Below are 57671 nucleotides of genomic sequence, written 5' to 3'. Positions count from 1 at the left end.
CTGCTGCTCCTCGACTCCGACAGCTACCTCGAGCTCGAGGCCGACTACTCGCCTGAGACCGGCACCGCCCAGTACTCCGTGGTCCGCGTCGACGCGAGCGGCACCACCGAGATCTTCCGCACCTCGCCGACCGGCCGCATCCGCGGCGTCTGCCTCTCGCCCAACGGCCAGTTCGCCGCCGTCGAGGCCGTCTCCGCCGAGGGCGTCCCCGACGACTACCCCGACGTCCCCGGCTTCAGCGCCACCTCGACCGTCCTCGTCGACCTCGGCACCGGCGACACCTCCCGCAGCGTCAACGGCGTCTCCCGCGACTGGTGCGCGTAGCCCCTGCCTGCCGGCCGAGCAGCCCCTCCATGCTGGTCGAGTAGCCCCGAAGGGGCGTATCGAGACCCACCCTCCGGAGGACGCGGCGGCGGACAACATGCTGGTCGAGTAGCCCCGAAGGGGCGTATCGAGACCCATCCTCGTCAGCGGGGTGCTTCTGCAGACCCCTGTTCTGACGCCGGTGGATCTCGATGCACCCGCTCCGCAGCCCGGCACGCCGAATCCGCCCGTACTGACGTGCCGAAGCCGCTTTCACGTGCCGGACTTCGGTGCCGCCGACCTCCGGCTCGCGGATCCACCCCCGGCACGCCGAAATCCGGGATTCTGACGTGCCGAAGCCGCTTTCACGTGCCGGACTTCGGTGCCGCCGACCTCCGGCTCGCGGATCCACCCCCGGCACGTCGGATCCGCCCGTTCCGGCGTGCCGGGGCTGGTCTCACGTGCCGAGCATCGGTGCCGTGGACCTTCGGCTCGCGGATTCGTCCCCGGCTCGCCGCATCCGACGATTCCGGCGTGCCCGAGCCCGTTTCACGTGCCGGACTTCGGTGCCGCCGACCTTCGGCTCGCGGATCCACCTCCGGCACGTCGAATCGGCCCATTCCGGCGTGCCGGAGCCGGGTTCACGTGCCCGACTTCAGGGCCGCCGCGTCGAGCCACGCCGGCAGCCGCGCGTCCTTCCAGCGCAGCGCCGGCCGCTCGACCAGCCACCACGACGCCACCGCGAGCAGGAGCGTCACCGCCACGACGAGCGCCAGGTTCGCCGCCATCGGCAGCCGCCCCAGCACCTCGAGCACGAGCTGCTGCACCGGATAGCTCCACAGGTACAGCCCGTAGGAGAAGTCGCCGAACCGTGCCGCTCGCCGCAGCACCGGCAGCGATCCGGTGCCCGCGACGATCACGAGCACCGGCAGCGCGACCCACAGCGCGACCTGCTGCAGCGGAGTCCCGGCCGCGAGGAGCAGCACCGCGAGCGACACGACGCCGGCCGGCCAGCGCAGCCACACGGCCGGCACCAGCAGCCGCACCGCCGCGGCCGCCGCGAAGAACGCGCACAGCTCCGCGGAGGACCCGAGCGCTCCGCCCAGCCCCGTCACGACCCCGAGCCCCACGAGCGCCACCACCGCGAGCACCCCGCGAGCCCGCCCCCGCCCCGGCACCCACCGCAGCGCCAGCACCCCGAGGTAGCAGCAGAACTCCACCCCCAGCGTCCAGAGCGAGCCGTTCACCGCCGGCCGCGCGTGCACCGCCGAGTCGAAGACGCCCGGCAGCTCGTACTGCGCCAGCAGCGGCACGTTGAGCGCATAGGCCCAGGTCTGCGGCGAGGAGAAGTACTCCCCGACCGGCAGCGACGACACCAGCGGCCCCAGCACGAGCATGCTCACCGCGACCACGACGATCAGCGCCGGGAAGATCCGCAGCACCCGGTGCCAGAGGAACCTCCCCGCGCTCGGCGCCCGCTCCATGCTCCCCGCGATCAGGTACCCGCTGACGCAGAAGAACACCGAGACCCCGAGCGAGTGCACGGGCAGCCCGAGCAGCCGCGGCGCCGGCTCGCCGAGCAGCACGGCGCCGTGCCCGACGACGACCATCAGCGCGGCGACCAGCCGCAGGGCGTCGAAGTCGTTGCCGCGCGCAGTCACGCCCTCACCGTAGAGGGCGCGAGCGACACCGCGAGCATCAGTCGAAGCGCATCCCCTCCGGCCGCGGCGGCAGCACGAACAGGATCAGCAGGAACACCGCGCCCGCGATCGGGATGAACAGCGCGAAGATCCACATCCCGCTGTGGTTCACGTCGTGCAGCCGTCGCCAGATCAGCGCGAGCGAGGGCACCAGCGTGCCGAGCGCGATCGCCCCGGCGAGCACGGCGACCCACGGCGTCGCGAAGTCCAGCTCGCCCGAGCGGAACGGCGTGAACGACAGCTGCAGCCCCGGCTCCGAGCCGTCGAGCAGCTGCAGCGCGAGGTTCAGCAGGGTCCCCGCGAGGATGATCCACCAGTACTCCGCGCGGCTCGCCCTGCCGCGGAAGCGCGCGTACTGCGAGAAGAAGCGCCGGATCGCGGCGAGCGGAGGAGCACCGTAGTACGGCTGGCCGGGGACGGGGATCGTGCTCTGACTCATGCGCTTCACGCTATCCCGCACTCGTCGGGCAGTTCGTCGTCCGCGGGGAGGAGGCGCCTCGCCCTATCGGACAGCCGCGGCCTGCTCGCGCCGCACCGCGCTCGTCGCCCGCGCCTCCACGACCAGGCTCACCACGAGCCCGACCGCGATCATCACGATCGCCACCCACGGCAGCAGATCGAGTCCGCTCAGGTCGATGGTCAGTCCGCCGACGATCGCGCCGCCGCCGATGCCGATGTTGAACGCGGTCGTCTGCAGCGCCGCGGCGAGGCTGCGCAGCTGGAACGAGGAGGTGCGCAGCATCCGCGTCTGCAGCATCGCCGGGATGCCGCCGAACGCGATGTTCCAGACGATCGCCGCGACGACGATCGCGACCGTGGCCTGCGAGCCGGCGGCCAGCCCGAGGGCGACCAGCGCGAGCACCACGGCGATCGCCGCGACCACGAAGCCGGAGCGCGGGAAGCGGTCGGTCGCGAAGCCGGCGAGCACGAGGCCCACCGCGCCCGCGCCGCCGAACGCGAAGAGGAGGAGCGGGACGCTGTCGGAGGAGAACGACGCGTTCTCGAGCCATGGCGTGACGTAGGTCGAGAGGGTGTTCTGGCCGATCAGCACCAGCAGGATGACGACGCAGACGCCGATGATGCGCGGCAGGCTGCGGTCCTTGCGGGCGGGCAGCCGGATCTCGCCGGTGCGCAGCGGGATGCTGTGGTCGACCGCGGGCAGGAACTTCACCACGAGCAGCGCGAGCAGCAGCACGATCGCGCCGAGGATCGCGAACGTCGGACGCCACCCGAACGCGTGGCCGAGCGCGGTGCCCACCGGCACCCCGAGGACGAAGGCCGCCGAGCCGCCGCCGGCCGTGATCGCGGTCGCCCGGCCGAGGTGCTCCGGAGCAACGAGGTGCGCCGAGTAGGCGGCGACGATCGCCCAGAACAGCCCGTGCGCGAGCCCACCGAGGATGCGCGCGCCGACCAGCAGCGCGAAGGTCGGCGCGAGCGCGGCCAGCACGTTCGCGACCGCGATCGTGCACAGCGCGACGAGGAGCAGGCTCTTCCGCGAGAACCGCTGCGTCACGAGCGTCAGCGGGGTCGTCGCGATGACGACGGTCGCCGCGAAGATCGTCACCAGCTGCCCGGTCAGCGGGATGCTCACGCCGAGGTCCCGCGACATGTCCGGGATGAGGCCGGTCGGCAGGAACTCGCTGGTCACCGAGACGAAGACGGCGCCGGCGAGCGTGAGCAGGCCGATCCAGGGGAAGGCGGCGGGGGCGGTCGTGCGGGTGCTGGAGCTGGTGCGCGGAGGGGTGTTCACGGTGTCCTGAGGGAGGTGGGGCGGGCGGCGACCATCAAGCCTCGCACGCCCCGGCCCCCCTCAGGTGTCCGGGGGGTTACTTCACGACGGTGCTGTTCTTCACGGCCCGCTACTTCACGACGGTCTTGGCCGCGCTGGTCTTGCTCAGCGTCGTGTAGCCCGCCTTCGTGCCGGTGACCGTCGCCGTGATCGCCTTGCCCGCGTCCGCCGACACCGTCTTGTAGGTCGCCGACGTCGCGCCCGAGATCGCGCTGCCGGCGCGCTTCCACTGATACGTCAGCGTGACGGGTGCCGGGCTCCAGGTGCCCGGCACCGCGGTGAGGGTCTGGCCGACCTTCGCGGTTCCGGTGATCGTCGGGGTCGCGCCGGTGAGGACGCCGCCGGTGACGAGCGCGGTGGTGGCGCTGGTCTTCGTGGCGGGGGAGTAGCCGGTCTTCGTGGAGGTGACGGAGACGGTGATCGTGGCGCCGGCGTCCGAGGCCTTGAGCACGTACGTCTTCGCGGTGGCCCCGGAGATGTAGACGCCGTTGTTCTTCTTCCACTGGTAGGTCAGCGTCGTGCCGGAGTCCCAGGTGCCGGGGTTGGCGGTGAGGGTCGAGCCGACCTTCGTGGTGCCGGTGATCGTCGGCGTCGGCATGAGCGTCTGCAGCGCCGCCTTCGCGGTGACCGCGGCGCTGGTCTTCGTGACCGCGGTGTAGCCGGACTTCGTGCCGGTGACGGCGACGGTGATCGCCGCTCCGGCGTCGGCCGCGACGAGCGTGTAAGTCGTCGCGGTGGCGCCGCTGATCGCGGTGCCGTTGCGCTGCCACTGGTAGGCGAGCGTGACGGGCGAGGGCGTCCAGGTGCCGGGAACGGCGGTGAGCTTCTGCCCGACGGTCGCGGTGCCGGTGATGGTCGGCGTGGCTCCCGTGATGACCGCGCCGTTGGTGACGGCCGCGGTCGTCGCGCTGGTCTTGGTCGCGGGGGAGTAGCCGGTCTTGGTGCCGGTGACGCTCACGGTCAGCGTCGCGCCGGCATCGGAGGCCTTGAGGACGTAGGTCTTCGCGGTGGCCCCGGAGATGTAGGTGCCGCCGTTCTTCTTCCACTGGTAGCTCAGCGTCACGCCGGAGTCCCAGGTGCCCGGATTCGCGGTGAGCGTCGACCCGACGGTCGTGCTGCCGGTGATCGTCGGCGTCGGCATGAGCGTCTGCAGCGGCAGCCCGACCTGGGTGGCCGAGCTGGTGCGGGTCGCGGTCGTGTACCCGTACTTCGTGCCGGTGACGCTGACGGTGAGCGCGGTCCCGGAGTCGGCGGAGACGACGACGTAGCTGCTCCCCGTGGCGCCGGCGATCGCGGTCCCGTTGCGCTTCCACTGGTACGCGAGGCTCACGGGAGCCGGGCCCCAGTTGCCCGGGTTCGCGGTGAGCGTTCCGCCGACGGTGGCCGACCCGGTGACGACCGGGACGGAGTTGGTGAGCGAGCTGAGAGCGAGCGGAAGGGCGGCGCTGGTGCGCGTCGCCTTCGCGTATCCGGCCTTTGTCCCGGTGACCTCGACGCTGAACGGGCCGCCGTAGTACTGCGAGTCGGTCACGACGTACTGCGAGCCGGTCGCACCGTCGATCGGGGAGCCGTTGCTCAGCCACTGGTAGCTGAGGGTGACAGGCTGCGGACCCCACGTTCCGGGGACGGCGGTCAGAGTGTCTCCGATCGCCCCGGAGCCGCTGATGGTCGGCGTCGGCGCAGTGAGAGTGCCGACGTTAGCGAGCGTCAGAACGAAGTCGCCCTTGCTGAAGTCGAAGTTGGAGACCTGCAGGAAGTAGGTCTTGCCGGCCTGCACAGCGAAGCTGGCATTGGCCCGAGCGAAGGAGTAGTCGTACTCACCCGTGCTGCCCGTATCGGTGAACTGGTAGGGGCAGGCGAGCATCGCTCCCGGAGTGACGCCGTCGGATTCGTAGACCCCGAGATTCACCGGCGAGAAGCTGTCGCCGAGGTCGGCCTCGACGCTTCCGGTCGAAGGTGCGCGGTACTTGTACCAGACCGAGCCCATGAAGGGGTTGTACTCGCACCCCGCGTAGGGCTGGTACCAGTTGTTGTCGATCTTCGCCGTCGACCCCTGGATCGTTGCGGGGACGCTCGAGATCACCGACGCCGACGAGTAGGTGGTGTTCGGGACGGCGGCACTGGCGGAGAGGAAGAACTCGACGTCTTTCGGGCCCTCGGTCTCGGGCGAGTAGTAGGCAAGGCTGACCTGGAAGTAGTAGGTCTTCCCGGCCTCCGCCTGCACGTGGTTGCGTTCGCGGTACCCGGTCTCCGTGCAGCTGATGCGGGTCGCGTCCGTGGTCGGCCCCTCGGCGAAAGCGCTGACGAGCGTCGTCTCCTGGTCCGCGGAACCTCCGAAGGTCAGAGTCTGCTTCTTCGTCGAGACGTACTGGTACCAGATCGAGCCGTATCCGTAGGTGAAGAACTCAGAGAAGTCCGGATCGGTCGTGCGACAGGTGGAGTTCTCCCCGTCGGACAGCGTCGCTCCTGCGTAGGGAGCGACGGTGGAGAACGGCAGGGTCGTCACTGCGGTCGCGTTCTCGCGCAGGTCGTTCGCGGGCGCAGTGGCGGCGACGAGCGCCCGCGGATCAGCAGCCTGCGGAGCGGCCTGGCGAGCAGCTGGCTCATCGGTGTGCCACTGGCCGGAGGTCTCCGAGACCGGCGCGGCCGAGGGCGCGGCTTCCGCCGCCACAGCCGCCGGTGCGACCAGCAGCCCGAAGCCGACCGCGAGGGCGGTGGCGAGGGCGAGGGCCCGCGCGCGGGTGGGACGGTGTTCGGGCATGACGACTCCAGGGCGAGCGGCGAGCGGGTGGCAGTGCGGTGCCTGCGGGACCCGAGCGCGGCAGAACCACGTTCGTCGAGAAGGCTCCTCAGTGTGATGAGATTCACAGGGAGCGGGTACCACCCGTTCGGGGCGGCCTGGAGAGAACTACTCAGCCGGGCGCACGGCGCGGCCGAGAGCCGGCCGCTACTGCAGCGGGTACGCGCGCCCGTTCACCAGCAGGGTGTCGCCGGCGGCGCTGTCCGGCCCGAGGTGGTCCTCGAGCGACGCGGTGGCCGTGTCGGCGGCGGCGCCCTGGGCGGCCACTCCGGTCGAGAGCAACAGGCCGCAGGCCAGCGCGGTGATCACGGTGGTGCGGTTGCTCGGCATGCGGTTCATCGGCGTCGTCCTTGGCGTCGTGGGGGTCGCCGCCCCCGGGGTGTAGGAGCGGTTTCAGAACGCTCCGAGCCTACGGCTCCGACCCGATGCGCCGCCTGGCACCTTTCTGGGGTTCCCCTGTGCGCCTCGGCGGAGGCGCGCCCGATCGCGGTAGGCCTCCTGGAGAGGTTCACCTTGTACACACGGGTGACACCATGCTGATCGAGTAGCCCGCGGAGCGGGCGTATCGAGATCCACCACCGTCAGAACGGGAGTCTGCAGACCCGCCCTGTTGACGGTGGTGGGTCTCGATATGCCCATTCAGGGCTACTCGACCAGCATGCAACCGTCAGAACGGGGGCGGCGGGTCGACGAAGCAGGGTCGCCGAGGTGGGTCCGGCGGCCGCCCCGGCAGCGGGGGCGGCCGGTTGATGACGCGCCTGCCGGTCGGGGTCGTCCAGACGATCGTCCCGTCGTCGTCCTTCGTGTACGTCCATCGGTCGCCGTGCCGGAGGTGATGATGCGCCGTGCACAGCGAGACGAGGTTCTCGAGCGAGGTCTCGCCGCCGTTGCGCCACTCGATCGTGTGGTCGGCTTCGCTGCGGGCGGAGGTGCGCTGGCAGCCTGCGAAGCGGCAGGTCTGGTCCCGCAGCTGCAGATGCAGCCGCATCCGCGACGGCGGGACGCGTTGGGTCCGGCCGACGGAGACGACGGCACCGGTATCCCGTTCAGTGAGCACACGGGTGAACGACGCCGCCGTCCGGATCAGCTCCCGCGCGACGTCGGCAGGGACGGGGCCGTAGCCGTCCAACTCCGCGGGCTCGTCGTCCAGATCCACGGCCGTGGACGCCGCGAGCGTGAGCCGCACCTCCGCCCGGACACCGGGAACGAACGTCGGGTCGGGCCGGTCCTCGGCGTCGGGAGTGGTGCCGAAGATGTCGCCGTCGCAGAGCAGATCCACGGCGACGTCCGCGCGAAGCTGCGAGAGCGTGCGCACATCCCCGGCATCGCGCAGAGAACGGGCCATCCGGTCGGCACGGTCGTAGGCGCCCATCACCGCAGAGGCCGGGCCGTACAGGCAGAGCGTCGCCATCCCGTCCACGTCCGGCGTGACCCACACCGCCCGGTCCGTCCGGGCGCGGGAGTGCCGCGCCGCGAGGGACTCCTGGTGCAGCTCCTCCCGCCAGCGACGCAGAGCTCGGCGCAGCTGCGTCAGCGTCATCGACGGCGCCGCCTCCGCGACGCGCTCATCGAGAGTGGCGCGGGACCCCTCGGGGAGGCTGCTGGCGATCGCGCAGATCGCCTCCCCCTCCTCCCAGTGCAGGCGCGCCTGCGCGAGCAGCTCGCGCGTCAGCGGGAGGTGCTCGAAGAGCAGCTGCGCGTTCTCGAGACGGCGGGCGATCACCTGCTCCGACAGACCCTCCGCGACCGCGAGCTCTGCGCGGATGGAGCGCTCGACGAGATCGCGGGTCTCGCCGGGGGTCGCGCCGCGGGCGAAGGCGTCGGGGTGGGCGAGTGCAGTGCGATGGAAGTCGTAGAGGTACCGGGCCTCGGCGAGACGCGGATGGGCGGCGGCGCGGGCGCTTGCGGCGGCACGGTCGCTGAGCCCCCGCAGGTGCTCGAGCACCTCTTCCGTCGATCCGAACTCCGTCATACATGTATTGAAACAGGGACCACTGACACTCGGGGCGGCTCCAGGGTGCAGCGGGACGATCGGGGGCTGTACCGGGGCTGTGGAGGAGTCACTGCGCTGGAGGGCGGGGTCTCGATACGCCCCTGCGGGGCTACTCGACCAGCATGAACGGGACGCCACCGCGTCCTCCCTCTCTTCCGAGACGCGAAGCGGCGTCTCCGGCAGAGGCGCCCTGCGCGCTGCTCGACCAGCAGGAGAGAGGCGGGTCCTTCCTTCCCTCGTCGCCGGACGGAAAGGCGCCGCGCGCACGCCCGCCGTAGGCTGGCCGGATGACGTCCCGGGTGCGCCTCCTGCTGGCCTCGTCGCATCCCGGGCCGACGGTCACCGTCACCGTGCTGGCGACCGTGCTCGCCGCGGCGTCCGGGCACGCACCGGGGACCGTCGTCCTCGTGGCGCTCGCCGTGCTCGCCGGGCAGCTCTCGATCGGGCTGGCGAACGACTGGATCGACGCCGACCGCGACCGCGCCGTCGGCCGCACCGACAAGCCCGTCGCGCTCGGCCGGATCAGCGTCGGCGAGGTCCGCGCCGCCGCGCTCGGCACCGCCGCGGTCGCCGTCGTGCTCTCGCTCCTGCTCGGGCCGGTCGCCGCCGTCGCGCACCTCGTCCTCGTCGCCGCGGGCTGGGCCTACGACGCCGGGCTCAAGCGCACCGCGTTCTCCGTCGTCCCGTTCCTCGTCGCCTTCGGGCTGCTCCCCGTCGTCTCCGTCGCGGCGGGCGGCGGCCAGCTGCCGGCCTGGTGGGCGGTCGCCACGGGCGCCGTCTTCGGCGTCGCGATCCACTGCACCAACGTGCTCCCCGACCTCGTCGACGACGAGGCGACCGGCGTCCGCGGCTTCCCGCACCGCCTCGGGCTGCGCCTCTCCGGCGTCGTCGCGTTCGGCTCGCTGATGCTCGGCGCGGTGCTCGTGCTGCTCGGCCAGGTCGTCGGCGACGATCCGGTCGGCGGCCCCGGAGTCGTCCTCGCCGTCGTCGCGACCGTCGCGGTCCTCGTCCTCGCGGCCGCCGGCATCCGCCTGGTGCTCACCGGCCCGCCGACCCGCACGCTGTTCCGCCTGGTGATCGCCTCGTCGCTCGTCCTCGTCGTCGAGCTCGGCCTGGCGGGCGCTCGACTGGTCGCCTGAGCCGGCCCCCCACCAGCAGCCCTACGACCACCGCATCGAGTACACCCGCGCGAGCAGGTCCGAGGTCGGCAGCGCCAGCAGCGTCCGTAGCAGTCCCTCGCGCCCGAGCAGCCCCGCGCCGCCGACCGGCCGGCCCGCCGCCATGTTCAGCTCGGCCTGCCGCGCCGCGCGCCGAGCCACTCGCATCCGCCGCCGGGCGAACGCGGGGAACGGCCCGGCCGAGCCGTTGCGCACCGCGTCCGCGAGCAGCGGCGCGAGCTCGGCCGCGTCGAGCCAGCCCAGGTTCATCCCCTGCCCGCCGATCGGACTGATCTCGTGCGCCGCGTCCCCGATCAGCACCACCCGGCCCACGCCGATCCGCTCGGCCGCGCGCCGCCGCACCTGGAAGCCGCTGAGCATCGTGCAGGTCGCCGGGTCCGGCGCGGCGCCGGTCCGCGCCCGCACCACGGTGCTGAGCGCCAGGGCGGAGGCCGGATCGGGTGCCGCGTCCGGCCGCCACGCGGGCGCCACCAGGTCGTCACCCGCGAGCGCCACATAGCGCCGCCGCCCGCCCGGCAGCGGGAACGACTCCACCACGCCGTCCGGCCCGACGTCGACGAGCGCCGACGACGCCCGCGTGGCCGGCTCCGGGTCGGCGAAGTCGCCCATCACGTAGGAGTCGGGGTAGTCGCGGCCCGTGCTGCGGATCCCGAGCAGCTCGCGCACCGCGCTGCGCGCCCCGTCCGCGCCCACCACGAAGGCGGCGCGCACCGTCACCGGAGCGCCGTGCTCGTCCGCCCCGGTCGCGTCCACGTGGTCGCGCCCGCGGTCGAGCCCGGTCAGCGTGACACCCGAGCGCAGCGCACCGGGCGCCGCAGCCTCCAGCCGCTCGCGCAGGATCGACTCGGTGCGGTGCTGATCGAGGGTGACGACGTACGGATGCGTGCGCGAGGCCCGCGCGAACGACAGCGCTCCGAGCACCCGGCGCCGGCTCACCGCGACGCCCTCGGCGACCCGGACGCCCTCGGCGAGGATCCGCTCGGTCGCACCGACCTCGGCCATCGCGTCGAGCGAGGGCGGATGGATGCCGATCGCCCGCGAGCCGGCGGGCACCGCGGTCCGCCGCTCCCAGACCTGCACGTCGACCCCGCGCCGGGCGAGCAGCGCGCCCAGCAGCACGCCGACCGGTCCGCCGCCGACGACCAGCACGTCGGTCCGCTGCAGGCTCATCCCCCCATGCAATCAGACGCGGGAGAGCGACAGGCCGGGGGGAGAACGTCACCGCCCCGAAACAGCCCCGGCATCTGCGCTCCCTAGCCTGGCCACGGTCTCCGCGGTCGGCGCGGAGCACGACGCCGCTGAACGGGGCACACATGAGTGGGAACACGGTCCGCCGCGACGCGATCAAGGACGTCGAAGCCTACGTCCCGCCCGCGGTCGTCTTCGATCAGACCGAGGCTCCGGGCGAGATCTTCGGCTCGAACGTCTTCAGCACGATCGTGATGCGGCAGCGTCTGCCGAAGTCGGTCTTCAAGTCGGTCATGGCGACCATCGAGCACGGCGCCGTGCTCGACCCGCTGGTCGCCGACGCCGTCGCCTCGGCGATGAAGGACTGGGCGCTCGAGAAGGGCGCCACCCACTACGCGCACGTCTTCTACCCGCTCACCGGGCTCACCGCCGAGAAGCACGACAGCTTCTTCGAGCCGGTCGGCGACGGCTCCGCTCTGGCCGAGTTCGCCGGCAAGACCCTGGTCCAGGGCGAGCCCGACGCGTCGAGCTTCCCCAACGGCGGGCTCCGCAACACCTTCGAGGCCCGCGGCTACACCGGCTGGGACGTCACCAGCCCGGCCTATGTGCTCGAGAACCCGAACGGCAACACCCTCTGCATCCCGACCGTCTTCGTCTCGATGACCGGCGAGGCCCTCGACCACAAGACGCCGCTGCTGCGCTCGCAGCAGGCGATGGGCGAGCACGCCGTCCGCATCCTGAAGCTCTTCGGCCACGTCGCGCCCAAGCCCGTCGTCTCGTTCTGCGGACCGGAGCAGGAGTACTTCCTGATCGACCGGCACTTCTTCCTCGCCCGCCCCGACCTGCTGAACGCCGGCCGCACCCTCTTCGGCACCAAGCCGCCCAAGGGCCAGGAGTTCGACGACCACTACTTCGGCGCCATTCCGGAGCGCGTGCTCGGCTTCATGATGGACACCGAGCGCGAGCTGTTCAAGCTCGGCATCCCCGCGAAGACCCGGCACAACGAGGTCGCGCCGGGTCAGTTCGAGATCGCCCCGATGTTCGAGCGCGGCAACATCGCCGCCGACCACCAGCAGCTCCTGATGACCACGTTCAAGTCGGTCGCGAAGAAGCACGGGATGGAGTGCCTCTTCCACGAGAAGCCCTTCCTCGGGGTCAACGGCTCGGGCAAGCACGTCAACTTCTCGCTCGGCAACAGCGAGCTCGGCTCGCTCCTCGTCCCCGGCGACACCCCGCACGAGAACGCCCAGTTCCTGGTCTTCTGCGCCGCGGTCATCCGCGCGGTGCACCGCTACGGCGGGCTGCTGCGCGCCTCCGTCGCCTCCGCCTCGAACGACCACCGCCTCGGCGCCAACGAGGCCCCGCCCGCGATCATCTCGATCTTCCTCGGCGACCAGCTCGCCGACGTCTTCGAGCAGCTCGCCAAGGGCCCGGCGACCTCGTCGAAGGGGCGCGGCGCGATGCAGATCGGCGTCGACACCCTGCCGATCCTCCCGACTGACCCGGGCGACCGGAACCGCACCAGCCCGTTCGCCTTCACCGGCAACCGCTTCGAGTTCCGCGCACCGGGCTCGATGCAGTCGGTCGCCGGCCCGATGGTGACGATCGCCACGATCATGGCGGAGTCGCTCGACTTCGCCGCGACCGAGCTGGAGACCGCGGTCGCCGCCGGCACCGACTTCGACACCGCGGTGCAGGACCTCCTGACCGCGATCATCACCGAGCACGGCGCGGTCGTCTTCAACGGTGACGGCTACGCGGACGCCTGGCCGATCGAGGCCGAGAAGCGCGGCCTCGCCAACCTGCGCACGACGCTCGACGCCCTGCCCGAGCTGATCACCGACTCCGCCCTCGAGCTCTTCGAGAAGTACAAGGTCTTCAACCACCGCGAGATGCACAGCCGCTACGAGATCGGCCTCGAGCAGTACGCACTGTCGGTCGGTGTCGAGGCGCGGCTCACGCTCGAAATGGGCACGACCTCGATCCTGCCGGCCGCCGTGCGGCACCAGACCGAGGTCGCGCTGAACGTCGGCGCGCTCAAGGCCGCCGGAGTCGAGCCGGATCTCGCGCCGCTGCACGAGGTGAGCGCGCCGATCGCCGACCTGCGCACGGCGCTCGCCGCCCTGAAGGACGCGCTCGCCGCGGAGCCGGGCCACACGGCCCTCGCCGAGGCGGAGCACGCCCGCGCCGCGCTGATCCCGGCGATGGCGGCGGTCCGCGAGGCGGCCGACACCATCGAGGGCCTCATCGCCGACGACCTGTGGCCGCTGCCGACCTACCAGGAGATGCTCTTCATCCTGTAGCCGGGCCCGGCCGATCGCCTCGCCCTGCTCGCCGCCTCAGCGCGCGCGGAGCAGGGCGAGGAACTCGTCCGCCATCGCCAGCTGGTCCTGCAGCTTCGCGCGGCGGAGCGACGCCTCCTCCTCGAACGCCGCCAGCTGTGCGCGGATCGCGGCGGTCTCCTCCGGGGTCTGCGCCTGCTCGAGGCTGTCGACGACGCGCAGCAGCTCGGTCATCGCGTCGAGCGTGTAGCCGAGCGGCTTCATCCGGCGGATGAGCAGCAGGCGGTCGAAGTCGCGCTCGGTGTAGAGGCGGAAACCGCCCTCGGTGCGCCCGCTCGGCCGGAGCAACCCGACCTCGTCGTAGTGCCGGATCGTCCGCAGCGACAGCGACGACCGGTCGGCGAGCTCGCCGATGCGCATGGTCGCCTCGACCTCCTCGGCCGTCAGCTCGGTCGTGCGGTCGTCCGCCATCGTCTCTCCGTCCCGGTGAACCCTCACGTTGCGGTAGGTTTGCCGTCGAGGGTCCCGCACCATTCTCCCCGTGCGCGGGCCCGGCTCGCGCGACGCCGCGCTCCTCCCCTTCCGACCGCCGCTCCCGCCGAGCCCGTCCGCCCCTGGAGACCGTCGTGTCCGTCCCCACCAGCCCCACCAGCCTGCCCGGGCCCCGCCCCGCCGCCGCGAACCGCGCGATCACCGTCCTCGACGCCCTCCGCTCGCCGCGCCAGCTCTCCCGCGAGGTGCTCGCCGGCATGGTGACGACGCTCGCGCTGGTGCCCGAGGTCATCTCCTTCTCGGTCGTCGCGGGAGTGGACCCGATGGTCAGCCTCGTCGCCTCGATCGTCCTCGCGCTGACCATGTCGATCCTCGGCGGGCGCCCCGGCGTCATCACCGCGGCCGCCGGCTCCGTCGCGCTGGTCATCGCGCCGCTCGTCTCGGAGCACGGCGTCGAGTACGTGCTGCCGACGGTGATCCTCGCCGCGGTCATCCAGATCGTCTTCGGCTTCGCCGGTCTCGCGCGGCTGATGCGGTTCATCCCGCGCTCGGTGATGATCGGCTTCGTCAACGCGCTCGGGATCCTGATCTTCCTGGCGCAGGTGCCGCACGTGATCGATGTGCCGTGGATCGCCTACGCGCTCTTCGCCGCGACCCTGCTGATCATCTTCGTGCTGCCGCGCTTCACCACCGCGGTGCCGGCCCCGCTCGTCGCGATCGTCGTCGTGACGGCCGTCGTCATCCTGGCGAACCTGGCAGTCCCGGACGTCGCCGACGAGGGACCGCTGACCGGGCAGCTGCCCGGCATCACCCCGTTCCTGGTGCCGCTGGACCTCGCGACCCTTCAGCTGATCCTGCCGACCGCGCTGAGCGTCGCCTTCGTCGGCCTGATGGAGACGCTGCTCACCGCCAAGCTCGTCGACGAGATGACCGGCACCCCCTCGCACAAGGGCCGCGAGTCCTGGGCGCTCGGCGTCTCGAACCTGCTCGCCGGCTTCTACGGCGGCATCGCCGGCTGCGCGATGATCGGCCAGACCGTGCTCAACGTGAAGACCGGCGGCGCGCGCACCCGCATCTCCACGATCGTCGCCGGCGTCTTCCTGCTCGCGCTGGTCACCGGGCTCAGCTCGGTGATGGGCCGCATCCCGATGGTGGCGCTCGCCGCGGTGATGATGATCGTCGCGATCAGCACCGTCGACTGGCACAGCCTCCGCCCCTCGACCCTGCGCCGGATGCCCGTGCCCGAGACGCTCGTGATGGTCGTCACCGTCGTGGTCGTCGTCGCGACCGACAACCTCGCGCTGGGTGTCCTGGTCGGCGTGATCCTGGCGATGATCCTCTTCGCCCGCCGTGTCGCCCACGTCATCGCGGTCGAGCGCGCCCTCGCCGACGACGGCGAGTCGGTCCGCTACACCGTGACCGGCCCGCTCTTCTTCGGCAGCAGCAACGACCTCGTCGACCGCTTCGCCTACTCCGACGACCCGTCCGTCGTCGTCATCGACCTCGGCCGCGCCCAGATCTGGGACGCCTCCACCGTCGCCGCCCTCGACTCCATCGAGACGAAGTACCGCGACCACGGCGCCACCGTCACCATCGAGGGCCTCGACGAGCGCAGCACCGGCTTCCACCGCCGCCTGACGGGCCGCCTCGGCAGCTGACCCGGGAAGGAGGTCGGGCTGAAGGGCCTGTGGCGCACATCGATGCCACTTTGCGCACGATCTGCGAGAGCGAGTCCTAAGCTCCGTCCCCATGACAGGGAAGCCGACGGCGCGCGTCTACGTCGACGGCTTCAACCTGTACCGACGAGCACTGGACGAGAAGCCGCATCTCAAGTGGCTCGATCTGCGGGCGGCGGCGCAGGCGATCATGCCCGACCACGAGGTGACGTTCGTCAGGTACTTCACGGCGAACGTGCGCCCGGGGATGTCGACGGACGTGCGGGCCCCCGTGCGGCAGCAGACCTATCTCCGGGCGCTCGGGACGGACCCGCTGGTGTCGATCCACTATGGGACGTTCCGGAACGACAACCGATGGATGGACGCCGTCCCGCTCGTGATCGATCCGGCGACCGGGCGGTACGTGCAGGTCAAGGTCCGCAAAGCGGAGGAGAAGGGCTCGGACGTTCACCTCGCTGCGCGGATGGTCGCGGACTCCCACCTCTCCCTGGCCGACATCTACGTCCTGCTCTCGAACGACTCCGATCAGGTGCCGCCGCTGCAGATCCTGCGGGAGTCAGGACACGATTTCGGCATCATCTTCCCGATGCCCTCGGCCCGGAGCTCGAAGGAGCTGGTCAAGACCGCCCCGGCCTTCGTCGGTCACGTCACGGACGCGGTGCTGGCGGAGTCGCAGTTCCCGTCGGAGCTCGTCGACAGCAGGGGAAGGGTCTTCCGCCGTCCCATCGCCTGGGCGCAGCGCCCCCTGAGGGGAAATTCCGAAGGCCCCGCCGAAGCGGGGCCTTCTAACCGGTAACCGAGGTATCCGGGGGTGTGCCACCATGCTAGCCCTGGCCGACGCCGGAGCGTCGTGTGCACGCTCGGGTGGCGCATCTTCCACCGTCGCCTGATGAGACGCCTCGGCAGCTGAGCGGGTGCACCCGAGGCCCCACATGCTGGTCGAGTGACCCGCGCAGCGGACCCTGAATGCTGATCGAGTAGCTTGCGCAGCGGGCGTATCGAGATCCACCCGTCTCAGCACGGCAGGTCTCGATACGCCGCTGCGTGCTTACTCCATCAGCACGGTCCGCGTTGCGCGCGGGGGACCGAGTGGAGGAGCCTCGGAGGCCTCCGGAGTACGCTCGCGCGCATCCCTTCCGACGCTCAGCAAGGAGCACGACCATGACCGACGACGCTCAGGGCTTCACCCTCACCCGGCTGTTCGACGCGACGCCCCAGGAGATCTGGAGCGCGTGGACCGACCCCGACGAGATCGCCGAGTGGTGGCACCCGCGCGGGCTGACCACTCCGCGCGAGTCGGTCGAGGTCGACCTGAAGGTCGGCGGCCGCTACGCCTACACGATGGTCTCGACCGCGAGCGAGGAGACCTACCCGACCGGCGGTGTCTACCGCGAGATCACGGCCCCCGAGAAGCTCGTCTTCACCTGGGGCGAGCCCGGCGACGCGGACGCGCCCGTCGTGACCGTGTCGATCCGCTCGGCCGGCGAGCTGACCCGGCTCACCTTCGAGCTGGCCGGCGTCGACGGCGAGCAGGGCGACGACTCGTTCTACGACGGCTGGGACCAGGCGCTCGACGCGTTGGCCGACCACCTCGATCCCGCCGCCTCCGTCGCGGGCTGAGCCTTCTCCCCGGCCCTCGGGGCCGTCAACCCCCTGTGGCCGACGGCGCCGTGCGGGGTTGTCTGGTGGGCCCGGTCTCTCCGAGAGACGGGGAGAGACGGAGGCGCCCTTGAGTGCGCACACCAGCAGGACCACCGGCGACCGCATCGCCGCGATCGAGACCTACGCCGACGACGCCGGCTGGCACAACCGCATCGCGGGCGCCGCCGTCCCGCTCACCCGCCACGACTCCCGCGAGGAGGCGGAGCGCCTCGGCGCCGAGATGGCACGGCAGCGCGGCGGCGGCCACCGGGTCCTCGCCTAGCGTCACTTCCCCGCGCCGGCCGCGCTGCCCAGGGCCTGCCCAGGGCGCGGTGACAGGCTGGCGGGAGCCGATGACGGCGAACCGGACGAGGGAGCAGTACCCGGCAGCACGACAAGACTGACTCGAAGGAGTGAGTCGTCGTGTCCTGGATCGTCCTGATCGTCTCCGGTGTCCTCGAGGCCGTGTGGGCCACCGCCCTCGGCAAGTCGGAGGGGTTCACCCGCCTCTGGCCGTCCGTGATCTTCGGAGTCGGCGTCGTCGCCAGTCTGTCCGGGCTCGCCTACGCGATGCGCGACCTGCCCACCGGCACGGCCTATGCCGTCTGGGTCGGGATCGGCGCCTCGCTGACCGTGCTCTACGGCATGTTCTTCGGCGGCGAGGGCTTCTCGCTCGTCCGCACGCTGCTGGTCCTCGGGATCGTCGGCTGCGTGATCGGGCTGAAGCTGCTGCACTGATCCGGTGCTGTCCGAGGCGACGTTCCGCGCCAGCGCATTGCAGGAGAACGATCGTTCCCCTAGGCTCTGAACCCCAGGGAGAGCGCCGGTACGGCAGGTGCTCCCCGTCCCGAAGGAGGAACCATGCCCACTCGTTCTGCACGCACCGCCTGGAACGGCTCGCTCGAGACCGGCGAGGGCCAGGTCGAGCTCTCGAGCTCGAAGCTCGGCACCTACGACGTCTCGTTCCCCAAGCGCGCGGCCGACGACGCCAACGGCTCGACCAGCCCCGAGGAGCTCCTCGGTGCCGCGCACTCCGCCTGCTACGCCATGCAGTTCTCGGCCGTCCTCGGCCAGGCCGGCGGCACCGTCGAGGCGCTCGACGTCCGCGCCGACGTCTCGCTCGGCCCGGACTCGGCCGGCGGCTTCAAGCTGACCAAGATCGCCCTCGTCGTCAGCGGCGAGGTCTCCGGCATCGACGAGGCCGCGTTCCTCAAGGCCGCCGAGGACGCGAAGAACACCTGCCCCGTCAGCAAGGCGCTCACCGGAGTCGAGATCACCCTCGACGCCACCTTCGAGGGCTGACGCTCCTCGCCCACGCACAGAAGCACCCCGTCGCGCACTGCGGCGGGGTGCTTCTGCGCGTGCGGTGGGAGGTCTCGATACGCCCGCTGCGCCTCATGCTGGTCGAGTAGCCCCGCAGGGGCGTATCGAGACCCCGCGTCAGGCGTCCGCGCGGTAGCGGAAGCCCGCGCCGAGGTGCTCCTCCGGCAGGCGGTCGCCGCGGCCGTGCAGCTTCTGGCGGAGCGTGCCCTCGACGTACTCGTCGGGGTAGGCGCCGCGGCGGCGCAGCTCCGGCACGATGAACTCGACGACGTCCTCGAAGGTGCCCGGGGTGATCGCGTAGGCGAGGTTGAAGCCGTCGACGTCGGTGTCCTCGACCCACTCCTGCAGGTGGTCGGCCACCTCGGAGGGTGAGCCGACGATGAACGGGCCGAGGCCGCCGATCGCGCCGAGCTTGGCGATGTCGCGGACCTTCCACTCGCTGCCGTCCTCGTTCGCCTCCTGGAAGTTGGCGACGGTCGACTGGATCGCGTTGCTCTTCACGTTGCCGATCGGCTCGTCGAGGTCGTACTGCGAGAGGTCGATGCCCATCCAGCCGGACATGAAGACCAGAGCGCCCTCCTCGCTCGCGTAGGAGAGGTAGTCGCGGTGCTTCGCGTGCGCCTTCTCGCTGGTCTCGTCGGTGATGATCGTCAGCAGCGTGTAGATCTTCGCGGAGTGGCGGTCGCGGCCGGCCGCCTCGAGCGCGTCGCGGATCCGCGAGACGGTGGCCTTGAGGCCCGCCTTGGTCGAGGACGCGACGAAGATCGCCTCCGCGTTGCCCGCCGCGAAGCGGATCCCGCGGGGCGAGGCGCCCGCCTGGTAGATGACGGGGGTGCGCTGCAGCGACGGCTCCGAGAGGTGGATGCCGGGCACGGTGAAGTTCTTGCCGCGGTGGCCGATCTCGTGCACCTTCGCCGGGTCGGTGAACACGCCGGACTCGCGGTCGCGGATCACGGCGTCGTCCTCCCACGACCCCTCCCACAGCTTGTAGAGGACCTCGAGGTACTCGTCGGCGACGTCGTAGCGGTCGTCGTGCTCGAGCTGATCCTCGTGGCCCATGTTGCGCGCGGCGCTGGGCAGGTAGCCGGTGACGACGTTCCAGCCGACGCGGCCCTTGGTCAGGTGGTCGAGCGTCGACATGCGGCGCGCGAACGGGTACGGGTGCTCGTAGGCGGTGCCGGCCGTGATGCCGAAGCCGAGGTGCTCGGTCGCCGCGGCCATCGCCGAGACGAGCAGGATCGGGTCGTTCACCGGGACCTGCGCGCCGTGCCGGATCGCGGCCTCGTTCGAGCCGCCGTAGACGTCGTACGTGCCGAGGACGTCGGCGATGAAGATGCCGTCGAAGGTGCCCCGCTCGAGCAGCTTCGCCAGATCGGTCCAGTAGGAGAGGTCCTTGTAGCGCCAGGACTGGTCCTGAGGGTGGCGCCACATGCCCGAGGACTGGTGGGCGACGCAGTTCATGTCGAAGGCGTTGAAGCGGATCTGGCGAGTCATCCCTCGATCGTGCCCAGTGCAGCCGGGAATCGGCACCGCTGTCGTCGCACGACGTCACAAAGCGATGGCCGTCGGACTGCCCGCGCAACCCGAAACAGCGCGGCCTTTGATTCGGGTTGTAGGGTTAACCCGAATCAGCGCACCCGCTGATTCGGGTTGTCGAAGGGAGCCCGATGACGTCCGAGTGGCCGGCGCACGAGTACGAGACGCGCCCCTGGCGGCAGTCGGTGCGCGCCGGCACGCGCGCGGACCGGATGCTCAGCGAGGTCGTGGTCGCCCTGCCGCCGCTGATCGCGAAGTCCTCCTGGGAGCCGCCGCCCGCCTCCCGGCCGGCTCTCGACGATGCCAGACACGCGGTCATCGCCCTGGACGCCGAGTACGGGAACCGGCTCGGCGTGCTCGGTCGGCTCCTGCTCCGGACCGAGGCGATCTCCTCCTCGAAGATCGAGGACGAAGAGGCGAGTCTGGAGGACTTCGCCCGCGCCACCGTCGGCATCCGGGCGAACTCCAGTGCGACGTCGATGGTCGCCGCTGCGGAGGCGATGACGGGCATGGTCGACGCCGCCGGCCGGACCGGCCTGATCGATGAGGCCGCGATCCTCACGGCGCACCGGGTCCTGATGTCCGACGACCCCGTGGACGCGCGCTACGCCGGGGCCTACCGGCCCATGCAGAACTGGATCGGGGGCAGCGACCACTCCCCGCGCGGTGCGGTGCACGTCCCGCCGCCGCCCGGGGCGGTCCCGGCCCTGATGGCCGACCTGATCCGGTTCTCGAATCGGAGCGACCTCGACCCGATCGTGCAGGCCGCGATCGCGCACGCGCAGTTCGAGTCGATCCACCCCTTCACCGACGGCAACGGGCGCATCGGCCGCGCGCTGATCACCGCGATCCTCCGCCGGCGCGGGCTGACGCGGACCACGGTCGTCCCCGTGGCGTCGGCGCTGGTCGCGGATCGCGAGCGCTACTTCGAGCTGGTGAACGACTACCGGGACGGCGCGCTCGCGCCCTTCGTCGACGAGCTCGCGCGGGCCTGCGCGGTCGCGGCTCCCGAATCGGCCCGGACGGCCGCCGTCCTCGAGGCGCTCCCGGCGGCGTGGTGGGCCGCCGTCCGGCCGCGCGCGGGGAGTGCGGCGGCGCTCCTCCTCGACGGGCTGCTCGACCACCCGATCGTCACGACCGCCCGCGCGATCGAGCTGACCGGACGGGCGCCCTCGAGCGTCGGTGCGGCGATCGGGCAGCTCGTCGCCGCCGGCGTGCTGACTCCGCTGACCGACCGCAAGCGGGACCAGGCCTGGGTGGCCGTCGACGTCCTCGACGAGCTGGCCGACCTGGAGGACCGCATCGGCACGGCGATGCTCGACGCGCAGTCGGGCTGAGCCGCGTCGGGTGCGTCGGCCGCGCCTACGCCAGCTCGCGGGCCAGGAAGCGCACGTGCTCGCGGATCTGGAACACCTCGCCGCCCTCGTGGCCGTTGAACGGGTAGACGCGGATCTCGCGCGGGCCGGCGTAGCGGTTGTAGGAGGCGTAGACGGTGGAGGGCGGGCAGATCTCGTCGAGCAGGGCGACGGAGAACATCGCCGGGACCTCCGCGTGCGGGGCGAACGAGGTGCCGTCGAAGTAGGACAGGGTGTCGAAGACGAACGACTCCGAGCCGCGGTGAGTGCGCAGGTAGCGCACGACCTCGCCGTAGGGCATGGTCTCCACGATCCGGACGGCGTGGCCGATGTGGCTGAGGAACGGGACGTCGATGATCGCGGCGCGCGCCGACTCCGACTCGCCGAGCAGGCCCAGGACACCGGCGACGGCGAGGCAGATGCCGCCGCCCTGGCTGCCGCCCGAGATGGCGACGCGAGCCGGGTCGACGGCGGGGTGCGCGCGCAGCACGTCGAGTGCGCGGACCGCGTCGGTGAAGACGCGGCGGTAGAAGTGGTCCGCGGGCGACTCGATGCCCTGGGTCATGAAGCCGCTCACGTGCGGGCCGCTGCCGACCGGGTCGGGGGTGTCGCCGCCGCGGTGGCCGGAGCCCTGGCCGCGGGTGTCCATCACCAGGTGCGCGTAGCCGGCGGCGCTCATCCCGGTCCACTCGTCGACCAGGCCGCGGCCGCCGCCGTAGCCGATGTAGGTGACCAGCGCGGGGAGCGGGCCCTCGACGCCGCGGGGGAGGATCAGCCAGCCGCGGATCGGGTGGCCGCCGAAGCCGGAGAAGGTGACGTCGAAGGTCTCCAGGAGCGGGAAGCCGGCGTCGACGGGCTCGAAGACGGGCTCGGTCGCGAGGCCGCGGGCCTCGGCGATGGTCTCGCGCCAGAAGTCCGCGAAGCCCTCGGGCTCCGGCAGGTCGGGCTGGTACTGCTCGAGGAGCTCGAGCGGGAGGTCGAACTGCGGCATCGCGGTCTCCGGGGTCGTTCGTCAGCGGACGCTCGAACCTATCGCGGCGACGCGCGTCCGCGGTGCCTGGACGCGGCGTGGGAGTGCGCACCACGACGGAATTCCTCTCCTCCGCGGGCGTTCCCTTCTTCATGACCACTTACGGAATCATCGGAGCAGGCAACATCGGCAGCCAGGTCGCGCGCGCGGTCCTCGCCCAGGGCGACGAGGTCGTGATCGCCAACTCGCGCGGTCCCGAGACCCTCGCCGACCTCATCGCGGAGCTCGGCCCGAAGGCGCGCGCCGCCACGGCGCAGGAGGCGGCCGAGGCCGCGGAGATCGCGGTCGTGACCGTGCCGCTGAAGAACCTCGAGCAGGTGCCGGTCGAGCCGCTCGCCGGCAAGATCGTGCTCGACACGAACAACTACTACTTCGAGCGCGACGGCCGCATCGAGGCGCTCGACAAGGGCGAGACGACGGTCAGCGAGATGCTGCAGAAGCACCTCCCCACCTCGAAGGTCGTCAAGGCTTTCAACCACATCATGGCCGCCGACATCACGACGACGGGCACGCCCGCCGGCACCGACGACCGCCGCGCCCTCGCCACGTCGAGCGACTACCCCGAGGCCGTGCACTTCGTCACCGACCTCTACGACCGCCTCGGCTTCGACACCGTCGCGATCACGCCGCTGAGCGAGTCCTGGCGTGTCGAGCGCGACCGCCCCGCCTACGTGGTGCGGCAGAACCGCGAGGAGCTCGAGGCCAACCTCGCGAAGGCGCCGCGCACGGTCTGACCGGTCGGCCCCGGCCCCCGGTCCCACGGGAGGGGGGCAGCGCCTGCGACACTGGAGCGAGACCCACCGCGCACCAGTGAGCCCGCCGGCTCCGAGAGGAGAGGTCCGCGCATGCCCCCCGAGATCCCCGACGTCCCCGCCGTCGATCGGCTGACCCGCCGCGGCCTCACCCGCCGCGGCGTCGTGCTCGGCGGCCTCGCCGTCCTGCCGCTGCTGAGCGCCTGCACCTTCGACTCCGCGTCCCCCTCGGACTCCGAGCCGCAGGAGGCGCCGCGCACGCAGGCCGCCGCACCCGCCGGTCCGGTGGCGCTCGCCGTCGACGCCGCGAGTGCGAGCGCTCTGCTGTTCACTGCGGCGCCGCTCGTCGTCGTGGCGGAGGACGTGCCCTCCTCGGTGCTGCTCGCCGCGCAGGTGAGCATCGCCTGGGGCGTGCCGCTGCTGGTGGAGAGTGCCGGATCCACGTCGACCGCGACGGCTTCGGCCTCGCCGTCCGGCTCCTCGATCGACGCCGAGCTCGCACGCCTCGGCACCACCCGTGTCGTCGCCGTGGGCGCCGTCGCCGAGCACGCAGGTGTCGACACCGTGACCGCCGCCGCCGAGGCCGCCGCGATCGAGGAGGCGACCGGAGTCGCGGTCGGCCCGCTCGACGCCGCTTCCCTCGTCGCCCTCGCGCCCGGTGCTCCCGCGGAGCCGCCCTTCGGCGCGCTGCCGGCGCGGGCCGAGCCGCTCGCCGGGGTGACCGCCCTCGCCCAGGCCTCCGACGTCGCGGCCGTCGCGAACGCGCGCGCGGTCGGCGTGCCGGTGACCCTCGTCGGCGACTCCGTGACCGACCTCCTCGCCTCGGGGCCGGCCGTCACCGCGATCGCCGACGCGGGCGCCTCCTGCACCCTGCTGCTCGGCCCGGTGCTCGCCGCGCAGCCGCTGCCGGAGTGGTCGGTGCGCGCGGCCGCGAGCGGCTGGCAGCTGCCCGGCGGCGGGCAGCGCCTCTTCGGCGGGCACCTCTACGTCGCGATCTACGGCACGCCCGGCGCACCCGTCCTCGGCGTGCTGGGCGAGCAGGGCCTCGATGCCACGATCGCGCGGGCGGAGGCGGTGGCCGAGCCGTACCGCTCGCTCACTGATCTGCAGGTCGTGCCGAGCCTCGAGATCATCACCACGGTCGCGGCGGGCAGCGCGGGCGGCGACGGCGACTACTCGAACGAGCTCGACCCGTCGGGCATCCGCCCCTACATCGACGCGGCCGCGGCGGCGGGCATGTACGTCGTGCTCGACCTGCAGCCGGGCCGCTCCGACTTCCTCACTCAGGCGCAGGCCTACGAGGAGCTGCTGCGCCTGCCGAACGTCGGCCTCGCCCTCGATCCGGAGTGGCGGCTCGCCCCCGACGAGGTGCCGCTCGCGCAGATCGGCCGCGTCCAGGCCGCCGAGGTCGACAGCGTCTCGAGCTGGCTCGCGGACCTCGTGCAGCGCGAGGACCTGCCGCCGAAGATGTTCGTGCTGCACCAGTTCCGGCTGTCGATGTTGCAGGACCGCGACAACATCCGCCGCGACCGCCCCGAGCTCGAGTTCCTGATCCACGTCGACGGCCAGGGCGGCCAGCCCGACAAGCAGGCCACCTGGAACGCCCTGCACGAGGGCGCTCCCGAGGGCATCGCCTGGGGCTGGAAGAACTTCTACGACGAGGACCTCCCGATGCTGACCCCCGCCGAGACGATGGCCCAGGTCGCCCCCCTCCCCGACCTGATCACGTACCAGTAGCCCCCCTCCGCGAGATGCCACTTGTGCACGCGACACGCCGTGAAGAGCGTGCACAAGTGGCATCTCGCGATCGATGCCCGCGAGATGCGCGCCGTCGAGGGAGACCTCGTCGATGTCGCCGGTCGTCCTGGTGAGCAGGCGGGTCACGGTTCGAGCAGGTCACGCTCCAAGGTGTCCCCGGAGTGTGCGCTCGCGACCGCCGAGAGGAGTCGGCGGGCGTTCTCGGGGGAGTGGAGCAGATACGCGGTCTCGACCTGCGACTCGTCCTCCTCCGGCGCCCTGACAGCGGTCGACTCGACGCTCCTCTGATTCATACGAAGATGGTTTCACGCCTGGCGAGTGCGAGGGAGAAGCAAACGCGAGATGCCAGTTGTGCACGCGACACGCCGTGAAAAGCGTGCACAAGTGGCATCTCGCGGGAGGGGTCAGCCGGTGATGAGGACGGCGTCGAGGAGGAGGGTCCGGCCCTTCGCTGCGGGGTTGCGGTCGGCGGTGGCGCGGAACGAGACGGTGTGCACGCCGGCGGGGAGCACGGCGCTGGTCCAGACGGTCCGCCGGTACTGCGTCGTGCTGCTGTAGCGGTCGATCCGGACGACGCGGACGCCGTCGAGGCCCCCCGCTCCGCGAGATGCCACTTATGAGCGTGACACGCCGTGGAAAGCGTGCACAAGTGGCATCTCGCGGAGGGGGGCGGACGGGGCCGGCGTCAGGAGGGCTGGTGGGCGGCCTCGCGGCGGCCCTCCTCCTTCGCCTGCTCGACGAGGGCGGCGACGCGGCGGCGGGAGCGGGTGCGGCCGGCGAGGAGCGCGGCGAGGATCAGCGCGAGGCCGAGGAGGACGGCGAGCTGGGGCAGGGGGACGGCGGCGGTGGTGGTCGACTCGGTGAGCGGGGCGATCTCGACGGGGTCGAGCCCCTCGGGGGTGACGACGGTCGGCGCGACGGTGAGGTCGGTGCCGACGGCGAAGAGGGGCCAGACGTCGTCGAGCTGGAGGGTGACGGCGCGGCGGTCGCCGGGGAGCAGCTCCTGCTGGGCGGCGTCGGCGGCGACGAGCGGGGCGGAGGCGCCCTGGGCGGTCGCGCTGCCGTCGAGGAGGAGGCGGACGTTGCCGGTGTTGACGATGTCGGCGGTGACGGTGAGCGCACCGGGCTGGAAGGGGTTCCAGGAGAGGCGGTAGTCGCCGGTGAGGTTCTCGACGGCGACGGCGGGGGCGACGTCGCCGGTGACGCGGGTCATCACGCGGAAGCCGATGCGGCTCTCGACGCCGACGGAGGAGCCGCCGACGTCGGTGCCGACGGAGACGAGGGAGGCGGCGAGGCCCGCGGCGTGATCGCCGGGCTCGGCGTCGTCGGGGACGGTGACGGTGAAGGGGACGATGCCGGTGCCGCCGGGCTCGACGGTGACGGTCTCGGGCGCGGTGATCCAGGTGCCGGCGTCGACGGACTCCTGGTCGGAGGGGAGCATGTTGAAGCGGCCCTTGTCGGTGAAGTAGCCGTCGGCCGTGTCGATCCGGAAGGTGACGGTCTGGTCGCTGAGGTTGCGGACCGCGGCCTGCTCGTCCGCGGTGGCGCCGGGGTCGAGGTCGAGCTCGACCCAGGAGCGCTTGTCGACGGCGCCGTCGGTCGCGGGGCTGACGGCCCAGGTGATCTGGTCGGTCGCGGCGGCGGCGAGGGCCGGGGGAGCGGCGGAGAGCGCGAGCGCGCCGACGAGGACGGCGAGGAGGGCGCGGAGCACGGAGGTCATGGGGAGTCCAGGTTCTCACGGGGTGGGTCTCGATACGCCGCCTGCGACGGCTACTCGACCAGCATGCGAGGAGCCGGCGGGGGCGCCGCATGCTGATCGAGTAGGCCGCGGAGCGGGCGTATCGAGATCCACCTGTCCAGCAGGGTGGGTCTCGATACGCCGCCTGCGGCGGCTACTCGACCAGCATGAAGCGCGCAGCCGGCGGCGGCTACTCGACCGGCAGGCTCACTCGAAGAGCGAGAGGGTGAGGGTCGAGCTGTAGTCGCCGGCGTCGACGGTGGTCGGGGTCTTGAGGGTCAGGGCCGCGTTGGCGGTCCAGGAGCCCTCCTCGGCGACTCCGGCGGAGTCGTTGGTGATGGCGAGGAGCTCCTGGTCGACGAGGCCGACGCCGTCCGGGCCGCCGTCGATGGCGGTGTCGACGACGTCGCCCTCGGCGACGAGGCCGGAGTCGCCGCCGTCGATCAGGTTCGGCGCCCAGCCGAGGTTCTCCGCGCCGATCGTGTCGCCGGTCGACGAGGTGAAGTCGCTCGCGGTGCCGAGCACGTACCAGCCGGCACCGGCGGGGATGTCGGCGGCGTCGCGGGTGTCGGTGACGGTGACCGTGGGCAGGGTGCCGGTGAACTGGCGGACGACGCTGGTGGAGCCGTTCTCGGTCAGGGCGGTGGCGTCGCTCGCGACGGTCATCGAGAGGGCGCCGCCGCCGGTGAGCGGGGCGATCTGCACGTTGACGTCGACGTCGTCGGCGCCCTGCTGCTCGTCGGCGAAGGCGGTGCCGGCGACGCCGAGCAGGAGCAGGCCTCCGGCGATGCCGGCGGTTCCGCGGAGGAGGAAGGAGCGGGTGTTCATAGCGGGTGTTCTCCGTTCTCGAGACGGCGTCGTCGCCGTCCGGTTCAGTGGTGTGGGGTCAGTGGTGTCGGGTGGTCGGTGAGGTCGGTGGGAGGCGCGAGCGCGTCAGCCGCAGCTCGCCGCCGCGTACGGAGCGGTGGCCGTCGCGGTGGCGGGCTTGCCCGCGACGAACGCGGTGGCCGTGGCGGTCGCGGAGCCGGCGGGCAGAGCGGCGGTGCGGGTCGTGAACGAGTGGGTGACGCTCTTGCCGGCGGCCACCTCCTCGAACGTCTTCGAGCCCGCGGTCGAGGTGACGACCATCTTCACCGGGAAGGCGTTCGGGTTCGTCGCCACGACCGAGAGGACGACCTTGCCCTGCACGCAGCGGGTCGACGCCGTAGCGGTCGCCGTGATGGCAGGGGCCGCGGTCGGCACCGTCTGCGGGCTGACGCTGGTGAGGGTCGGGACGACCTTCTGCATCAGGCCGGTCGCCGGGTCGAAGGTCACCTTGTCGATGGTGGTCTCGCGGTGCTGGCCGTCTCCGCCGGGGATGGCGAAGCGGTGGTAGGCGATGTACCAGTCGTCGGTGCCGGGGACGTTGATGATCGAGCTGTGGCCGGTGGCGAGGATGCCCTGCGAGGGGTCCTTCTCCAGGATCACGCCGCGGTAGGTCCACGGTCCGTCGATGCTCGTCGAGGTCGCGTAGCCGACCTTGTAGTTCTCCGAGCCGGTGTCGTCGATCGAGTAGGTCAGGTGGTAGAGCCCGTTGCGGTAGTTCATGAACGCGCCCTCGCGGAAGTCCGTGAGGCCCGAGATCGTCTTGATGGTGCCCGCCTTGATCGAGAGCATGTCGTCCGAGAGCTCGGCGTACACGGGTGCGCCGTTGCCCCAGAAGAGGTAGCTCTTGCCGGTGGCCGGGTCGGTGAACGCGGCCGGGTCGATGGCCTGGCCGGACTTCACGGACTCGCCGTTGGTGATCATCGGGGACTGCTGCGCGGTGAACGGGCCCATCGGGTTCGAGGCGACCGCGACTCCGATCGTCTTGCGGTCGAGCGCCGCGTTCTGGCCGGAGAAGTAGAAGTAGTACTTCCCGCCCTTCTCGATGATCGTCGGCGCCCAGGCGTTGCCGGTCGCCCACGGGACGTTCCCGTTCGCGCCGTCCAGGGTCAGGATCGGCTGCGCGGAGCGGGTCCAGTCGACGAGGTTCTTCGAGGACCAGGCGTAGAAGGTCTTGCCGCCCCAGCCGGGGAAGCCGTCCGAGGTCGCGTAGAGGTAGTAGGTGTCGCCGAAGACCGCGATGTTCGGGTCGGCGTAGAGGCCCGGGAGGACGGGGCTCTTCATCTCGACGGCCTTGAGCGTCCAGGTGGTGGTCGCTCCGCCGCCGGCCGGGGTCAGCACGACGGTCTGCGGGGTGCGCAGGTCGCGGACGGTGCCGGAGGCGGGGCTCGCGGTGACGCCCGCGGCGGTGGAGTAGGTGGGGGTCAGCTTCGAGCGGTCCGTGCCGGGCTTCACCGGGAGGGTGACGGTGCGGGTCGCCTGGTCGACGATCGGAGCGGTCTTCAGCACGTCGCCGGTGAGCGTCACGTCGGCCAGCACGGTGGTGTTGCCGGAGGAGGCGAGCACCTCGGCCGAGCTCAGCGCCCGGTTGTAAAGGGCGAACTCGCGGACCTGGCCGCGGAAGCGGTTGTCGGCGTCGTAGTTCGAGCGGCCGATGTAGTTGGCCGTGGTCGTGCCGCCGCCGATGTCCTTCGGGTCGGCCGTGACGGTGCCGCCGCCGACGCGGACGCCGTCGAGGTAGAGCGTCGCGGTGGTGCCGGAGAGCGTGTAGGTCAGCTGCGCCCACTGCCCGCGGGGGACGGCCGAGCCGGAGGAGACGGTCTGCTCGGTGGTGTAGTTCCCGGTGGTGAGGCTGGTGCGGTAGTTGTTGCCGGAGGTGAAGAGGTAGCCGTCACCCGCTCCGTTGGTGGTGTTGCCGAGGCCGTAGAGGAAGTAGGCGCCGCTCTGCCCGGGGTCGATCCAGACCTCGGTCTGCACGGTGACGTCGGTGACGCCGGCGAGCAGATCGTCCGGCAGCTTGATGTAGTCGTCGGTGCCGTCGAGCTTGACCGAGCCGGTCTGCCAGGCGCCGCCCGAGACGATCGTGCCGTTCAGGCCGTTGCCCGAGCTGTCGGTGACGGTCGTGCCGGAGCCGCCGTCGAAGGTGTAGCGGAGGATCTCGCCCTTCGCGTTCACCGGCTTCGGGGTCGGGCCGGTGCTCGTGGCGCCGTAGGCCGCGTTCAGCCGGGCCTCCTCGGCGCTGGAGAGCCGCAGCACCGAGCCGTGGCGGAAGGGCTTCGAGAAGGAGTAGGTGTTCGCTCCGGTCGTGCCCACCGGCAGCGCCGTGAACCGCATGTCCGCGAGGGTGTCGGTGACGTAGGCGGAGTAGCCGAACGAGTCGCCCATCACGACCCAGCGGCCGTCGGGCAGCTGGTAGACGGTGAGGCCCTCGAGGTGGTCGGAGAGGCCGCGGGAGGTCTCCTCGCCGCGGGCGATCACGCGGGTCCACGGGCCGGCGAGGCTCGAGGCCTTGTCGACGACGGTGCGCCAGTCGGAGGTGGAGAAGCGGTAGTAGACGCCGTTCTCGACGGCGATGGTGGTGTCGATGATGTTCGGGCCGTCGGCGTTGTTCGTCGACGAGTTCTCGTCGAGCCAGACCTTCGGGGTGGAGAAGCTCTGGAAGTCGCGGGTGGTGGAGACGTAGACGCGCAGCGCCCAATCGTCGGTGCTCACCTGCGTCTTGTCGCGGCCGGACCAGTAGACGTAGTACTGACCGGTCGCCTCGTCCCAGATCGCCTCGGGCGCCCAGACGTTGCCCGCGTTCGGCGCGCCGGCGAAGACGAGGTTCTGCTGGCCCCAGTTCACGAGGTCGGTGGAGCGCCAGACGACGAGCTTCTGGCTGGCGTTCACCTGGTCCCAGGAGCCGCCGCCGGCGGTGCCCTCGGCGTGCAGGTCGGTGCCGAGGATCCAGTACTCGTCGCCGGTGGGGGAGCGGACCAGGTGCGGGTCGCGGACGCCGAGCGTGCCGGCGAGGTTGGCGAGCACGGCCTTGTCGTTGTTGAGCTTCGACCAGTGCAGGCCGTCGGTGCTGGAGCCGAAGTAGATCTTCTCGTAGTCGGTCGAGGCGAAGTGGGTCCAGAGGTAGCCGGCGTCGTACTCGGTGTCGAGGTTCGCGGGCGCGGCGGTGACGGTGACCGGGAGCTGCCGGGTGGCGGTGGTGCCGGCGACGGTCGCGGTGAGGGTGACGGGGGTCGAGGCGGCCTGGCGCTTCACGACGCCGGTGGTGCTCACGACGGCGGTGTTCGAGGAGGCCCAGGAGACGTCGAAGGCACCGGCCTTCGCGGGCAGCGTGACGTTGCCGCGGACGTCGCCGGCGTTGACGATGCTCAGCGCGTCGAGCGCCTTCTGCGCGTCGGCGTTCGCGTCCTGCGCGGGCACGGTGGCGGTGAAGGTGCGGGTCTGCGTCGCGGAGCCGCGGGTGACGGTCGCGGTGAGCACGGCCTGGGCGCTGCCCGAGGCGGGCCGGGTGACGACCCCGCTGGAGGAGACGACGGCGGCGTTGCTCGAGGACCAGGCGATCGCCGAGCCGTTGGGCCCGGTGGTCGGCAGGGTGAGGTTCGCGGTGACGGCGGAGAGGTCGCCGAGACTCAGCGCGGCGGCGTCGCGGGTGGTGCGTGTGGTGTCGCTCGCCTGGAGGGTCGCGACGTCGGCGGCGCTGAGCGCGCTGCTGTAGATGCGGAAGTCGCGCACCGAGCCGGCCAGGAACTTGTCGCCCGTGTAGACCGAGCGGCCGATCGCGTTCGCGGTGGTGCTGCCGCCGCCGATGGCGCCGGGAGTGATGGTCACTCCGGTCTGCTGCGCGACCTGCGTGCCGTCGAGGTAGAGCCGCGCGGTGTCGGAGGCGTCGTCGAGCGTGTAGGTGAGCGTCTTCCAGACCCCGCGGGCGAGGTCGGCTCCCGAGTTCACGGTCTGCTCGGTGGTCCAGTTGCCGGTGGCGATCGAGGCCTTGTAGCTGTTGCCCGTCGTGTACAGGTAGCCGTTGCCCGCGTTGTTCGTCGTGTTGCCGAGGCCCCAGATGAAGTACGGCGTGCCCTGGCTCGGCTTCACCAGCACCTCGGTGCTCACGGTGATCGAGCTGAGGCCGGCGAGCACGTTGTCGGGCAGCTTCACGAAGTCGTCGACGCCGTCGAGCGTCACGCCCGCGGCGCCCGAGGCGACCGCGCCGCCGGAGAGGACGCCGTCGCGGCCCTTGCCGGAGCTGTCGACGGCGGTCGTGCCGCTGGTCGCGTCGAGCGCGTAGCGGAGGACGAGATCATCGGCCGGAGCGGCTGCGGCGGACTGCGCCGTCAGCAGCGGGACGGTGAGCGCGAGAGCCGTCACGAGGACGACCGGTCGCAGGAAGGGCTTCATCGCACTAACTCCTTGTTCGGCACCATTGCTGAAGGGAAAGGGTCCGGCACGCACCGGAGATGTTCACGGTAACACGATGTTGACGTCAACGCGACGGGTATCCGCAGGGGATTTCCGCGCCTCGGATCGGCCGCGCCGAGACGTCGAGAACGGTCGCCCCGAGAGTTCCGAGGCGACCGTTCGTGACGGATCGAGTGGCGCTGCGCCCGGACGTCAGGTCCGGTTGCGGGCCATCACCGCGCGCTGCAGGAGCACGAAGACGAGGAGGATGCCGCCGGTGATGATGGTGGTCGCCTCGGGCGGGATGCCGCCGTCGCGGGTGATCAGGACGTTCATCAGGCCGAGGACCAGGGCGCCGATCACGGAGCCGAGGACGAAGCCGACGCCGCCGGTGAGCAGCGTGCCGCCGATGACGGTCGCCGCGATGGCGTCGAGCTCCCAGCCGGTGCCGGTGATGTTCTGCGCGCTGCCGAGGCGGGCGGTGTAGACCACGCCGGCGAGGCCCGCGAGGGTGCCGCTGATCACGTAGATGAGCAGCTTGGTCCGGACGACGGGCAGGCCCATCAGCGCGGCCGACGGCTCCGAGCCGCCCATCGCGTAGACCGTCCGGCCGAGGCGGGTGCGGTGCAGCACGAAGAACGCGGCGGCGACGACGAGCACGGCGATGATAACGCCGGGGCTGATCACGAAGTCGTTGACCTTCGGTCCGTCGATCAGCTTCATCGGCGTCGCGAGCGACAGCACGGCCGAGTCCTCGGGGAGGCGCTCCGGGACCGTGCTCAGCATCGAGGCGAGACCGCGGGCCAGGAACATCATCGCGAGGGTCGCGATGAACGGCTGGACGTTGAAGTACTGGATCAGCACGCCCGAGATCAGGCCGAACGCGGAGCCGATCAGCACCATCAGCAGCATCACGAGCCAGGGGTTCCAGCCGCTGTTGATCAGCAGCACGCCGCTCACGCTGCTGAAGGCGATCACCGCGCCGACCGAGAGGTCGATGCCGCCGGTGAGGATCACGAAGGTGAGGCCCACGGCGAGGATGATCAGGTGCGCGTTGTTGATCAGCAGGTTCGAGATCGTGCTCGCCTGCAGGATGCGCCCGTAGGCGACCTCGCCGTAGATGATCATGCCCAGGAAGATGACCAGGGCGGCGAGGGTCGGCAGCTTGTCGAGGTGCTGGCTCAGCCACGAGGTGGCGGAGGAGCGGTTCGACTTCGCCGGCGGGGCGGGTCGGGTCAGCACGGCGCTCATGCGGGGATCGCCTCTTTCTGCGGGACGCTGCGGCGCGCCTCGCGACGGTTCTTGAAGGCGGAGCGGACCCGCTCCGACTGCAGCAGGCACAGGGCGACGATGACGATCGCCTTGAAGGCGGGCGTCGCCGAGGACGAGACGCCGAGGAAGACGACCGTCTTGTCGAGGGTGGCGATCAGGATCGCTCCGACGGCCGCTCCGGTGATGTTGAACTTGCCGCCCGCGAGGGAGGTGCCGCCGACCACGACCGCGAGGATCGCGTCGAGCTCGAGCTGGTAGCCGGTGCGCGAGACGTCGACCGTCATCACGCTCGCGGTGGCGAAGACGCCCGCGACGCCGGCGAGGACGCCGGAGCCGATGTAGGCGGTCATCAGCAGGCCGCGGCGGTTGATGCCGGCGAGGCGGGCCGCCTTCGGGTCCATGCCGATGGCCTCGATCATCAGGCCGAGCGCGCTGCGGCGCACCAGGACCCCGACGACCACGACGATCGCGATGGCGAGCAGGAAGACGACGGGGAGTCCGAAGACGTAGCCGTTGGCGAGCCAGCGGAACGGCTCGTTCGTCGCGGCGGTGTTCTGGCCGCCCGTGATGACCTTCGCCAGGCCGCGGCCGGCGAGCATCACGACGAGCGTGCTGATGAAGGGCTGGAGCCCCACCACCGAGACCAGGATTCCGTTCACAGCGCCGAGCACTCCGGCGACCAGCAGCGCGAGCGCGAAGGCGGCCGCGGCGGCGCCGAGCGAGTCCGGCGCGCCCTGGGCGTTGAGGAACTCCATCGAGACGGCGCCGGCGACGACCATGATCGAGCCGACCGAGAGGTCGATGCCGCCGGTCGCGACCACCAGGCACATGCCGACCGCGATCATCAGGATCGGGGCGGCGGCGCGGGCGATGTCGATCACGTTGCCGACGAGGTAGCCCGTGGTCGGGCTGACGGTGACGCCGAGGTAGCTCGGGTCCTTGACGACGTTGACGAGCAGCAGCAGCACGATGGCCACCGCTCCCCAGAAGTACTGACGGCGGATCAGGCTCGCGAGGAGCGAGCCCCGGTCCGGTCGCGTGTCGCTGCTCATGATGCGGCCTCCTGCGTGGCGCCTTCGAGAACGACGACGTCCTCGTCGACGACTCCCTCTGCGGCGATGGTAGTGACGATCGACTCCGCAGTGACAGCGGGTCCGTTGAGGATCTCCGCGATCACGCGGTGGTCCTTGAGGACGATGATGCGGTCGCTGAGGCGGACGACCTCGTCGAGCTCGGACGAGATGAAGACCACGGCGACGCCCTCGCCGGCCAGGGCGACGACCTTCTCCTGGATCTCGGCCTTGGCTCCGACGTCGATGCCGCGGGTCGGCTCGTCGAGGATGAGGATCTCCGGGGCGGTGGCCAGCCAGCGCCCGAGGAGCACCTTCTGCTGGTTGCCGCCGGAGAGCTTGCTGATCGGGCGGTCCGGGTCGGCGGGGCGCACGTTGAGCTCGACGAGGTACTTCGCGACGATCTCGTCCTTCTCCTTCTTGGAGAGGGGGCGGGCCCAGCCGCGCTTCGCCTGGACGGCGAGGATGAGGTTCTCCCGGACCGAGAGGTCGCGGATGATGCCCTCGTCGCGGCGGTTCTCGCTCGAGAAGGCGATCTTGTGCGCGAGGCCGGCGGTCGGCGTCGGGACGTCGATCTTCTTGCCGTGCAGCGTGATCTCGCCGGTGTCGGGCTTGTCCACGCCGTAGATCAGGCGGGCGAGCTCGGTGCGGCCGGAGCCGAGGAGGCCGGCGAAGCCGACGACTTCGCCGCGGTGCAGCGTGAGGTCGGTGGACTCGATGGAGCCCTTCTTCGAGAGGCCCTTCGCGGTGTAGAGCGGGGCCTCGCGGTAGAGGTGGTCGCTGTCCGCGCGCTCGGAGTCGAGGGAGCGCAGGGCGGCGATGTCCTTGCCGATCATCTTGGAGATCAGCGAGGTGCGGTCCAGCTCGTGCGTGAGGTACTCGCCCACGTAGGTGCCGTTGCGCAGCACCGTCAGGCGGTCGCTGATCGCGTAGACCTGGTCGAGGAAGTGCGAGACGAAGAGGATCGCGACGCCCTCCGCGCGGAGGCGGCGGATGACGACGAAGAGGTTCTCGACCTCGTTCGCGTCCAGGCTCGAGGTCGGCTCGTCGAGGATGAGCACGCGCGAGTCGCTCACCGTGGAGCGGCTGATCGCGACCAGCTGCTGCATCGCGATGGAGAGCGAGGAGAGCGGGCGGCGGGGGTCGAGGTGGCCGAGGCCGAGGCGCTCGAGGGCGCGCTTCGCGGCCTCGTGGGTCGCCCGCCAGTTGATGCCGAAGGGACCGCGCACCTCGTAGCCCAGCATGACGTTCTCGCCGATGCTGAGGTTGGTGCAGAGGTTGACCTCCTGGTAGACGGTCGAGATGCCGGCCGCCTGCGCATCGGCGGTGCCGGCGAGGCGCCGGGGCGTCCCTCCGACGACGATCTCGCCGCTGTCGATCTTGTAGACGCCGGTCAGCGCCTTGATGAGGGTGGACTTGCCGGCGCCGTTCTCGCCCATGAGGGTGTGGACCTCGCCCGGGAACAGGCGGAAGTCGACACCGTCGAGGGCTTTGACGCCGGGGAAGCTGATCGAGATGTTCTTCATCTCGACGATCGGAGGCGAATCCGCCATGTCGCGTCGTTCCGTTCTCGAGTGGCGCTGCTCTGCGCCGGAGGTGGGAGCGACCGGGACCCGCGTGGGGCCCCGGTCGCTCCGGTGGGGGAGGGGTGCTGCCTAGAGGGGCTTTCTAGAACTTGCGGTCGGGCAGGGCGGTCGCCGCGGCCTCGGGCGAGTCGAAGGTCTCGCTCGGGACGACGATCGAGGACTCGACGGTCTCGCCGGCGAGGGTCTTCTCGACGGCGTCGAGGGCGGTCTCGCCGAAGAGCGGGTTGTACTCGGCGACGAAGCTGAGCTCACCGTCGGCGAGGGCCTGCAGGGCGTTCTTGGTGCCGTCGATCGTGGCGATCTTGACGTCGACGCCCGGGGTGAGGCCGGCCTCCTGAACGGCCTGGACCGCGCCGAGACCCATCTCGTCGTTCTGCGCGAAGACCATCTGGACGTCGTTGTTGTTCGACTTCAGGACGGTCTCGAAGACGCTCTTGGCCTCCTCGGTGGACCAGTTGGCGGTCTGCGCGCCGACCTTGGTGAAGGCGGAGTCGGCGCCGATGACCTCGTCCCAGCCCTCGTTGCGCTCGTTGACGACCGAGACGCCGGCGGGGCCCTCGAGGGTGAAGTACTTGGCGCCGTCGGGGAAGGCGGTCTTCGCCCAGTCGGCGACCGAGGTGCTGACCGCGATGTTGTCCGGCGCGATGCGGGTGACGTAGAGGTCGGTGTTGTCCGGCTCGATGCCGCGGTCGATCAGGATGACCGGGATCTCGGCCTCCTGAGCGCGCTCGAGCGAGTCCTCCCAGCCGGAGCCCTCCGTGGCCGACAGCAGGATGATGTCGACGCCCTCGTCCACGAAGGACGTGAAGGAGTCGATCTGCGACTTCTGGTCGCCGTTGGTGGCGGGGGCGTACTTGAGGTCGTAGCCCGCGTCGGCGGTGAACGTCTCCTCGATGTTGGTCTCGTTCGCCTGACGCCACGCGCCCTCGGGGCCGACGGCCACGAAGCCGATGGTGGTGACGTCGTCGCCACCGCCGCCTGCGGCGGTGTCCGAGCCGCCGGAGCAGCCGGCGAGGCCGAGCGCGAGTGCGCCGACTGCTGCGAATCCGAGGAACTGGCCGAAACGCCTCGTGTTGTACATGGATCTCCTCCTTGAGATCACGGACGCGCGGGAGCGTCCGTGGGTGCGGGCCCAGGGGCCCGGATGTGATGAGTGTGCAGTGCGGGCCTGGCGCCCGAGGTGCGGTGAGTGCAGGATGTGCGGTGGACGCCCGTCGTGCAGTGACACGTCCGGGTGCGTCCTGGGCAAAATGTTACCGTGAACATTTCTTGTGACGCAACAGCGTTCCGGCCTCTTCGGTAACGATCGTGCATTAACGCCGGAGACCCGCCGCCTCCCGGGGGAGGGGCGGGTCTCGATACGCCGCTGCGCGGCTACTCGACCAGCAAGGGCTCGCTACGCGCTGGGCGTCGCGCGACGGCGCAGCAGCAGCGCCCCGCCGCCGAGCAGGAGCGCGAGCGCGCCCAGCGGAAGCAGCGACAGGTCGGTGCCGGTGGCGGCGAGCTCGCCGTCGGGGCCGGCGACCGGCGCGGGCGCGTGCGGCGCGGGCTGGCCGGGCGCGGGCTCGTCCGGCGCCGGCACCACGGGCGGCGCGGTCTCGGTCGGCATCGGCACGGGCGTGCCGGTGGGCTGAGGTGTGGGCGTGGGCTCCGGCGTCGGCTGGGGCGCACCCTCCTGCGCGAGCACCGGCACCGTCGACCAGTCGATGTCGCTCGCCAGCCCGTACGAGGTGTACGACGGCTGGTTGTACGCGGTCTGCTGGCGCGCCACTTCGACCCGGTACTGCGGGTCGTGCATCAGCGTCGTCAGCTTGCGGTCGGTGACCTCGGTGCTCGAGTAGATCCGGATCGCGCTCGAGTCCGCGGTCGGCAGCAGGAGCTCCTCGCGCCAGTCGCCGAGCACGTCCGCCACCAGCGACGGGTTGCCCTTCGTGCCGTTGTTCGTCACGGTGCCGTCGGCCGAGAGCAGCACCGTGCCGTCGCCGGTGACGATCGTCGGAGTGACGGGCGTCGCGTCCTGCATCGTCGTGCTGGCCACGATCTGCGTGGTCATGTCCGCGGCCCAGCGGATGCTCTGGTTGGTGCCGGGCTGCTCGGCGGGATCCCCACCGTCGAGCGGCTCGCCGCTCGCCGAGAGCGTCCCGATCGCCCAGACCTCCTGGCCGGGGATCGCGGGATCGATGTCGCCGATCATCCCGCGGCCGGTGTCCTTGCCCGAGTAGGCGCCGAAGAGCACCTCGCCGGTCGCGGCGTCGCGCAGCGCGTAGCCGTAGGGCGCGCCGACTCCGCCCTCGTGCACGGAGAAGATCTCGAGCCCGGGGTTCGCCGGGTCGATGTCGGTCACGTGCATCGCGTCGCCGTGGCCGAGCTTGGCCTCGGTGCCCGGCGCGCTGCTGCCCTCGGGCAGGGTGTCGTAGGAGCTGTAGAGCAGGCTGCCGTCGTCGTCGAGGGTGGCGGAGCCGTAGACGATCTCCTGCCGGCCGTCGCCGTCGACGTCCGCGGCGCTCAGCGAGTGGAAGCCCTGGGTGGTGAGCGTCGCCCACTCCGGGCTGGTGCCCTCGCGGCCGTGCGGGGTGTCGTTGAAGGGGTTGGTCAGCGGGACGTGGCCGCTGTCGGCGACCCAGCGCTGCGAGAGCGAGGTGCCGTCCCAGTCGTAGGCGACGACGACCGCGCGGGTGTAGTAGCCGCGGGCGAAGACGGCGGACTGCGTCTCGCCGTCGAAGGAGGCGACGCCCGCGAGGAAGCGGTCGTTGCGGTTGCCCGGCTCGATCCGGGAGTAGGCGTAGTCGCCCCAGAGCAGGCCGTCGTCGCCGCGGGCCGGCTCGTAGGCGACGGTCTGCAGCTCCTCGCCGGACTCGCCGTCGAAGACGGTGAGGTACTCGGGGCCGCTCAGGATGAAGCCCTCGAAGGTGGTGAGGTCGTTGCGGTCGCTCCGGCTCGGCGCGTAGACGTCGATGAAGTAGTCGGCGAGCTCCGTCGCCCCGGCGCGGTCGAGGGGGTAGGCGTGCGTCGGCGCGATGCCGAACGCCTCCTCGAGCGTGGCGGGCCACTGACCGGAGGTGACCTCCTCGCGGGTGCCCCAGCCCTCGAAGACCTCGATGAGGTGCTCGCGGTAGCCGGCGGCGGAGAGGCGGTAGTCGTCCTGCGCGGTGACGCCCGCGGCGACGTCCTCGGGGAGGAGCGTGATCGACTCCGCGCGGGCGGCGTCGCCGCCGGGCAGGATCGTCGTGCCCGGGGCCGTCTTCGTCATGATCTCGGAGCGGCCGTCGCCGTCGAAGTCCGAGACGAGGAACTGCGTGTAGTGCGCGCCGGAGCGGATGTTCACGCCCAGGTCGATGCGGTGCAGCAGCGTGCCGTCGGCCTCGTAGGTGTCGAGGTAGGTGCTGCCGGTGTAGCCCTTCTGCGAGACGTCCTTCGCGTTCGAGGGGTACCACTTCACGACGTACTCGTAGTCGCCGTCGCCGTCCATGTCGCCGACGCTCATGTCGTTGGCGCTGTAGGTGTACGCCTCACCGGCCGGAGTGACGCCGTCGGCCGGCTTCTGCAGCGGCAGCGTCTCGAAGGCGTCCGCCGAGGCGACGGCCGGCGCGCTGGGCTCGCCGGGGGCGCCGTCGACGAGCGGGACCACGCGGTACTCGTCGCCGGGCGCGCCCGCCGGGTCGTGCAGGTTGGTGCTGTCGGTGACGACGCCGATCCGCTCCGCCCCGCGGTAGACGGCGAAGTCGGCGCCGACCATCCCGCTGTCGGAGGAGCTGGTCACCTCCGTCGCGAGCAGCCGCCAGCTGACGAAGACGCCGCCGTCGGGCGACGCGAGCGCGACGACCCCGCGGTCGAGGTCCTCCAGCTGCGCGGTGAGGACGGGGTTGGCGGGTGGTGCTGCGGTCACCGCGGACGCAGGCGCGGCCCCGGTCAGCGCGAGCCCCGCGGCGAGCGCGAGGCCGAGGCCGGAGCGGAGCGCCCCGGCGGCGGTGGTCGGACGGAACGGACGTGAATTCGGCATTGAATCCCTCGGCATCGATGGTCCGGGATGCAGGAATGCGCTTTCCCCGGTCCCGCGCCACCCTACGTGAGACGTTTCACAGGGGTCAACCGTGTTCACCGGCTTCCGTCATCGCGGGTGCGGATGCTTCAGACCGTCCTCCCATTCGGGATGGCCGGCGATGAAGTCGAAGAGCTTCGTGCTGAAACCGCTTCCTCCGCGGACGCCGTCGACGAGATCGGCGAGAACGACGAACCATCCCCAAGGGGTGCCGAGATAGATGCTCGGGTCGGCCTCCGTTCGCAGCCGGTTCAGAACGAAGGGCTTCACGGCGACGACTCTGTTCCAGATCCGACCGTGGTGCGCGCAGACGTTCCGCAGGACGCTGAGCGAATGGAGAGTGGAGTCCAGCCGCCGCGATTCGTTGAGACCGAATCCTTTCGCGATCGTCTCCCGGACGGGTTCATCGTCGAGAAGTCGGTACATCTTGGAGACGGTGCCGAACGAGAGGACCTCCATCGCGACCCAGACCGGCACGACGTCGCCGGTATCCCGATACTTCGCCACGCAGTGCTCCTTGGTGCGAGCGACCTCGGCGCCGATCGTTCTCAGGAGATCGACTCGCATTGCGGCGCCGTTGCGGGAGCGTGGGGTGGCATAGGTGTGCGGGCGGAGGTAGCGGCCCGCGCCGTCCTCGCCTTCGGACAGATGGTGACCCAAGCGCGCGCGGACAGCGATTTCCAGATCGGACAGGCCGTCCATGACGATGCTGCGGACGACGGCGTCGAAGCGATAGAGATCGCGGATCCTGTCGAGGGTGACACCGGGCTCGAAGCGATTGTCGCCGTCGTGAGGGGCGACCTGGAAGTAGCGCCAGTAGCCCGAAGCCCGATAGTACGAGTGGTCGTAAAGGAATCGAGCGAGGGTCGAGTCGGAGACTGCGCCGTCGAAGCCGCGCTCGCGGAGGAGCTCGATCTGTTGAGCGATGCTGAGTGACGGTTTTGACATCGTGCGGATGGCCCCGGGGAAAAGAAAAGGCCCCCCGGTATTGAGGATGCTCGCGCACTAGCCCTGGGGGGATCTGTTGCCCCGAGCGTAGCAGCGGACATTGTCCGCGCCTGCGGCTCGTGCCGGTCATGGCGCGGGATGCAGGTCACCAGGCGTCGTCGGTGGCGTCGTCGTCCGTGGTGTCGGCGGCGATCATCTCGACGATGGTGTCGACGGTGAGCCAGGGGCCGTTGCTGACCTCGCCGATCTTCTCGCGGTCCTTGAAGACGACGATGCGGTCGCTGAGGCGCACCACCTCCTCCAGCTCGGAGGAGATGTAGACGATGGAGACGCCCTCCTTGGCGAGCTGGGAGATGTGCGCCTGGATCTCGACCTTCGAGGCGACGTCGATGCCGCGGGCCGGCTCGTCGAGCACCAGCAGGCGCGGCCGGGTGGCGAGCCAGCGCGCCAGCACGACCTTCTGCTGGTTGCCGCCGGAGAGGTACTTCACCGGGATGTCCGGGTCGGCCGGCGTGATGTTCAGCGCCTCGACGTAGGTGGCGACGAGTGCATCGGTCTCGGCCGCCGACAGCGGGTGCGCCCAGCCGCGCAGGGCCTGCAGCCCGAGCACGAGGTTCTCGCGCAGCGACAGGTCGCCGATGATCCCGTCCTCGCGGCGGTTCTCACTGGAGTGCGCGATGCGGTTCCGCAGCCCCGACACCGGGTCGACGATGTCCGCGTGCTCGCCGTCGATCAGCACCTCGCCGCTGTCCGGCCGCTCCACGCCGCTGAGCAGCGACGCCAGCTCGGTGCGTCCGGAGCCGCGCAGGCCCGCGAAGCCGACGATCTCGCCGCGGTGCAGCTCGATGTCGGTGGGGGAGACGGCGCCCCGGCGGCCGATGCCGACCGCGCGGTAGATCGCGGGGCCGGTGGGCTGGCGGCGGTGCTCGCGGCGGTCGGAGCCGATCTGCCGGAGCGCGTCGATGTCCTTGCCGATCATCTTCGCGATCAGCTCGGCCCGGTCCATCCGCCCGGCCGGGTACTCGCCCTCGGTGCAGCCGTCGCGGAGCACGGTGATGCGGTCGCTGAGGGTGAGCACCTGCTCGAGGAAGTGCGAGACGAAGACGATCGCGACGCCCTGGCCGCGCAGCCGCCGCAGCACGGTGAAGAGCCGGGCGACGTCGCCGAGGTCCAGGCTCGAGGTCGGCTCGTCGAGGATCAGCACGCGCGGCCGGTCGACCATCGCGCGGCCGATCGCGACCAGCTGGCGGATCGCGGGCGAGAGCGAGCGCAGCGGAAGGCGGGGGTCGAGGTCCTCGAGCCCCAGCTCGGCCAGCATCTCGGCCGCCCGCGCATGGGTGCGCGACCAGGAGATCCCGAGGCGCCCGCGGATCTCGTGCCCGATCATCACGTTCTCGCCGATGCTGAGGTTGTCGGTCAGCCGCTCGTCCTGGAAGACCGCGGTGATGCCGGCGGCCTTCGCGTCGGCCGGTCCGCTGAAGCGCCGGGCGACGCCGTCGACGACGATCTCACCGGCGTCGGGCTGGTGGATCCCGGTGAGCGTCTTGATCAGCGTGGACTTGCCCGCGCCGTTCTCGCCCATCAGGCCGTGGATCTCGCCCGGGACGAGGCGCAGCCGCGCCCCGGCCAGTGCGGGCCCGGAGGCGAAGGAGACGTGGATCCCCGTCATCTCGACCACCGGGTCCGGGCGTGCGGGACCGGGGCGTGCGGGAGTCGTCATCGACTGAACTGACACGTGCCGTCCTCGGTTCGTGTGCGGGGCGGCGCCGGGGGAGCGTCGCGCCAGGGGTGCCGCCGATGATACGCGAGCGCCGGTCGCGAGCGTCAGCTGCGCGGCGGCGCCGTCGACTCGCGCACCACGAGCTCGGTGGGGATGCGGGTGCGCTGCGGGATCTCCTGGCCGCGGATCCGCGCGTGGATCACCTCGGCGACGGTGGTGCCGAGCTTGTCGAAGTCCTGCCGCACCGTGGTCAGCGGCGGCAGGAAGTGCCGGGCGGTCGGCAGATCGTCGAAGCCGACGATGCTGACGTCCTGCGGCACGCGGATGCCGCGCTCGACGAGACCGTGGATGACGCCGAGCGCCATCTCGTCGTTCGCGACGACCATCGCGGTGAACTCCGGGACCGACTGCAGGCTGCGGGCGAACTCGTAGCCGGAGTCGGGGGTCCAGTCGCCGATGACGATCGGGCGCTCGCGCATCCCCCAGGCCTTCGCGCGACTGTGGAAGGCGCGCTCGCGGGCGCGGGCGTCGAGCCAGTCGAGCGGGCCGGACATGTGCAGCACGTCGCGGTGGCCGAGCGAGGCGAGGTGGTCGACGGCCTGGCTCATCCCGGCCTGCTGGTCGACCGAGACGGTGAGGAAGCTCGGGTCCTTGTCGGACTTGACGACGAGGGTCGGCACGCCGATCTCGACGGTGCGCAGCGTCGCGACGGAGGAGGAACGCGGCGCGATCACGCAGAGCGCGTCGATCCCGAGACCGGAGAGGTGCCGGATCGCGTCGACGGGACTCATGTCCTGGTCGTCGCGCAGCGCGACGGAGGTGACGGAGTAGCCCTTCTCGCGCGCGGCCCGCTCGATGGCGCGGAGGGTGCTCGAGGGGCCGAACTCGGCGCCGCTCTCGATCATCACGCCGATGCGGTCGGTGCGCTGGGTGACGAGGGAGCGCGCCGCGATGTTGGGGCGGTAGTCGAGCTCGGAGACGGCCTCGAGGACCTTCTGCCGGGTCGACTCCTTGATGTTCGGGTGCCCGCTGAGCACGCGGGAGACCGTCATGTGCGAGACCCCGGCGACCGCGGCGACATGCCGCAGGTTGGGCCGTTCGGCCATGGCGCGGACCTCCTCCGCTCCCCTGGGGGGAGAGCCGGGCACCCTCGGTGCGGCGGGATGACGAGGGCTCGACATCGCGGGTCCGTTCAGCATAGTCAGCCGTCGCTGTGCGGCACGGCGCGCGGGAGGCGAATCGGCGGCGAACCCGCTCAGCAGGAGGGGTTTGACCTTGCGCAACTACCGCTGTTACCGTGAACAAATTCTCGCCCCGGCTCTCGGATCCGCTCTCCCGCGGCCCGACGGGGCGCCCGCATCATGATCGACGACGGAGTCATCCATGCACCTGACCGCGCCCGCACCGGGCCTGCGCCGCCGGCTGATCGCCGGTCTCCTGATCCTGCTGGCGGCGATCGTGGCGCTGCCGCTGGCCGCCGCGAGCCCCGCGGCCGCGATCGGCGAGTCGACCTTCACGAACCCGCTCGAGCCGGACACGGCCGACCCGACGATCGAGTTCCACGACGGGAACTACTACCTGGTCGCCACCACCTGGGACAACCGCGTCGTGATGCGCAAGGCGCCGACGCTCGCGGCGCTCGGGACCGCGACTCCGGTGACCGTCTACTCCGACACGAACCCGGGCCGGAACGCGAACATGTGGGCGCCCGAGCTGCAGCGGCTCGAGGGCCCGAACGGCTGGCGCTGGTACCTGATGTACACGATGGGCACCGCCGGGAACTTCGACGGCCAGCACCTCCAGGTGATCGAGAGCGCGGGCGACGACCCGATGGGCCCGTACAGCTACAAGGGCCGGCCGGTCCCGGTCGACTCCTGGAACATCGACGGCGCCTACCTGCAGCTGAACGGCGAGCTCTTCATGACCTGGTCGGCGTTCCAGCCGGGCAACGGGCTGCAGAGCAACTACATCGCCCGGATGTCGGACCCGTGGACCGCGGTCGGCCCGCTGAACGTGCTGTCCGAGCCGGTCGAGCCGTGGGAGACCATCGGCATGCCGGTCAACGAGGGCCCGGTGCCGCTGCAGAAGGACGGCCGCACCTGGATCGTCTACTCGGCGAGCTTCTGCGGCACCGAGGACTACCAGCTCGGCACCCTCGAGTACGACGGCACCGGCGACCCCGTGCTCGCCTCCTCCTGGACCAAGAGCGACGGACCGGTCTTCTCGAAGGCGAACGGCGAGTACGGCACCGGCCACAACGACTTCTTCGACTCGCCCGACGGCACCGAGACCTGGAACCTGTACCACGCGAACCCCGGCCCGAACGACGGCTGCAGCCGCCAGCGCTCGGCCCGCGCGCACATCGTCGACTGGACCGCCGAGGGCGAGCCCGACTTCGGCACGCCGCTCGGCACCGCCGCCCGGATCCCCGTGCCCAGCGGCGAGAACGCGCCGATCACGGCCCGTGTCGAGGGTGCGGCCTGGCAGCTCGTCAGCCGCAGCACCGGCCTCTGCGCCACCGTCTCCTCGGCCCAGAGCGGCGACGGCGCCGGCGTCGTGCAGGGCTCCTGCGCCACGCCCCGCGCGAGCTGGACGCTCGACAGCACCGGCGACGGGTTCCTCCGCGTCGTGAACGCGAGCAGCGGGAAGTCGCTCGGGCCGGTCGGCTGCTCGACCGCCTCGGGTGCGTCGCTGCAGCAGTCCGCGTGGCTGACCACCTCCTGCCAGCAGTGGACGGTGGCTCCGGGATCCGGCGGCTACTCGACGCTGACGAACCGCAGGAGCGGCAAGGTGCTCGACGCGGTCTCCGGAGCGATCCGCCAGTCGACGCCGAGTGCCGCCGCCTCGCAGGAGTGGGCGCTGCGCCCGGTCGGCGCGGTCGCCGTCACCTCGCTCGTCACCGGCAAGGCCTTCGACCTGCCGAACTGCTCCACCGCCGACGGCGCGGTGCTGCAGCAGCAGGAGTGGCTCGGCTCGCCGTGCCAGCGCGTCACCTTCACCGCCGCCGCGGACGGCGCCGTGGAGATGCACCCCGTCTCGGCCGCGGCCAAGTGCCTCGCGGTCACCGGCGGCTCCACCGCCGACGGCGCGACCGTCACGCAGGGCGCGTGCGGTGTGACCGGCAGCAGCTGGCGGCTCCGCCCGGGCAACGACGGGACCGTCGAGCTCCGCGCCGTGCACAGCGGCAAGGCGCTCGACCTGTCGAACTGCTCGGATCAGAACGGCACCCGGATCGGCCAGTGGAGCGTGCTGAACAACGACTGCCAGCGCTTCCGCATCTCGCTCGGTGCGCCGGCTGCGCCGGTCGCGCTGCAGCTCGCCGCCGCCTCGTCGGTGCGCTGCGTCGCGGGCAAGCCGGTGCTCACCACGACCGTGAAGAACACGGACGACCTGCCCGCCGACATCACCGTCACGACCGCCTCCGGCACCAAGACCTTCCCGGCCGTCGCCGGCGGGAAGAACGCCACGGCGAGCTTCACGGTGCGCCAACCGACGCTGGCCGCCGGCTCGGCCTCGGTGACCGGCGCCGGAGTCGACGACACGGGCCGCGCAGCCACGCAGTCGGCCGCCTACCCCGCGATCACCTGCTGACGCCGGGTCTCGACAAGCCACCCCCCGTGCAAAGGAGCACCATGCCCACCCCCACCCGCCGCGCGCCCTTCCGCGCGGCCCTCGCCGCCCTCGGCCTCGGGGCGGTGCTCGCCGCCGGCCTCGTCGCACCCACCGCGACGGCCGCCGACGCCGCGGCCCCCACCGCAGGCCTCCTCGCCGACTACCGCTTCAGCCAGACGACCGGCGCGACGGTCCCCAACTCCGCCGGCGGCGCTGTGGGAGCCGCGCGCGTCGTGAACGGGACCGACGCGCTCTGGACCGGCACGTCACTCCGTCTCACCGGCGGCGCGAAGACCAGCGCGGCCCCCTGGGTCGAGCTGCCCGACGACCTGCTCACGGGCAAGAGCTCCGGGACGGTCACGATCGAGACGCGCGCCGACGCGTCGATGCTCTCGAACTTCCACTTCCTCTGGAACATCGGCAGCGACAGCACCTCGCAGTACTGGTTCGCGTCCGTGCGCGACAAGGTGCGCACCGCGATCACGACCACCGGCGGCGGCGGCGAGAACAACGCCCGCAGCGCGTCCGGCATCGCGGCCGACCGCTGGTACAGCCTCAGCTCCGTGATCGACGGCGCCGCCGGCACGATCTCGTTCTACGTCGACGGCACCCGCGTCGCCTCCGCTCCCACCGCGCTGCGGCCGGCCTCGGTGGCGGACCAGTCGCTGAACGCCATCGGCCGCGCGCCCTACCCCGACCCCTTCTACAAGGGTGAGGTGTCGACGTTCCGCGTCTACGACCGCGCCCTCACCGGCGAGGAGGTCGCGACGGTGTCGAGTGTCGACGCGAAGCTGCACGCCTCGTCGTTCGCGCCGCTGACCGCGGCCGTGCTCGACGGCGTCACCCCGCTGACCATCGACGACTCGACCACGAACCTGCCCGACTACGGTGGCACCGTGACCTGGGCCTCGAGCGACCCGACCCTCCGCGTCTCCGCCGACGGCCGCACGCTCGCCGCCGACCGCCCCGCCGCGGGCCAGGCCGCCCGCACGTCGTCGGTCACCGCGACCGCGTCGATCCGCGGCGTCGCGCAGTCCCGCGCCGTCGCCGTCACCGTCGAGCCGCAGGTCGGCGTCGACACCCCCTACGGCTACCTGATGGTGCACTTCGTCGAGGACGCGCAGGGCTACGCCGAGAAGATCTACCTCGACGTCTCGCGCGGCGACGACCCGGAGAAGTGGGACCCGCTGAACGGCGGCAAGCCGATCCTCGCCTCCGACCTCGGCACGACCGGCGTCCGCGACCCGTACCTCACCTACAACCCCGAGACGAAGAAGTACTACATCATCGCCACCGACCTCCGCGTCTTCGGCGGCGACCAGGGCTCGGGCTCGTGCACCACCTGGTGCTACTGGACCACGCAGGGCAGCACGAAGATGAACGTCTGGGAGTCGACCGATCTCGTCTCCTGGAGCGACCTGCGCCAGTTCGACGTCGCACTCGACGCGGCCGGCACGAAGCAGCTCGAGGCCGGCATGATGTGGGCGCCCGAGGCGACCTGGGTCGCCGACTACAACGGAGCGGGCAAGGGCGCGTTCGTCGTCTACTGGTCCTCGACCGTGTACCCGAACGCCGCGCACACGCCCGGCACCGGGGCGTCGCGGGTGCTCTGGGGTGCGACCACCGACTTCACCCAGGCCACGTACTCCTACGGCGGCACCTTCATCGACACCGGCGCCGACGTCATCGACACGACGATGATCCAGGACGGCGGCACGACCTACCGCATCTCGAAGGACAACGGCACCGGCCGCGGCATCTACATGGAGTCCACGACCGCGAAGCAGTGGTGGCTCCCGTCCACCGCGTGGACGCAGCTGCAGGACCGCATCGGCGCCGTCTGGGCCGGCGGCAACGCCGGGGGAGTGGAGGGACCGGCCGTCTTCAAGGACCACGACACCGATCGCTGGTACCTCTACGTCGACGTCATCCCCGCCACCGGCTACCGGCCGATGGTGACCACCGACCTCGACGCCGGCTGGACGCAGCTCACCGATCCCGGCTTCTCGCTGGCGTCGTCGACCAAGCACGGCGGCATCGTGTCGCTCACAGCCGGTCAGTACGCCGAGGTCCGCGCGGCCGACGCCGCGACCGCCGTGCGCTCCGACCTCGGTGAGGTCGGCTCTGTCGCCGCACTGCCCGCCCGTGCCGACGTCGTCCTCGCCTACAACCGCGGCACCGCCTCGCAGCCGGTGGCCTGGGACACGTCCTCCGTCGGCACCGCGCCCGGCCGCTACCCGGTCACGGGAGTCGTGCGCACCATCGGCGCGAACGACGACCAGTGGGTCGGAGCGGGCGGATCGACGGCGTACAACGCGCCGAACCGCGTGCTCTCGAGCTCGACGGCCGTGCGGGTGACCGCGACGGTGGTCGTGGCGGCGTCCACGGCGACGCTCACCGCGTCGACCCGCTGCGTGGCCGGCAAGGTCGTCGTGACCGGAGTCGTCAAGAACACCGGCACCTCGCCGCTCACCGTCGTGATCCGCTCGGCCTGGGGCACCTCGCCCACGCTGACCGCGGCCCCCGGCGCGAGCGCGACGCACGCCTTCACGACGCGCGCCACCTCCGTCGCCGCGGGCACGCTGACCGCGACGGCCGGCGGCGCCACGCTGCAGGCCCCGTACGCGGCCCGCGCCTGCGGCTGACCCGGCCACGCTGGTCGAGCACTGCGCAGCGCTCGCCGAACATGCTGGTCGAGTAGCGCGCAGCGCGGCCCATGCTGGTCGAGTAGCGCGGAGCGCGTATCGAGACCCACCCATCGGGTGACGGTGGATCTCGAGACGCCCTCTGCGAGGGCTACTCGATCAGCAGGGGGCGGCGCGGGGTCAGACCCTCGTTCGTCAGAACGGGGGCTGTGCATCCCTGAAGCGGGGGCCCGGTGGGGCGCCGGCGAGGGCCGGTCGGCGGACGGTGACGGTGCGGCCGGTGGGGGTGGTCCAGACGATGCTGCCGTCCGGGCGGGGGATGTAGGTCCAGCGGTCGCCGTGGCGGACGTGGTGGTGGGATGTGCAGAGGCAGACGAGGTTCTCGAGCGACGTCTCGCCGCCGTTGCGCCACTCGATGGTGTGGTCCGCCTCTGCTCGGGAGGCGGTGCGGGTGCAGCCGGGGAAGCGGCAGGTCTGGTCGCGGAGCTGCAGGTGCAGGCGCATCTGCGGCGGTGGGACTCGGTAGGTGCGGCCGACGGAGACGACGGCGCGGGTGTCCGGATCGGTGAGCACTCGGGTGAAGGACGCGCCGGTAGCGACCAGGGCGCGGGCGAGGTCGGCGGGGATGAGGCCGTAGCCGTCGAGGTCCGCGGGGGCGTCGTCGAGGCCGACGGCGGTGGATGCGGCGAGCGTGAGGCGCACCTCGGCGCGGATCCCGGGCACGTACGACGCGGACAGCTGCGGTCCGTCGCCCGCGGGGGTGGTCCCGGCGATGTCGCCGTCGCGCAGCAGATCCGTGAGCACGTCGGCCTTCAGCTGCGCTAGGGTGCGCTCGTCGCCACCGTCGCGGAGGCTGCGGGCGATGCGGTCGACGCGCTCGGCGATGCCCATCGCGTCCGGCGCGGGGAGCAGGGCGCAGAGCGTGGCCATCCCGTCGACCTCCCCTGAGATCCAGACGGCGCGGTCCTGCCGGGCGCGGACGTGCCGCTGGGCGAGGGGCTCCTCGTGGAGCTCGTCGCGCAGGCGAGCGACGATCCGCCTCAGCTGCGTGGGCGTCACCTCCGGGGCGATCTCGGCGGCGCGCTCGTCGAACCTGGCGCGGGAGGTGGCGGGCAGGGTGGCGGCGGTCGCGCAGACGATCTCGCTCGAGTCCCACAGCAGCCGGCCCTCGCCCAGCAGGGCGCGGGTGCAGGGGAGGTCCTCGACGAGCAGGCGGGCGTGCTCGAGGACCGTCTCCGTGGCCCGCTCGGACAGGCGGAGCTTGACCGCGAACTCGGCGCGGATGGACCGCTCGACGAGGGAGCGCGCCTCGCTGCGGGAGAGCGAGCTCCCGCGGGCGAACGCGTCGGGGACGGTGACCGCCGCGCGGTAGGCGAGGTGCAGGGTCTGCGCACGCGTGAGGAGCAGCTGCGCGGAGGTGCGTCCGATCTCCGCGGCGATGCAGGTCAGCGCGTCGACGGCGGCGAGCGCGCTCGACGGTCCTGTCGCTCCGGGGTCGCTGTGCTCATCCATACGCGTATTGAAGCAGGGACCACCGACACCCGAGCGGCCGTCGAGCGGCACCCTCGGACAACTCCGCGAGAACGGATCTGTGGAGGAGAGCGCTGCTCCCGCCGCTACTCCCGCCGCCACTCCTCGAGGAACTCGGCGGTGGTCTTCGTCTCGAGCTCCAGCTCGATCTGCCCGAGCAGGACGTAGGGGTCGCCGATGTCGGCGGGCGTGCGGATGACCTCGGCGCCGGTGTCGAGGCGCGTGACGACGAGGTCGTGCGTCGTCATCACGCCGCCGCCGAGCAGGGCGTCGATCGTCATCCGGAGCCAGGTCAGCGTCCGGGGCCGCAGCTCGGCGCCCAGGTGCTCCGCCGCGACCTCGCGCTCGCCGTCGTCGTCCCGCTCGCCGTCCGCACTCACGCCGTCACTGTAGCGACCGCGCCGCACGCGCCCCGCCCTGCACGCGACCGCCCTGCACGCGACCGCCCTGCACGCGACCACCGTGCACGCGCCCCGCCCCGCCCCGCACGCGCCCGCCCGACGGCGCCGATCTCAGTGCCGCACCTGGAACCAGCGGATCAGCTCCCGCAGCGCCGGCAGGGTCGCGCTCGCGTCGACGTCGGTGTCGATGTCCTCGAAGGTGCTGCGGTAGCCGGGCAGCTCGGTCGTCATCGAGTCGGTGATCGCCTCGTACGCCATCGTCCAGGAGGGGAACAGCCGCTGCGCCGGCGCCTCCTCGAGCAGCACGCGCAGCCCGGCGTGCCGGGGGTCGTCGGCGATGATCGCCATCCGCTCGCGCAGCGTCGCGTCCGGCCCCTCGAGCAGCTGCAGGAACCGGCCGTCGCGGAACAGCAGGATGCCGGTCAGGCCGAGGCGCTCGTTGTTCGCGCGGCACTGCTCGAGCAGCGCGGGCAGGTCCGCCTCCTCGAGACCGGCGGCGGTGTGGCTCGCGTAGACGATGGAGCGGAGGTCGTCGTCCTGGGAGGGGCGAGCAGCGGAGTCGGACATGATGCCATCCCATCAGGGGCGCGGCGGGACGGCAGCCCCCTGCCCGGATCCGTGCAGCCCTGCTATGCGTCGCGCGCGGTCCTCACAGCAGATCCGTGCCGCCCGTCCGCCGCAGCGTCCGGCGGGCGAGGGCCCAGCCGAGCAGCCCCAGCCCGAACCACGCGGCGCCGAGCACCACGACGGCGCCGGTCTGCACCGCGAGCGCGCCGGTCCACCCCTCGCCGAGCAGGGTCCTCAGGGCGTCGGAGGCGTATGCCAGCGGCAGCACACGGGCGGCGGCCTCGACGACCGGCGGCAGCTCGGCCACCGGCGCCACGACTCCGCCGAGAACGGTCAGGACCGCCGCGAACGGCCCGACCCACGCCAGCCCGTCCCGCGAACGGAGGCCGAGCACCCCGACCGCGAACCCGCAGCCGCCGCCGGCCAGAGCCGCGCAGCCAGCGAGCGCGATCACGCCCGCGACGACCTGCCACGAGACGCCCTGCCCGAACAGCAGGAGCGCCCAGACAAGCGAGACGAGACCCGCCGCGAAGCCGACGCCCGCCCCCGCGAGTGCGACCCCGCTCCAGAGCAGGACCGCCGGCCGGGCGCTGAGGAGGACGCTCCCGAGCACCGCGTCGTGCCGCATCCGGGTGAGCGACACGGTGACGCTGTCGACCGCGGTCAGGGCGGCGAGCAGGAGACTCGCACCCGCACCGACGACCAGCGACGGCGCCGAGACCGCCGCGAAGTACAGCACCTGCAGCACCGGCCCGAGCACGACCGCGACCAGGAGCGTCCGCCGCGTCCGCGTCGCATCAAACGTCCGCAGCGCCACCACGATCGAGGCCGCCACCCGCCCGCTCACGACAGCGCCAGCGTCCCGGCCAGCCGCGCCCGCCGCACGGCCGTCCGCAGGATCCCGCGGGCGAGCAGCACGGAGAGCAGCGACGCGATCAGCCCCTGCGCGCACCAGAGCGCGACCGCGCCGCCGGACGCGCCGCCCGAGACGCCGGCATGCAGGACCTCCACCGCGCCCGTCAGCGGATCGACGACCCCGAGCAGCTGCAGCGGCCCCGGCAGCTGCGCGCGGTCGATGACGGCGCCGGAGAGGAGGAGGACGGGAGCGACGAGGACCGGCTCGTAGACCGTCGCGTGTGGGGTCAGCACGAACAGCCCGGACAGCACGAGCGCCGTCGTCCCGCACGCGGCGACGAGCAGGACCAGACCGAGGGCGACGAGCGCGGGGGAGTGCGGCGCGAACTCGCTGCCGAGAACCCAGGAGCCCACGATCGCGGCCGGGATCGACAGCAGCCCGACGCCGGCGCAGGCGAGCGAGATCGGCGCGAGCGCACCGCCCAGCGGCCGAGGGGTCAGCGCGATCTGCTCCAGCGTCCCCTGCGACCGCTGGTAGCCGAGGATCCCGACCGCCGCCGCGGTCACCGTCCACACCCCGACGACGGCTCCATCGACTCCTAGCGCCAGCCCGCCCCGACCCGCCTGGACGCGCAGGACGACGAAGACGACCGGTGCGATCAGAGCGGCCTGGACGAAGTAGGCGTTGCGGAGCAGCAGCCGCAGATGGAAGGCGCTCTCGCGCAGCACCCCGCCCAGCTCTACGTTCACTCCCGCCCTCCGCGGCACCGGTCGACGAGGGCGAGGTAGCCCTCCTCGAGGGTCGCCGGCCGGGTGGTCCAGGTCCCGGTCGGCAGGTCGGCGACGACGGCGGCCAGCGCGCGGAGGTCGGGCTGCGAGGAGTCCCAGCCGACGACCACGACGGGCCGACCGGCGATGCTGTCGGAGCGGACCGAGCGGACGCCGTCGAGCGCGACGATCCGCTCGGCGAGCTCCGCGGTGAGCGCCGGAGCGGCGAGGGTCGTCACCTCGCCGAGCCCGCCCGCCGCGGCGATGTCCCGCGGTCGCCCCGCCGCGCGGATCCGGCCGTCGAGGAGCACGAGGCTCCGGTCCGACAGCTCCTCCGCCTCGTGCAGGTGGTGGGTGGTCAGGAGGACGCCCCGCCCGTCGCGGCGCAGCTCGCGGATCAGCACGCGGAGCGCGAGCGCCGCCTCCGGATCCAGCCCGACGGTCGGTTCGTTTAGCAGGAGCAGCGGCGGCTCCGCCAGGAGCCCGCGGGCGAGGTGCAGCCGCTGACGCATGCCGCGGGAGAACTCCTCGACGCGGTCGTCACGCCGCGCGCTGAGGTCGACCGCCGCGAGCACCTCGAGGATGCGGCTGTCCCTCCGCCGTCGCGGCACGTCTGCGAGAGACGCGAAGTAACGGAGGTTCTCGAGCGCGGTCGCGCGCAGGAAGAAGCCGCGCTCGCCGCCGAGGACGAGGGCGAGCCGCCGCCGCGCCTCGTCCGGCCTCGCGACGGCGTCGATCCCGGCGACCCGGATCGCGCCGCTCGTCGGCGTCAGCAGGGTCGCGATCATCCGCGCGAGCGTGGTCTTGCCGGCGCCGTTGGGCCCGAGCAGCGCGACGACCTCGCCCGCCTCGACCCGGAGGCTCACGTCGCGGACGGCCCAGGATGCCTCCGGCCCGGTGCCGAATCGGCGCGACACGGCCTCGACGTCGAGCAGTGCCGCATCCGGATCCGCCGCCGTGGTCACCCTCATCGTCCGCCTTCCGCCGCGGACCAGGGTTCCCCGTCCTCGTGCCGCGAGCACCATCCGTGGCGCTCGCTGCCGGACCTGGCAGAGGCGGTGGTCGCTCCGCCCCGCCGCCCCTTCGAGCTCCTTCAGTCCGCTCGCCGAAACCTCACCGAAAGCGAATTGTTCACGGTAACATCGCGCCCAGTACCGATCTCAACGACGAGAGGCTCCACCAATGACGACGAAACGACGGATCCCGATCGCGACCGCGGCGGTGATGGCGCTGACGGCGGGACTGCTCGCGGTCGGCCCCACCGCGCAGGCCGCACCGGCCACCTCCCTCGACAGCGCGAAGGTGCTCGAGCTGCCCTTCGACGGCAGCATCACCGACACCAGCGGTCGCGGCAACACGGTCGGGATGCAGAAGGGCACCGCCGCGTACGGCACCGGCCTCGCCGGCCAGGCATTCGAGTTCACCGGCGGCAACGCGGTGTCGCTCGGCACCGACGCCCGCCTCCAGCCCGCCGACCTGACGGTCTCGTTCTGGTACAAGCCGACCGCCGCGATGACCGGCGAGCAGGTCTTCACCTGGAACAAGACCGCCTACAACTCCGACGGCTGGTACCTCACCTCCGAGAGCGACGCGACCCCGCTCGCGCTCTCGATCGGCCCGTCGAGCGGACAGCCCTACAAGGTCGCGATCGACACCGCCCGCGCCGGCTTCTTCCCGACGAACGAGTGGACCCACGTCGTCGCCAGCTACGACAAGGCGACCAAGCAGGTCGCGTTCTACCGCAACGGCGTGAAGCAGCCCACCGTCACCAAGTCCGAGGCGACCGGAGCGGCCACCGGCGTGCTCGGCTCCGAGGGCACCTCGACCAAGACCCTCGGCTTCAACGGACCGCAGTACAACGGCGCGCACCTGCGCGGGCTCCTCGACGACTACGTCCTCTACGGCAAGGTCGCCACGACCACCGACGTCGTCGCCCTGACGAAGGCGCACAACGCGTCCTTCGACCCCGCCGCCGTCGCGAAGGCCGACCTCGACGCCGTCACCCTGCCCGCGAGCACGAGCACCGGCTTCTCCGTGCCGACCCGCGGCGCGAAGGGCTCCGACCTCAGCTGGACCTCCTCCGACGAGTCCGCGATCGCGATCTCCGGCGGCACCGCCACGGTCACCCCGCCCACCGGCGCCGCGACGACCGTCACCCTCACCGGCTCCTCGACCTACGGCGGCAGCACCGCCGTCACCCGCACCTTCGCGATCCAGGTGCAGCCGAAGGGCGTGAAGAGCTCGAGCTATCTCCAGGAGGCCGGCCTCTCGGACGTCACCGTCCAGGACCCGTACCTCGACAACGGCGAGCAGCAGACCGTCGAGTACCTGCTCAGCCTCGACCCCGAGATGTTCCTGCACTCCTTCTACACGCAGGCCGGTCTCACCCCGACCACGGCCGGCGGCTACGGCGGCTGGGAGCGCGAGAGCGGCACCCGGTTCCAGGGCCACTTCTTCGGCCACTACATCTCCGGCCTCTCCCAGGCCTACGCGAGCGAGCAGGACGCGACGACGAAGGCCGCGCTGCTCGCGAAGCTCACCGCCTCCGTCGACGGCCTGAAGAAGGTCCAGGACGCCTACGCGCTGAAGGACCCGGCCAACGCCGGCTACGTCTCGCCGTTCCCGGTGAGCTACCTGCCCTCCGGCGCCGACGGCCTGCTCGTGCCGTTCTACAACCTGCACAAGGTGCTCGCGGGACTGCTCGACGCGCACCAGTACGCGCCGAGCGCCGTGTCCGCGGAGGCGCTCGTCGTCGCCGACGGCTTCGGCTCCTGGATCACGAACTGGGCCGGACGCCAGGCGAACCCGGGTCAGCTGCTCAACACGGAGTACGGCGGGATGAACGAGGCGCTCTACCGCCTCTACGAGACCACGCAGAAGCCGGCGCACAAGCGCGCGGCCGAGTACTTCGACGAGACCGCGCTCTTCCGGAAGCTCGCGAACAACGAGGACGTCCTCAACGGACTGCACGCGAACACGACGATCCCCAAGCTGATCGGCGCGCTCAAACGCTACACGCTCTTCACCGACGACCCCGCGCTCTACGCGACGCTGACGGCCACCGAGAAGGCGGACCTCGACATGTACCGCCGCGCCGCCGAAAACTTTTGGCGGATGGTGGACGAGAGCCACAGCTACGCGAACGGCGGCAACAGCCAGTCCGAGCACTTCCACGGCGCGGACACGCTCTACCAGTACGCGACCAACGGACAGACGACCGGCTACGGCGAGAACTCGACCTCCGAGGGCTGCAACATCTACAACATGCTCAAGCTCACCCGGGCGCTGTTCCAGGTGACGAAGGACGTGAAGTACGCCGACTTCTACGAGAACGCGTTCATCAACGGCGTGCTCTCGGTGCAGAACCCGGAGACGGGCATGGTCACCTACTTCCAGCCGCAGACCGCGGGCTACGCCAAGGTCTTCGGCGAGGAGCACGACGAGTTCTGGTGCGACCACGGCACCGGCGTCGAGAGCTTCACCAAGCTCGGCGACTCGATCTACTTCGAGGGGCCGAAGACGGTCTACGTGAACCAGTTCCGCTCGTCGGTGCTGAGCTCGGGCGGCAGCAACCTGAAGGTGACGCAGACGGCCGACATCCCGAACACCGACACCGCGCGCTTCACGATCGCGGCGCTCGGAGCGGGAGCGGTCGCCGAGGGCACCACGCTGCGCCTGCGCATCCCGGCCTGGGTCGACGGCGCGCCGACGCTCACCGTGAACGGCGCCGTCCGCGACGTCGCCGCGCTGACCGAGGGCGGCTACGCGGTCGTCCCGGTGGCGGCGGGCGACACCCTCACCTGGAAGCTCCCCGCCGCGGTCGCCGCGGTGGCGAACACCGAGAACGCGAACTGGACGGCCTTCACCTACGGGCCCGTGCTGCTCGCGACCGAGCTGAACCGGAACAACGTCGACGCCTCCTACCCCGCGGGCGTGCTCGTGCAGATGAGCGTCGCCGACAAGACGGTCAATTCGAACGTGGTCGTCGCGAACGCGGCCGCGTGGAAGTCCGCGGTGAAGCAGAACCTGCTCCGCCTCCCCAACGGCGCGAACGGCAACGGGACGACGACGATGCGCTTCGGCATGACGAACGTCGACGCCGCCTCCGAGGCGCGGATCTTCCAGCCGTACTACAGCCTCTACAACGCGCGCTACGCGACCTACATGACGCTCATCGCCCCCGACTCCGCGGAGGCGCAGGCGCTGATCCTCCAGGAGAAGCAGCAGCTGCGGGTGGAGGAGACGACGATCGACTCGCTCACCTCGTTCGACAACAACAACAGCGAGGCCGACAAGAACTACAAGTACAACCGCTCGGCGGTCGGCACCTGGCGCGGCGAGGGGTACCGCGACGGCGAGCGGTCGGCGGACGCGTACTTCCAGTACGACATGATCGTCGACCCGGCGCTGCCGAAGAACTACCTCGGCGTCCGCTACTACGGCGGCGACGCGGGGCGCACCTTCGACGTCTACCTCAACGACGTGAAGCTCAAGACGGAGGTGGTCTCGGGTGCCGCGGGCGCGCTGAACTGGTACGTGCAGTACGACGAGATCCCGCGCTCGGTGCTCGACGGGATCGCGGCGAAGGACAGCTGGAAGCGGAACCAGTCCGGCGCGTACGTCCTCGACGCGCAGGGGAACAAGGTGCCGAAGGTGACCGTGCGCTTCCAGGGCACCGGCACCGCGAGCAACGTCGGCGGCGTCTTCGGCGTCTACACGACGGAGTCGACCGGGTTCGCGACGAACGCCGAGCTGGCGAAGCTGACCTCGTCCGTCGGGACGTTCTCGCCGGCGCTCGCCGCCGGGGTGCGCGACCTGACGCTGACGGTGCCGGTCTCGACGACGAGCGTCGCGCTCGACCTCGACCCGGC

43 protein-coding genes and 1 riboswitch (2 of these 44 cut by a window edge) are annotated in these 57671 nt (G+C 71.5%); of the genes, 15 read left to right on the top strand and 28 right to left on the bottom strand.

The window, feature by feature from the left end:
• Positions 1 to 324, top strand: partial view of a hypothetical protein gene (locus EDF22_RS15480; protein ID WP_123705767.1) — the end only. The gene continues 1065 nt to the left of window position 1, outside the view; 324 of the gene's 1389 nt are visible here — the last part of the coding sequence; the start codon falls outside the window, past its left edge; it ends in the stop codon at positions 322 to 324.
• A gap of 620 nt (positions 325 to 944) precedes the next feature.
• Here the strand turns inward: EDF22_RS15480 and EDF22_RS15475 are convergent.
• From EDF22_RS15475 to EDF22_RS15450, 6 genes are all read right to left on the bottom strand, one after another.
• On the bottom strand, positions 945 to 1964 hold the full coding sequence (locus EDF22_RS15475) for an acyltransferase (RefSeq protein WP_123705766.1): 1020 nt from the start codon (positions 1962 to 1964) through the stop codon (positions 945 to 947).
• 37 nt (positions 1965 to 2001) lie between these two features.
• A complete protein-coding gene (locus tag EDF22_RS15470) occupies positions 2002 to 2442 on the bottom strand; it encodes a DUF805 domain-containing protein (RefSeq protein ID WP_123705765.1) in 441 nt (146 codons plus the stop codon).
• 63 nt (positions 2443 to 2505) lie between these two features.
• Positions 2506 to 3753 (bottom strand): MFS transporter, encoded by a 1248-nt coding sequence (locus EDF22_RS15465; protein ID WP_123705764.1) that lies wholly within the window; start codon positions 3751 to 3753, stop codon positions 2506 to 2508.
• A gap of 109 nt (positions 3754 to 3862) precedes the next feature.
• The gene (locus tag EDF22_RS20930; RefSeq protein ID WP_185038979.1) at positions 3863 to 6553 is read right to left on the bottom strand and encodes a hypothetical protein; all 2691 of its coding nucleotides are present in this window, start codon (positions 6551 to 6553) and stop codon (positions 3863 to 3865) included.
• Positions 6554 to 6739: 186 nt separating this feature from the next.
• The gene (locus EDF22_RS15455; RefSeq protein ID WP_123705763.1) at positions 6740 to 6931 is read right to left on the bottom strand and encodes a hypothetical protein; all 192 of its coding nucleotides are present in this window, start codon (positions 6929 to 6931) and stop codon (positions 6740 to 6742) included.
• Positions 6932 to 7259: 328 nt separating this feature from the next.
• Complete coding sequence (locus tag EDF22_RS15450) at positions 7260 to 8564, bottom strand: HNH endonuclease signature motif containing protein (protein ID WP_123705762.1); 1305 nt, start codon at positions 8562 to 8564, stop codon at positions 7260 to 7262.
• 308 nt (positions 8565 to 8872) lie between these two features.
• On the opposite strand from EDF22_RS15450, the gene EDF22_RS15445 reads away from it, so the two are divergent.
• Positions 8873 to 9724 carry a UbiA family prenyltransferase gene (locus EDF22_RS15445; RefSeq protein ID WP_123705761.1) on the top strand — a complete coding sequence of 284 codons (852 nt, stop codon included), beginning with the start codon at positions 8873 to 8875 and terminating at the stop codon, positions 9722 to 9724.
• A 21-nt stretch (positions 9725 to 9745) separates the two neighbouring features.
• Here the strand turns inward: EDF22_RS15445 and EDF22_RS15440 are convergent, their stop codons facing one another.
• Positions 9746 to 10933 carry an NAD(P)/FAD-dependent oxidoreductase gene (locus tag EDF22_RS15440; protein ID WP_260303498.1) on the bottom strand — a complete coding sequence of 396 codons (1188 nt, stop codon included), beginning with the start codon at positions 10931 to 10933 and terminating at the stop codon, positions 9746 to 9748.
• 143 nt (positions 10934 to 11076) lie between these two features.
• On the opposite strand from EDF22_RS15440, the gene EDF22_RS15435 reads away from it, so the two are divergent.
• The gene (locus tag EDF22_RS15435) at positions 11077 to 13254 is read left to right on the top strand and encodes a glutamine synthetase III (RefSeq protein ID WP_123705760.1); all 2178 of its coding nucleotides are present in this window, start codon (positions 11077 to 11079) and stop codon (positions 13252 to 13254) included.
• A gap of 36 nt (positions 13255 to 13290) precedes the next feature.
• Here the strand turns inward: EDF22_RS15435 and EDF22_RS15430 are convergent, their stop codons facing one another.
• On the bottom strand, positions 13291 to 13704 hold the full coding sequence (locus EDF22_RS15430; RefSeq protein WP_123705759.1) for a MerR family transcriptional regulator: 414 nt from the start codon (positions 13702 to 13704) through the stop codon (positions 13291 to 13293).
• 182 nt (positions 13705 to 13886) lie between these two features.
• On the opposite strand from EDF22_RS15430, the gene EDF22_RS15425 reads away from it, so the two are divergent.
• The 6 genes from EDF22_RS15425 to EDF22_RS15400 all read left to right on the top strand — a co-directional run bounded on the left by EDF22_RS15425 (position 13887) and on the right by EDF22_RS15400 (position 18344).
• A complete protein-coding gene (locus EDF22_RS15425) occupies positions 13887 to 15383 on the top strand; it encodes a SulP family inorganic anion transporter (protein WP_221180960.1) in 1497 nt (498 codons plus the stop codon).
• 91 nt (positions 15384 to 15474) lie between these two features.
• Positions 15475 to 16197: an NYN domain-containing protein gene (locus tag EDF22_RS15420; protein ID WP_123705758.1), complete on the top strand. Its 723-nt coding sequence runs from the start codon at positions 15475 to 15477 to the stop codon at positions 16195 to 16197.
• A 365-nt stretch (positions 16198 to 16562) separates the two neighbouring features.
• Positions 16563 to 17021 carry an SRPBCC domain-containing protein gene (locus EDF22_RS15415; protein ID WP_123705757.1) on the top strand — a complete coding sequence of 153 codons (459 nt, stop codon included), beginning with the start codon at positions 16563 to 16565 and terminating at the stop codon, positions 17019 to 17021.
• A gap of 109 nt (positions 17022 to 17130) precedes the next feature.
• Entirely contained in the window at positions 17131 to 17325 is a 195-nt protein-coding gene (locus EDF22_RS15410) for a DUF2188 domain-containing protein (RefSeq protein WP_123444484.1), read from the top strand.
• Between the two features lie 61 nt (positions 17326 to 17386).
• Positions 17387 to 17452: riboswitch (guanidine-III (ykkC-III) riboswitch) on the top strand.
• A gap of 13 nt (positions 17453 to 17465) precedes the next feature.
• Positions 17466 to 17780, top strand: a complete 315-nt coding sequence (locus EDF22_RS15405) for a multidrug efflux SMR transporter (protein ID WP_123444485.1) — start codon at positions 17466 to 17468, stop codon at positions 17778 to 17780.
• A 123-nt stretch (positions 17781 to 17903) separates the two neighbouring features.
• Positions 17904 to 18344 (top strand): OsmC family peroxiredoxin, encoded by a 441-nt coding sequence (locus tag EDF22_RS15400; RefSeq protein WP_123444486.1) that lies wholly within the window; start codon positions 17904 to 17906, stop codon positions 18342 to 18344.
• A 138-nt stretch (positions 18345 to 18482) separates the two neighbouring features.
• Here the strand turns inward: EDF22_RS15400 and EDF22_RS15395 are convergent, their stop codons facing one another.
• Positions 18483 to 19859, bottom strand: a complete 1377-nt coding sequence (locus EDF22_RS15395) for an LLM class flavin-dependent oxidoreductase (RefSeq protein ID WP_123705756.1) — start codon at positions 19857 to 19859, stop codon at positions 18483 to 18485.
• Positions 19860 to 20032: 173 nt separating this feature from the next.
• Here EDF22_RS15395 and EDF22_RS15390 point away from each other — a divergent pair, with 173 nt between their 5' ends.
• Positions 20033 to 21238: a Fic family protein gene (locus EDF22_RS15390; RefSeq protein ID WP_123705755.1), complete on the top strand. Its 1206-nt coding sequence runs from the start codon at positions 20033 to 20035 to the stop codon at positions 21236 to 21238.
• A gap of 25 nt (positions 21239 to 21263) precedes the next feature.
• On the opposite strand, the gene EDF22_RS15385 is transcribed toward EDF22_RS15390, so the two are convergent.
• Entirely contained in the window at positions 21264 to 22247 is a 984-nt protein-coding gene (locus tag EDF22_RS15385) for an acetylxylan esterase (protein ID WP_123705754.1), read from the bottom strand.
• Between the two features lie 131 nt (positions 22248 to 22378).
• Between EDF22_RS15385 and EDF22_RS15380 the strand changes: the two genes are divergently transcribed.
• Positions 22379 to 23020 (top strand): NADPH-dependent F420 reductase, encoded by a 642-nt coding sequence (locus EDF22_RS15380; RefSeq protein ID WP_123705948.1) that lies wholly within the window; start codon positions 22379 to 22381, stop codon positions 23018 to 23020.
• 111 nt (positions 23021 to 23131) lie between these two features.
• Positions 23132 to 24775, top strand: coding sequence for a hypothetical protein (locus EDF22_RS15375; RefSeq protein WP_123705753.1), 1644 nt, complete (start codon positions 23132 to 23134; stop codon positions 24773 to 24775).
• Between the two features lie 425 nt (positions 24776 to 25200).
• Here the strand turns inward: EDF22_RS15375 and EDF22_RS15370 are convergent, their stop codons facing one another.
• The 12 genes from EDF22_RS15370 to EDF22_RS15315 form a co-directional block, all read right to left on the bottom strand.
• Positions 25201 to 25410 carry a hypothetical protein gene (locus EDF22_RS15370; RefSeq protein WP_123705752.1) on the bottom strand — a complete coding sequence of 70 codons (210 nt, stop codon included), beginning with the start codon at positions 25408 to 25410 and terminating at the stop codon, positions 25201 to 25203.
• A 71-nt stretch (positions 25411 to 25481) separates the two neighbouring features.
• Positions 25482 to 26516, bottom strand: a complete 1035-nt coding sequence (locus EDF22_RS15365; RefSeq protein WP_123705751.1) for a WxL protein peptidoglycan domain-containing protein — start codon at positions 26514 to 26516, stop codon at positions 25482 to 25484.
• 225 nt (positions 26517 to 26741) lie between these two features.
• Positions 26742 to 27362: a hypothetical protein gene (locus tag EDF22_RS20925; protein ID WP_123731744.1), complete on the bottom strand. Its 621-nt coding sequence runs from the start codon at positions 27360 to 27362 to the stop codon at positions 26742 to 26744.
• 105 nt (positions 27363 to 27467) lie between these two features.
• Entirely contained in the window at positions 27468 to 31787 is a 4320-nt protein-coding gene (locus tag EDF22_RS21450) for a family 43 glycosylhydrolase (RefSeq protein ID WP_123705750.1), read from the bottom strand.
• Between the two features lie 213 nt (positions 31788 to 32000).
• Positions 32001 to 33038 carry an ABC transporter permease subunit gene (locus EDF22_RS15350; RefSeq protein ID WP_123705749.1) on the bottom strand — a complete coding sequence of 346 codons (1038 nt, stop codon included), beginning with the start codon at positions 33036 to 33038 and terminating at the stop codon, positions 32001 to 32003.
• On the bottom strand, positions 33035 to 34111 hold the full coding sequence (locus EDF22_RS15345; protein WP_123705748.1) for an ABC transporter permease: 1077 nt from the start codon (positions 34109 to 34111) through the stop codon (positions 33035 to 33037). The genes EDF22_RS15350 and EDF22_RS15345 overlap by 4 nt, the downstream gene beginning before the upstream one ends.
• Positions 34108 to 35682: a sugar ABC transporter ATP-binding protein gene (locus tag EDF22_RS15340; RefSeq protein WP_123446516.1), complete on the bottom strand. Its 1575-nt coding sequence runs from the start codon at positions 35680 to 35682 to the stop codon at positions 34108 to 34110. Before EDF22_RS15340 ends, EDF22_RS15345 begins: the two co-directional genes overlap by 4 nt.
• A 115-nt stretch (positions 35683 to 35797) precedes the next feature.
• Positions 35798 to 36796, bottom strand: a complete 999-nt coding sequence (locus EDF22_RS15335) for an ABC transporter substrate-binding protein (protein WP_123705747.1) — start codon at positions 36794 to 36796, stop codon at positions 35798 to 35800.
• A 315-nt stretch (positions 36797 to 37111) separates the two neighbouring features.
• Entirely contained in the window at positions 37112 to 39715 is a 2604-nt protein-coding gene (locus tag EDF22_RS15330) for a rhamnogalacturonan lyase (protein WP_185038977.1), read from the bottom strand.
• A gap of 108 nt (positions 39716 to 39823) precedes the next feature.
• Entirely contained in the window at positions 39824 to 40702 is an 879-nt protein-coding gene (locus EDF22_RS15325; protein ID WP_123705746.1) for an Abi family protein, read from the bottom strand.
• A 145-nt stretch (positions 40703 to 40847) separates the two neighbouring features.
• The gene (locus tag EDF22_RS15320) at positions 40848 to 42422 is read right to left on the bottom strand and encodes a sugar ABC transporter ATP-binding protein (protein ID WP_123705745.1); all 1575 of its coding nucleotides are present in this window, start codon (positions 42420 to 42422) and stop codon (positions 40848 to 40850) included.
• A gap of 104 nt (positions 42423 to 42526) precedes the next feature.
• Entirely contained in the window at positions 42527 to 43528 is a 1002-nt protein-coding gene (locus tag EDF22_RS15315) for a LacI family DNA-binding transcriptional regulator (protein ID WP_166674005.1), read from the bottom strand.
• 277 nt (positions 43529 to 43805) lie between these two features.
• On the opposite strand from EDF22_RS15315, the gene EDF22_RS15310 reads away from it, so the two are divergent.
• Both EDF22_RS15310 and EDF22_RS15305 read left to right on the top strand, forming a co-directional pair.
• Positions 43806 to 46013: an RICIN domain-containing protein gene (locus EDF22_RS15310; RefSeq protein ID WP_185038975.1), complete on the top strand. Its 2208-nt coding sequence runs from the start codon at positions 43806 to 43808 to the stop codon at positions 46011 to 46013.
• 41 nt (positions 46014 to 46054) lie between these two features.
• Entirely contained in the window at positions 46055 to 48679 is a 2625-nt protein-coding gene (locus EDF22_RS15305; protein WP_123705743.1) for a LamG-like jellyroll fold domain-containing protein, read from the top strand.
• 195 nt (positions 48680 to 48874) lie between these two features.
• Here the strand turns inward: EDF22_RS15305 and EDF22_RS15300 are convergent, their stop codons facing one another.
• The 6 genes from EDF22_RS15300 to EDF22_RS15280 form a co-directional block, all read right to left on the bottom strand.
• Entirely contained in the window at positions 48875 to 50191 is a 1317-nt protein-coding gene (locus EDF22_RS15300) for an HNH endonuclease signature motif containing protein (protein ID WP_123705742.1), read from the bottom strand.
• Between the two features lie 104 nt (positions 50192 to 50295).
• Positions 50296 to 50589 (bottom strand): hypothetical protein, encoded by a 294-nt coding sequence (locus EDF22_RS15295; protein WP_123705741.1) that lies wholly within the window; start codon positions 50587 to 50589, stop codon positions 50296 to 50298.
• Between the two features lie 132 nt (positions 50590 to 50721).
• A complete protein-coding gene (locus EDF22_RS15290) occupies positions 50722 to 51177 on the bottom strand; it encodes a BLUF domain-containing protein (protein WP_123705740.1) in 456 nt (151 codons plus the stop codon).
• An 82-nt stretch (positions 51178 to 51259) separates the two neighbouring features.
• Positions 51260 to 52024 (bottom strand): ABC transporter permease, encoded by a 765-nt coding sequence (locus EDF22_RS20920; protein ID WP_185038973.1) that lies wholly within the window; start codon positions 52022 to 52024, stop codon positions 51260 to 51262.
• The gene (locus EDF22_RS20915) at positions 52021 to 52782 is read right to left on the bottom strand and encodes an ABC transporter permease (protein ID WP_185038971.1); all 762 of its coding nucleotides are present in this window, start codon (positions 52780 to 52782) and stop codon (positions 52021 to 52023) included. Before EDF22_RS20915 ends, EDF22_RS20920 begins: the two co-directional genes overlap by 4 nt.
• On the bottom strand, positions 52779 to 53771 hold the full coding sequence (locus EDF22_RS15280) for an ABC transporter ATP-binding protein (protein ID WP_123705739.1): 993 nt from the start codon (positions 53769 to 53771) through the stop codon (positions 52779 to 52781). Before EDF22_RS15280 ends, EDF22_RS20915 begins: the two co-directional genes overlap by 4 nt.
• A gap of 211 nt (positions 53772 to 53982) precedes the next feature.
• Here EDF22_RS15280 and EDF22_RS15275 point away from each other — a divergent pair, with 211 nt between their 5' ends.
• On the top strand, positions 53983 to 57671 hold the 5' portion of the coding sequence (locus EDF22_RS15275; protein ID WP_123705738.1) for a beta-L-arabinofuranosidase domain-containing protein. Its footprint extends 463 nt past the window's final position; 3689 of the gene's 4152 nt are visible here — the first part of the coding sequence; the start codon lies at positions 53983 to 53985; its stop codon lies off the right edge, out of view.

Origin of the sequence: Rathayibacter sp. PhB127 (assembly GCF_003751665.1) — a bacterium.
Classification (GTDB): Bacteria; Actinomycetota; Actinomycetes; order Actinomycetales; family Microbacteriaceae; genus Rathayibacter; species Rathayibacter festucae.
The sequence above is the reverse complement of the archived record's forward strand: the minus strand, read 5'-3'. Positions and strand labels throughout refer to the sequence as shown.

Bases quoted from the DNA above. Each gene is read 5' to 3' on its own strand.
- EDF22_RS15380 (WP_123705948.1), top strand. From the start codon at position 22,379: ATGACCACTTACGGAATCATCGGAGCAGGCAACATCGGCAGCCAGGTC.
- EDF22_RS15430 (WP_123705759.1), bottom strand. From the start codon at position 13,704: ATGGCGGACGACCGCACGACCGAGCTGACGGCCGAGGAGGTCGAGGCG.
- EDF22_RS15310 (WP_185038975.1), top strand. From the start codon at position 43,806: ATGCACCTGACCGCGCCCGCACCGGGCCTGCGCCGCCGGCTGATCGCC.
- EDF22_RS15350 (WP_123705749.1), bottom strand. From the start codon at position 33,038: ATGAGCGCCGTGCTGACCCGACCCGCCCCGCCGGCGAAGTCGAACCGC.
- EDF22_RS15450 (WP_123705762.1), bottom strand. From the start codon at position 8,564: ATGACGGAGTTCGGATCGACGGAAGAGGTGCTCGAGCACCTGCGGGGG.
- EDF22_RS15470 (WP_123705765.1), bottom strand. From the start codon at position 2,442: ATGAGTCAGAGCACGATCCCCGTCCCCGGCCAGCCGTACTACGGTGCT.
- EDF22_RS15345 (WP_123705748.1), bottom strand. From the start codon at position 34,111: ATGAGCAGCGACACGCGACCGGACCGGGGCTCGCTCCTCGCGAGCCTG.
- EDF22_RS20925 (WP_123731744.1), bottom strand. From the start codon at position 27,362: ATGAACACCCGCTCCTTCCTCCTCCGCGGAACCGCCGGCATCGCCGGA.
- EDF22_RS15325 (WP_123705746.1), bottom strand. From the start codon at position 40,702: ATGTCAAAACCGTCACTCAGCATCGCTCAACAGATCGAGCTCCTCCGC.
- EDF22_RS15385 (WP_123705754.1), bottom strand. From the start codon at position 22,247: ATGCCGCAGTTCGACCTCCCGCTCGAGCTCCTCGAGCAGTACCAGCCC.
- EDF22_RS15365 (WP_123705751.1), bottom strand. From the start codon at position 26,516: ATGACCTCCGTGCTCCGCGCCCTCCTCGCCGTCCTCGTCGGCGCGCTC.
- EDF22_RS15440 (WP_260303498.1), bottom strand. From the start codon at position 10,933: ATGAGCCTGCAGCGGACCGACGTGCTGGTCGTCGGCGGCGGACCGGTC.
- EDF22_RS15400 (WP_123444486.1), top strand. From the start codon at position 17,904: ATGCCCACTCGTTCTGCACGCACCGCCTGGAACGGCTCGCTCGAGACC.
- EDF22_RS21450 (WP_123705750.1), bottom strand. From the start codon at position 31,787: ATGAAGCCCTTCCTGCGACCGGTCGTCCTCGTGACGGCTCTCGCGCTC.
- EDF22_RS15330 (WP_185038977.1), bottom strand. From the start codon at position 39,715: ATGCCGAATTCACGTCCGTTCCGTCCGACCACCGCCGCCGGGGCGCTC.
- EDF22_RS15280 (WP_123705739.1), bottom strand. From the start codon at position 53,771: ATGAGGGTGACCACGGCGGCGGATCCGGATGCGGCACTGCTCGACGTC.
- EDF22_RS15340 (WP_123446516.1), bottom strand. From the start codon at position 35,682: ATGGCGGATTCGCCTCCGATCGTCGAGATGAAGAACATCTCGATCAGC.
- EDF22_RS15290 (WP_123705740.1), bottom strand. From the start codon at position 51,177: ATGTCCGACTCCGCTGCTCGCCCCTCCCAGGACGACGACCTCCGCTCC.
- EDF22_RS15455 (WP_123705763.1), bottom strand. From the start codon at position 6,931: ATGAACCGCATGCCGAGCAACCGCACCACCGTGATCACCGCGCTGGCC.
- EDF22_RS15320 (WP_123705745.1), bottom strand. From the start codon at position 42,422: ATGACGACTCCCGCACGCCCCGGTCCCGCACGCCCGGACCCGGTGGTC.
- EDF22_RS15395 (WP_123705756.1), bottom strand. From the start codon at position 19,859: ATGACTCGCCAGATCCGCTTCAACGCCTTCGACATGAACTGCGTCGCC.
- EDF22_RS15315 (WP_166674005.1), bottom strand. From the start codon at position 43,528: ATGGCCGAACGGCCCAACCTGCGGCATGTCGCCGCGGTCGCCGGGGTC.
- EDF22_RS15305 (WP_123705743.1), top strand. From the start codon at position 46,055: ATGCCCACCCCCACCCGCCGCGCGCCCTTCCGCGCGGCCCTCGCCGCC.
- EDF22_RS15435 (WP_123705760.1), top strand. From the start codon at position 11,077: ATGAGTGGGAACACGGTCCGCCGCGACGCGATCAAGGACGTCGAAGCC.
- EDF22_RS15335 (WP_123705747.1), bottom strand. From the start codon at position 36,796: ATGTACAACACGAGGCGTTTCGGCCAGTTCCTCGGATTCGCAGCAGTC.
- EDF22_RS15445 (WP_123705761.1), top strand. From the start codon at position 8,873: ATGACGTCCCGGGTGCGCCTCCTGCTGGCCTCGTCGCATCCCGGGCCG.
- EDF22_RS15390 (WP_123705755.1), top strand. From the start codon at position 20,033: ATGACGTCCGAGTGGCCGGCGCACGAGTACGAGACGCGCCCCTGGCGG.
- EDF22_RS15420 (WP_123705758.1), top strand. From the start codon at position 15,475: ATGACAGGGAAGCCGACGGCGCGCGTCTACGTCGACGGCTTCAACCTG.
- EDF22_RS15300 (WP_123705742.1), bottom strand. From the start codon at position 50,191: ATGGATGAGCACAGCGACCCCGGAGCGACAGGACCGTCGAGCGCGCTC.
- EDF22_RS15415 (WP_123705757.1), top strand. From the start codon at position 16,563: ATGACCGACGACGCTCAGGGCTTCACCCTCACCCGGCTGTTCGACGCG.
- EDF22_RS20930 (WP_185038979.1), bottom strand. From the start codon at position 6,553: ATGCCCGAACACCGTCCCACCCGCGCGCGGGCCCTCGCCCTCGCCACC.
- EDF22_RS15375 (WP_123705753.1), top strand. From the start codon at position 23,132: ATGCCCCCCGAGATCCCCGACGTCCCCGCCGTCGATCGGCTGACCCGC.